This is a genomic window from Paucibacter aquatile (genome assembly GCF_002885975.1).
Taxonomy (GTDB): domain Bacteria; phylum Pseudomonadota; class Gammaproteobacteria; order Burkholderiales; family Burkholderiaceae_C; genus Paucibacter_A; species Paucibacter_A aquatilis.
In genome coordinates, this window is record NZ_POSP01000001.1 from 337,322 (window position 1) to 393,333 (window position 56,012).

Here is a 56,012-nt window from a genome sequence, read left to right on the forward strand (position 1 = left end):
GCGCTCTACCTGGCCTTCAGCGTGTCCGAGACCTCCTTCCTGGGCGTGGTGCAGCTGTTCTTCCGCTGGATCAGCAGCGGCTTCTCGACCGATCTGCCGCCCAAGGCCGACTTGATCGTGCCCTTTTTCAAGACGGTCAGCTACCCGCTGGGCGTGTTTGGCTTCATCGCGCTGTCCTTCTTCGTCATCGTCGGCTGCAGCAATGCGGTCAACTTCACCGATGGGCTGGACGGCCTGGCCATCATGCCGGTGGTGCTGGTGGGCTCGGCCCTGGGTCTCTTCGCCTACCTGACCGGCTCCTCGGTGTTCTCCAAATACCTGCTGCTGCCCTACATCCCGGGTGCGGGCGAGCTGCTGATCTTCTGCGCGGCCATGGCGGGGGCAGGTCTTGCCTTCCTCTGGTTCAACGCCTACCCGGCCCAGGTCTTCATGGGTGATGTGGGCGCGCTGTCCCTGGGCGGGGCGCTGGGCACCCTGGCCGTGATCACACGCCAGGAAATCGTGCTGGGCATCATGGGCGGCGTGTTCGTGGCCGAGGTGCTCTCGGTCATGCTGCAAGTGAGCTGGTTCAAGTACACCAAAAAGAAGTACGGCGAGGGCCGGCGCATCTTCAAGATGGCGCCACTGCACCACCACTTTGAGAAGACCGGCTGGAAGGAAACGCAGGTGGTCGTGCGTTTCTGGATCATCACCATGCTGCTGTGCCTGGTCGGCCTGGCCAGCCTGAAGCTGCGTTGAAGCGGGCGAGGCGAGCATGAAGCATCTTCAAGGCCTGCGCGTGCTGATCCTGGGTCTCGGTGACTCAGGCCTGGCCATGGCCGCCTGGGTGGCGCGCCATGGTGCGGAGCGCATTGCGGTGTGGGACTCGCGCCCGCAGCCGCCGCAGGCGGCGGCCCTGGCCGAGCAGGTGCCGGCCGCCCGTTTCTTCAGCGGTGAGCTGTCGGCCGACGAGCTGATCGGCGTGCAGCTGGTGCTCAAGAGCCCGGGCCTGTCGCCCCTGGATGCCCGCCTGCAGCCGCTGCTGAACCAGGCGCGCCAGACCGGCGTGCCGGTGCAGGGCGAGCTGGACCTGTTCGCCCGCGCCCTGGCCGATCTCAAGTCCGAGCGCGGCTATGCGCCCGCCGTGCTGGCCATCACCGGCACCAATGGCAAGACCACGACCACCTGCATGACGGCTTTGCTGGCCGAACGTGCGGGCAAGCGCGTGGCCGTGGCCGGCAATATCGGCCCCAGCATGCTGACGACCCTGGGCACGGCCCTGGATCTGGAGCCGGCGCCGGTGCTGCCGGAAGAGGTTCCGCAGGAGCTTGCTGCTGAAGCCGAAGTGCCGAATCCGGTGGCCGATGAAGCTGTGGCATCTGAAGCTTCACCTCAAGCCGCACCCGAAGCTGCGACAGAAGCAGAGGCAGCCCCGGCCGAGCTGGCTGTCGAGCCCGCTGCAGAGTCTGAAGCAGCTGAACCCGCGCCGGCCGAGGCCGTGCCCGCGACCGCGAGTGCAGAAGCCGCCGAGGCGCTCAGCACCCTGGACATGGTCGAAGCCCTGCTCGACGAGGCGCCCCTGCCCATCAAGCCGCCGCCCCCCAAGGGCCCGGTCTTCGAGCACCTGCCCGAGGTCTGGGTGCTAGAGCTGTCCAGCTTCCAGCTCGATGGCGTGCAGGGCTTCGAGCCCACGGCCGGCGCGGTGCTCAATCTCACGCAAGACCATCTCGACTGGCATGGCGATATGGCCGCCTACACCCGGGCCAAGGCCTTCGTCTTCGGCCAGAACGGGCTGATGGTCATCAACCGCGACGACCCGCTGGTCGAAGGCTTGGTGCCGGCCGCCGTGATGGTCAAGCAAGGCCGCGGCCGCGCTGCCAAATCGGTGCAGCGCGCCGTGACCCGCTTCGGCCTGGATGCGCCGGACCGCCCGGGCGACTTCGGCCTGGTGGAAGAGGGCGGCATGGCCTGGCTGGTGCGTGCCCGCGAACAAGACGAAACCCTGAAACGTAAAAAGGGCGAGGACGAGGAAGAAATCACCCTGCAGCGCCTGATGCCCGCTGACGCCCTGCGCGTGCGCGGCCGCCATAACGCTGCCAATGCACTGGCCGCCCTGGCCCTGGCCAGCGCCGCCGGCTGCGCGCTGGCGCCCATGTTGCACGGCTTGCGCGAGTACCGCGGCGAACCGCACCGCGTCGAGCATGTGGCCTCCATCGAAGGCGTTGATTTCTACGACGATTCCAAGGGCACCAATGTCGGCGCAACCGTGGCCGCCATCACCGGCCTGGGCGCCGACCGTGCGCCGGCCAAGCTGGTCTTGATCCTCGGCGGCGACGGCAAGGGCCAGGACTTCAGCCCCCTGGCCGCCGGCGTGGCTCGCCATGCACGCGCCGTGGCCTTGATCGGACGCGACGGCCCGCAGCTCGCTGCCGCCCTGGCCGATTGCGGCGTGCCCATGCAGTCGCATGAGAGCCTGGAGGCCGCCACGGCCTGGTGCCAGGCGCAAGCGCAAAGTGGCGACAGCGTGCTGCTGAGCCCGGCCTGCGCCAGCCTGGACATGTTCCGCAACTACGCTCACCGCGCCGAGGTCTTTGTGGCCGCCGTGCAGCAGTTGGCCGAAGACCGGGGCTTGAGCCTGTGAGCTTCTCCACAATGATCCAGCCCTGGACCGAGCGCCTGCGTGCGCTGTGGGCCGGCAGCAAGGGCGGGGCGGAGAACGTGCCGGTGCGCGATTGGGTCAGTGTGTCGGCCGGTCAGCCAACCAAGCTCAGCGGCTTTGACAGCACCCTGGTCTGGGTGGTTTTGGCCTTGATGGGTCTGGGCTTGGTGATGGTGTATTCCGCCTCCATCGCCATGCCGGACAACCCACGCTTTGCCAAGTACTTGCCCACCCATTTCCTGACCCGTCACATCGTGGCGATCTCCTTCGGTCTGGTGGCGGCCCTGATCACGGTGCAGGTGCCGGTGTCGACCTGGGAGCGTTATGCGCCCTGGATGTTTGTGCTGGCCCTGGTGCTGCTGGTGGCCGTGCTGATCCCCGGCGTGGGCAAGGTGGTCTACGGTGCGCGGCGCTGGATTCCGCTGGGCGTGATGAACTTCCAGCCCTCGGAGCTTGCCAAGATGGCGATCGCCATGTATGCGGCCAGCTACATGATGCGCAAGATGGATGTGAAGGAGAACTTCTTCCAGGCGGTGTGGCCCATGGCTGTGTCGCTGGCCATCGTCGGCGTGCTGCTGCTGGCCGAGCCGGACATGGGCGCCTTCATGGTGATCGCGGCCATCGCCATGGGCATCTTGTTCCTGGGCGGCGTCAACGGCCGCATGTTCTTCCTGATCGTGGCCGTGCTGGTCGGCGCCTTTGTGCTGATGATCACCTTCAGCGAGTTCCGCCGCGAGCGCATCTTTGCCTACCTCAACCCCTGGGACGAGAAGTACGCCCAGGGCAAGGCCTACCAGCTGACGCATTCCCTGATCGCACTGGGCCGTGGCGAATGGCTGGGCCAGGGCCTGGGCAGCAGTGTCGAAAAGCTGCACTACCTGCCCGAGGCGCACACCGACTTTTTGCTCGCCGTGATCGGCGAAGAGCTGGGCTTTGTCGGCGTGGCGCTGGTCATCATTGCTTTCTTCTGGCTTTCGCGCCGGCTCTTCCACATCGGCCGACAGGCGATCGCCTTGGACCGCGTGTTCGCCGGCCTCTATGCGCAAGGCATCGGCATCTGGGTGGGCGGCCAAGCCTTCATCAATATGGGCGTGAACCTGGGCGCGCTGCCGACCAAAGGTCTGACCTTGCCGCTGATGAGCTTTGGTGGTTCGGCCATCTTGATGAACTGCGTGGCCTTGGCCATCGTGCTGCGGATAGACATCGAGAATAGGCAATTGATGCGCGGAGGCCGGGCATGAGCACCAAGCATCTGGTGATCATGGCAGCCGGCACCGGCGGCCACATCATCCCGGGCCTGGCTGTGGCCGAGGAGATGAAGCGCCGCGGCTGGAGCGTCAGCTGGATGGGCACCGAGCTCGGCATGGAAAACAAGCTGGTACCGCCCACCGGCATCCCGCTCGATCGCCTGGCCTTTGCCGGTCTGCGCGGCAAGGGGCTGCTGCACACGGTCAAGGGCGTGTTCAAGCTGGCACAGGCTTTTGTGCAGAGTCGTCAGGTGTTCGTGACGCGCAGCGCTGATGCGGTGCTGGGCATGGGCGGTTATGTCTGCTTTCCCGGTGGCTTGATGGCCTGGTTGATGCGCCGGCCCCTGATGCTGGTCAATGCCGATGCGGCCATGCTGCTGAGCAACCAGAGCCTCAAGCCCATGGCCCAGACCATTGCCTTTGGCTTTGACGGCGCGGCCGCGGCCTCGACGAGCAAGGCCGTGGTCACCGGCAACCCAGTGCGTGCCGAGATCGAAGCCCTGGCGCCGCCGGCCCAGCGCTATGCCGGCCGCAGCGGCCCGTTGCGCCTGCTGGTGGTGGGGGGCTCGCTGGGCGCACGCGCCATCAACGATCTGCTGCCCAAGGCCCTGGCCCTGTGGCCGGCCGATCAGCCGCGCCCGCAGGTGATCCATCAAACCGGTCAGGCCAATCTGGCGGCGGTGCAGGCGGCTTACAAGGCGGCCGGCGTGCAAGCCGACATCCGGCCCTTCATCGATGACATGGCGGGTGAGCTCGCTGCGGCCGATGTGATGCTGTGCCGCGCCGGTGCGGTGACGGTCAGCGAAATCTGCGCCGCCGGCCTGGCCTCGGTGCTGGTGCCTCTGGTGGTGAGCACCACCTCGCACCAGCGCGACAACGCCCGCTTCATGGCCCAGCATGGCGCGGCCGTGCACCTGCCGCAAGACGAGATGACGGCTGAATCTCTGCAGCAGCTGTTGCAAAACCTGGACCGCGAGCAACTGCTGGCCATGGCCGACAAGGCCCGTGCTCTGGCACGGCCGCGCGCCGCCTCGCGGGTGGCCGATGAGATTGAAAAGATGACAGGGGCCCGCCCATGAAACACGCTTTGCAACGCATTCACTTCGTAGGCATCGGCGGCGCCGGCATGAGCGGCATTGCCGAGATCTTGCAGGCCCAGGGCTACCGCGTCTCGGGCTCGGACCAGTCCGACAGCGCCACCTTGCAGCGCCTGGCCAGCTTGGGTCTTCGCGTGCAGATCGGCCATGCGGCCGAGCACATCGGCGATGCCCAGGTGGTGGTCACCTCCACGGCCGTGCGCGCCGATAACCCCGAGGTGCTGGCCGCACGCGCGCGCCACATCCCGGTGGTGCAGCGCGCCGTCATGCTGGCCGAGCTGATGCGCCAGCAAAAAGGCATCGCCATCGCCGGCACCCATGGCAAGACCACGACCACCTCCCTGGTCACCGATGTGCTGATCGAGGCCGGCCAGGACCCGAGCTTTGTGATCGGCGGCAAGCTGGCCAGCGCGGGCGCCAACTCGCGCCTGGGCCGGGGCGAGTTCATCGTCGTCGAGGCCGATGAGTCGGACGCCTCCTTCCTCAAGCTGCTGCCCATGCTGGCCGTCGTCACCAATATCGACGCCGACCACATGGATACCTACGGCCATGACTTCGCCCGCCTGAAGCTGGCTTTCGTCGATTTCCTGCACCGCATGCCTTTTTACGGCGCGGCGGTGATGTGCGCCGACGATGCCGGCGTGCGCTCCATCCTGCCGCTGCTCTCGCGCCCGGTGGTGACCTACGGCTTCGACGAAGACCTCGATGTGCGCGCGGTCGACATGCAAGCCCTGGCTGGCGGCGGCATGCGCTTCACCGTGCAGCGCCAGGGTCGGCCCGACCTGCCGGTGGTGCTGAATCTGGCGGGGCGGCATAACGTCTTGAATGCACTGGCCGCGATCGCCGTGGCCGACGAGCTGGAGCTACCGGACGCGCCGGTGCTGGCTGCGCTGGCCAAGTTCGGCGGCGTGGGCCGGCGTTTCCAGCGCTACGGCGAACTGCCGGCAGCGGGGGGCGGCCAGTTCAGCCTGGTCGATGACTACGGCCACCATCCGGTGGAGATGGCGGCGGTGCTGTCGGCCGCGCGCGGCGCCTTTCCGGGCCGCCGACTGGTGTTGGCCTTCCAGCCGCACCGCTACACCCGCACCCGCGACTGCTTCGCAGAGTTCGTGCGTGTGATCGCCGGCTTCGACGCTGTGCTGCTGACCGAGGTCTACGCCGCTGGTGAGGGCGTGATCGCCGGCGCCGATGGCCGCGCGCTGCTGTCCGCGCTGCAGAAGACCTCGCTGGCCGAGGCCGTGAGTTTTGTCGACGACGTCGCCGCCCTGCCGCAGGCCATTGCCGCGGCGGCGCGCGCCGACGACGTTGTGATCGTGATGGGCGCTGGCTCCATCGGTGCCGTGCCGGCACAAACCGTGACTTTTTTGAAGGGTGTCCAGCCATGAAACTGGATCTGAATATCGATCCCCGTTCGCTGGGGAAAGTGGCCGTGCTGATGGGCGGCTCGTCGGCCGAGCGCGAGGTCTCGCTGACCATGTCGGGCCCGGGCGTGCTCAAGGCCTTGCGTTCGCAAGGCGTGGATGCGCATGGATTCGATCCGTCCGAGCGTCCGCTGCAAGTGCTCAAGGACGAGGGCTTCGAGCGTTGCTTCATCGCCTTGCATGGCCGCCATGGGGAAGACGGCACGGTGCAGGGTGCACTGGAGCTGCTGGGCATCCCCTACACCGGCTCGGGCGTGATGGCCTCCAGCATCGCCATCGACAAGATCATGACCAAGCGCTTGTGGCTGGCCGATGGCTTGCCCACGCCGCGCTATGTCAAGCTCAAGAAGAGCGAGATCAGCCGCGAGAACTGCATGGCCATCCCCGACGAGCTGGGTCTGCCGGTCTTCGTCAAGCCGCCGCACGAGGGCTCGACCATCGGCAGCAGCAAGGTCGAGGGCTATTCGCAGATGCAAGAAGCGGTCGAGCTGGCCGCGCGCTACGACGACGAGATCCTCTGCGAGGAGTTCATCGACGGCCCCGAGCTCACCTGCCCGGTGCTCGGTGAGGGCGACACCGCCGTGGCCCTGCCGGTGGTGCAGATCGAAGCGGTCGGCGGCAACTACGACTACCAGAACAAGTACTTCACCGACACCACCCGCTACCTGACCGACACCCTGAGCGTCGAGCTCGAGCGCGAGGTGCGCGAGCTGACCCTGGCCGCCTACCGCTCGCTGGGCTGCCGTGGCTGGGCGCGCGCCGACGTGATGCTGCGCAAGCGCGACAACAAGCCCTTTCTGCTCGAGATCAACACCTCGCCCGGCATGACCTCGCATTCCCTGGTGCCCGTTTCGGCCAAGGCCGCTGGCATCAGCTACGAGCAGCTGTGCATGTGGGTGCTGTCTCAAGCTCGCCTGGACGGCCAGGTGCCGAGCAAGCAGGGCTGAGCCCGAACCCGCCCTCCTTTCAACCCGGAAGCTGAACCTCCTTCAACCACGCCATGCGCGCCGCCTCCGCCACCGTCAGCAGCCCGCTGCCGCCCGACATCCGCCTGATGAATGCGGTGACGGCGGTCTTGCTGCTGGGCGCGCTGCTATTGGCCGCGGGTCTGAGCCTGCGCTGGGTGTCCCGCCTGCCGGTGTTCGCCATCCGCGCCATCCAGGTGGAGGGTGATGTCTCACGCAACAGCGCTGCGTCCTTGCGCGCCAATGCCTTGCCCCAGCTTTCGGGCTCCTTCCTGAGCATGAGCTTGCAGCAGGGGCGCGAGGCCTTTGAGGCCGTGCCCTGGGTGCGCCGTGCCGTGGTGCAGCGGGTGTGGCCGAACCAGCTCAAGGTGCAGCTGGAAGAGCACAAGCCTGCCGCTTACTGGGAAACTAAGGCCGAAGGGGCGGATGCCAACAGCGACGCCACCGTTGAGCGCCGCCTGGTCAACAGCTTCGGTGAGGTGTTCCAGGCCAACCTCGGTGATGTCGAGGATGAAGATCTGCCGGTGCTGGCAGGCCCGGCCGGTACGGCCGCCAGCATGCTGCACATGTGGCAACGCCTGCAGCAAGCCAGCCGCGCCATGGATGACAGCATCGATCGGCTCGATCTGTCCGGCCGGGGCTCCTGGCGCATCACCCTGGACAAGGGCGCGGTGATCGAGCTGGGCCGTGGTGAGGAAGACGAGGTGCTGGCCCGCTACGCGCAGCTGGTGCGCACGGTGACCCAGCTGACCTCACGCTTCCAGGCGCCGCTTTTGTCTGCCGATCTGCGTCACGCCGATGGTTATGCCGTGCGATTGCAGGGCTACTCCACCGTCGCCAAACCCGTCAAATCCAACAAACCGGCAGTCGCCGCGGCCAAACCCGCCGCAGCCGGCGCCGGAACCATAAGAAACTGAAGGAAGAACAAGCATGGCCAAGGAATACAAGGATTTGGTCGTTGGGCTCGATATCGGCACGGCCAAGATCATGGCCGTGGTGGCCGAGGTGCTGGGCAATGGTGAATTGCGCATCGCCGGCCTTGGCGTGGCCAGCTCGAATGGTTTGAAACGCGGTGTGGTGGTCAATATCGACGCCACCGTGCAATCGATCCAGCAGGCCTTGAAAGAGGCCGAAATGATGGCCGACTGCAAGATTTCCCGGGTTTACACCGGCATCACCGGCAGCCATATCCGCGGCCAGAATTCCACCGGCATGGTGATCGTGCGTGACAAGGAGGTGACGCCGGTCGATGTCGCCCGGGTCGTGGAAACCGCCAAAGCCATCAATATTCCCAACGACCAGCGCCTGTTGCTGGTCGAGCCGCAGGAATTCGTGATTGACGGCCATGAGGTCAAAGAACCCATTGGCATGAGCGGTGGCCGCCTGGAAGTGAAGGTCCATATCGTCACCGGCGCCCAAAGCGCGGCCGAAAACATCGTCAAGTGCGTGCGCCGTTGCGGCCTGGAAGTGGACCAGCTGGTTTTGAATTCCAGCGCCTCCAGCCTGGCCGCCCTGACCGCCGACGAACGCGATCTCGGAGTCGCCCTGGTCGATATTGGCGCCGGCACCACCGATGTGGCGATCTTCACCGGCGGCTCGATCCGCCATACCGCCGTCATCCCCATCGCCGGTGACCTGATCACCAGCGATATCGCCATGGCCCTGCGCACGCCGACCAAGGATGCCGAGGAAATCAAGGTCGAGTATGGCGTCGCGAAACAGATGCTGGCCGACCCGGCCGACCAGGTCGAGGTACCCGGTTTGGGCGATCGCGCGCCCCGAATGCTTTCAAAACAAGCACTTGCCGGCGTTATTGAACCCAGAGTCGAGGAAATATTCTCGCTGGTGAATCAGGTCATCCGCGAAAGCGGGTATGAGGAACTGCTGTCCTCGGGGATTGTTCTGACCGGCGGATCGGCGGTCATGCCCGGTATGGTGGAACTCGCCGAGGACATATTCCTGAAACCCGTGCGACGTGGCAACCCGACCTATGGCGGTGCTTTGTTCGACATGGTTTCCAACCCGCGTTCGGCCACCGTCATGGGTTTGCTGGAAGAGGCCCGCCTGTCACGCACCCGGGGTTTGAAGGCGGCGCAGCAGGCTGGTTCGATGAAAACCCTGTTCGGCCGGGCCAAGGATTGGTTCCTGGGTAACTTCTGAAATTCACATCTGCTTACCGCTGGGGTAAGGCAGTGATCGATTAACTGTCGGAAAACAACGGCAGCGCATGAAAAAAAGGGTCATCCCTATAGTTTTTCGGGCTTAGCAGCGGCACAATTGCTCAAGGAGAATTGATTATGGCGATCGAGATGATCGAAGAGTTTGACCAAGGCACCCAAATCAAGGTGATTGGTGTTGGCGGCGGCGGCGGCAACGCGGTGGACCACATGATCGCGCAGGGCGTGATGGGTGTGGAATTCATCTGCGCCAATACCGATGCCCAAGCCCTGAACCGATCCAAGGCGGACCAGCTCCTGCAGCTGGGCAGCACCGGCCTCGGCGCCGGCGCCAAGCCTGAAATGGGTAAAGCTGCAGCGGAAGAAGCCGAAGCACGCATCCGCGAGTCCATCCAGGGCGCGCACATGCTCTTCATCACCGCCGGCATGGGCGGTGGCACCGGCACCGGCGCCGCCCCCGTGATCGCTCGCGTGGCCAAGGACATGGGCATCCTGACCGTCGGCGTGGTGACCAAGCCCTTCGAGTTCGAAGGTGGCCGTCGCTCCAAGGCGGCTGACGCCGGCCTGGCCGAGCTGGAAGCCAATGTCGACTCGCTGATCGTTGTGCTGAACGACAAGCTGCTCGATGTGCTGGGTGACGATGTCACGCAAGATCAAGCCTTCGCGCATGCCAATGACGTGCTGAAGAATGCGGTGGGCGGTATCTCCGACATCATCCACATCCCCGGCCTGGTCAACGTCGACTTCGAAGACGTCAAGACGGTGATGAGCGAACCCGGCAAGGCCATGATGGGCACGGCGCAAGCCAGCGGCCCGGATCGCGCCGCCAAGGCCGCCGAAGCGGCCGTGGCTTGCCCGCTGCTGGAAGGCATCGATCTGTCCGGCGCGCGTGGCGTGCTGGTGCTGATCGCGGCCAGCCGCGCCAACTTCAAGCTGAGCGAGTCCCGCAACGCGATGAACGCCATCAAGCGTTACGCCTCGGACGACGCCCATGTCATCTACGGCACGGCCTACGACGAATCGCTGGGCGACGCCCTGCGCGTGACCGTGATCGCCACCGGCCTGTCTTCGCAGCGTGCCCGCCAGCAGCCGCCGCTGCAGGTGGTGCAGCAGACGGCACAAACGCAGCTGCGCACCGGGACTTATGACGTGCCGGTCCTGACCGACCACGTCAAGATGCAGCAAGGCGCTGCCACCGTGGCGCAAGCCGGCGGTGCCGCGCTCGGCGGTATGGGTGGCATCAGCACCGGCGTGGCCTCGGGCCTGGGTGCCGATCTGGGCGGCTCGCACAGCGTCTGGCGCCATGGCCGCATGGCTGCGGCCACCAAGGTTGAAGCCCTGTCCTCCAATGGCATGGACGAGATCGAGATCCCGGCCTTCCTGCGCAAGCAAGCCGACTGATCTTGATCGACCACCGCTGCCGGTTTGGGTCAACAGGCTCCCCTTCTTGGGAGCTTGCTGCCTGAAGCCACAAGACCGGCCACAAGACCGAATTGAACGGACCCTGCGGGGTCCGTTTTTTTATGCCCTGAGGCGGCGCGTCGGTGAACGCCTGGCTCGCAGCAGGCGGCGACTTCCTCCCCGCATCGATCCGTGGGCTGTGTCCCCACGGCCTGTGGCATGCTCCAGCCTTTCGCCACGCTGAGGTGCTTTCGAGACCTCAGGTTCGACCGAGCCCCCTTGATAGAGAAGAAAAGAGGCTGCCGGGCATGCCCCCACTGCTTGTGTTTTCGTCCTTCTGGCGCCGCATCGAGCGGCTGGGCTCCGTGTCGGCCCTGGGTCTGCGCATGCGGTTGCTGCGCGCCCTCTGGCTGGGTCTGACCGGGGTCTGTCTGATCTTGCCTGCACAGGCGCAGGTGCAAGCCCTGGCGCTCGAAGACCTGCCGCCGAGCGCCGGTGGCGAACAGGCGCACAGCGCCGAGTTGGCGGTCAGTGTGTGGAGCCGCGCCGATGTAGAGGCCTGGTGGGCGGCGTTGCGTTCGATGGAGGGCACGCACGCCACGCTGCCTGCGCGCCTGCAGCCGCCTGCCGATCCCGCCGCTTGGGCCACGGTGTCCCTGCCCGATGTGCGCGCCCGCACGGCCAGCGCTGCCTCGGCCACGCCCGGCATGCCGCGCGAGTACGAGATGCGCTGGTACCGGCTGCGCTATGCCCCCCCGCAGGGGCGCTGGCCCACCAGCGTTGCGCTCTACACCCCGCGCCTGGTGTCCATGGCCGCGGCGGTGCTGGTCAAGACCGATGAGGGTTGGCGTCAGGTCTTCGACAACCAGTACGGCGCGCGCGAGCAATGGGTGCGCCCCTTGTGGGCCCTGTTCCCGCCGGCCCTGACCGAGCTGCACCACGACCGCAGCATCGAGCTGGTGGTGGCCGTGCCGGTGGTGCGCCACAGTTTCTACTCGGTCTCCACCGTCTGGCTGGGTTCGCGCGAGCAGCTGGAAAGCCTGCCGCGCAAGCGCTGGATGCTGCAGATCGGCGTGCCGCAGGCCATCAGCCTGACCCTGGTGGCCTTGGGCATGTTCTCGCTGGCGCTGTGGGTGCGCCGGCGTTCGGAGCCCGCCTATCTGCTGTTTGCCTTGGCCTCGGTGGCCTGGCTGGTGCGCAATCTGCATTACCACCTGAACCTGCCGCGCACGCCTCTGGGACTGGAGTGGTTCTGGTGGATGACGCATGCCTCCATGTCCTGGGTGATGCTGCTGACCTTCTTGTTTGCCCTGCGCTTCGCGCGACGGCAGTTTCCCCGCCTCGAGCGCGGTGTCGCCTTGCTGGTGGCCGCGGGCACGGTGCTGACCATGCCGCTCTGGGGCTTGTCACTGGACCCGGTTTTGCAGCAATCCATCAATGCCTTGGTCAGCGTGGCTGGCACGGTCTTCGTGGCCGTGGTGGCTTTGCGCGAAGGCAGCCGAGAACTTCGCCTGATTGCCCTCAGCCTGGCGCTCAGTCTCGCCCTGGGCGTGCACGATGTGATCCTGCTGGCCGGCTGGGCCTGGCCCCAGCACATCTATCTGATGCCCTACGCCACCTTGATCATCGTGGCCAGCTTTCTCTACGCGGTGCAGCGCCGCTACATCGGTGCGCTGGAAGAGGTGGAGCAGCTCAATGCGCATCAGGCCCAGCGCCTGCAGCAGCAGAGCGATGAGCTGCTGGCCCAGCACGAGCGCCTGCGCGAGGCCGAGCGCCAGCAGGCCTTGCTGCTGGAGCGCCAACGTCTGATGCAGGACATGCACGATGGACTGGGTTCGTCCCTGCTCTCGGCCATGGTGGCGGTAGAGCAGGGCCGCATGGAGCAGGACAAGGTGGTCGAGGTGCTGCGCGAATGCGTGGACGATTTGCGCCTGGTCATCGATTCGCTGGAGCCGGTCGGCCATGACTTGGTGTCGCTGCTGGCCACCATGCGTTACCGCCTGGGCAAGCGCCTGCAGATCGGTGGCCTGAGCCTGGAGTGGGATGTGCAAGACCTGCCCCCACTGACCTGGCTGGAGCCGCCCGACGCCCTGCATGTGCTGCGTTTGCTGCAGGAGGCATTGACCAATGCACTCAAGCATGCGCGGGCCACGCGTGTGCGCATGGTCACCCGCAACCAGGGCAGCCATGTCGAGATCCGGGTCGAGGACGACGGTGACGGTTTCGATCTCGCCACGGCACAGCGCGGCCGCGGCCTGAAAAGCCAGCAGCGCCGTGCTCAGCGCCTGGGCGGTTCGCTGAAGATCGAGTCCAGCCCAGGGCAGGGCACACGCTTGAGCTTGCGCCTCCCGGTGCAGCGCACTGCCACGGCTGAGGCCCCAGCAGCCCCAGGCCAGCAAGCCGCGCCCTGATCGCCGACAATCGGCACATGCTGAAACAAAGAACCCTGAAGGCGCTGACCAAGGCGGTCGGCGTCGGCATCCACAGCGGCCAGCGCGTGGAGCTGGTGTTGCGCCCGGCGGCCCCCGACACCGGCATCGTGTTTCGTCGGGTCGATCTGAGCAACCCGGTGGACATCCCGGTGCGCCCGGACACGGTCTGTGACACCCGCATGGCCACCACCATCAGCCCCGGCGGCGACCCCGGCGCGCCCAAGGTGCAGACGATTGAGCACCTGCTCTCGGCCTGCGCGGGCCTGGGCCTGGACAATCTGTACGTGGACATCAACGCCGACGAGGTGCCCATCCTCGACGGCTCGGCCGCCAGCTTTGTCTACCTGCTGCAAAGCGCCGGCATCGAGCAGCAGAACGCGGCCAAGAAGTTTCTGCGGGTGAAAAAGACGGTGGAAGTCCGCCAGGGCGAAGGCAAGCGCCTGATGTGGGCCAAGCTGGAGCCGCACCACGGCTACACCCTGAGCTTCCAGATCGAGTTCGACAACCCGGCGGTGTCGGCCACCGGCCAGCACTATGTCTTCGACATGGGCTCGGGCCAGTACAAGAAGGAAATCGCCCGCGCCCGCACCTTCGGCATGACCAGCGACATCGAGCTGATGCGCAGCCGCGGCCTGACCCTGGGCGGCTCCATGGACAACGCCATCGTCGTGGACGACTACCGCGTGCTCAATGCCGACGGCTTGCGCTACGACGACGAGTTCGTCAAACACAAGATCCTCGATGCCATCGGCGATATGCAGGTCGCCGGCTATCCTCTGCTGGCCGCCTACACCTCCTTCAAAGGCGGCCATGCGCTCAACAACAAGCTGGTGCGCGCCTTGCTGGCCGATGCCGAGGCCTACGAGATCGTCACCTTTGAAGACGCGGCACGCGCGCCGCAAGGATTTGCCCAGCTGGCTCCGGCCTGGTGAGGCAGAGGCCATGTTGGCTCGGCCGTGCTGCCTGAGGGTCAGGCCTGGAGTTTGCTCATGATGATGTTTCGCCTGGTCGCCGGCTTGTTGATGTTTGCCGGCATCGTCAGCTTCGCCCTCTACATTGCGACTGGCAAGGTGGTCTGGCGGCGTCGCGGCCTGGTCATCGTCAAATGGACCCTGTTGGCCGTGCTGGGCTTTTTTGCCGTGCTCCTTCTCGAGCGTCTGGTCCTCATGCTTTGAGGACGCCCGCCCGGCACGCAGCGCGTGTCGGGCGGTGGATGCGCGGCCTAGCGCTTACTGCGGCGTGTAGCTCACCGTCAGCTGGTAGTTGCCCGCGGTGTAGCCTTTCAGCAGCACATAGACATCGCTGTTGGCTGTGGCGGGAACGCTGCAAGTCTCGGTGGCGGTGCTGCCATCGCTCTTGCAGTCGAAGCTGCTGGTGGTGGGCACCGCGCCCTTCTTGACGTACAGATCGATGTCGCCGGTGCCGGTGGTGCTGGCCTTGAGCGTGCCACCCGCCTTGACCTTGAAGGGGCCGAAACTCTTGGTCTGGTTCTTGGTCAGGCTGCCATTGAAGTTCTCCACCTTGTCGGTAGGTGGCGGCGTGCCGGGGCCGTCTGCGCCCAGCTCGACGGCATAGGCCAGGGCCATGCGTGCGAACTTGAGCGAGTGCTCGGCATTGCTGCCTGTGTTGGCATAGGTGTCGTTCGCCGTATGGATGCGGGGGTTGCTGGATGAGAAGGAGGCCTCAAACGGCATGGTCGCGTAGTAGCCCTGAGCGTTCCAGCTGGCATGGTCCGAACAGGCATAGCCGCAGCGATCGGTGCCGATCTTGAGTGTGGGCAGGTAGGTCTTGATCAGGTTGGTGACAAAGGTGTTCTGGCTGGCGTCGGTGTAGTCGGTGAAGATGTAGATGTCGTTCGCGGCGCCCTTGTAGTTGGTCATGTCCAGCTGCATCACGCCCACCACATTGGTGTTGGCCGCGGCGAAGCTGCGCGCAATCTCGGCCGAACCACGCAAGCCCACTTCTTCGGCGGCATAGGCCATGAATTTGATGGTGCGCCGAGGTTTGAAGTTATTGGCCGTCAGCGTGCGGATGATCTCGGTCAGGCTGGCGACGCCGGAGGCGTCATCATCGGCGCCGGGTGCGCGCGTGGTTTCGCCCGTGCCGGAGCCGGCGATCGAGTCCAAGTGAGCGCCCAGCACCACCACCTGTGCGGCGTTGTCCGTGCCTTTGAAGGTCAGGATCACCGATTTCTGTGGCCAGCTGGCGTGGGTGAACTGTTCCACCGTGATGTCGCTGCGGCCGCCGGCCAGCGAGGACCAGCGGTTCTTCAACCAGTTCGATGCATTGGTGCCGCCGCTGGTGGTGTAGTAACGGTTGGTGTTGGCCGAGAGATCCAGAATGGTTTGCCCGATATTGCTGGCCTGCATCTGCGAGAGCATGGGCGTGATCAGGGCTTGCTGGTCGATCACATAGCTGGGCCGGGTGACCGTCGCCAGTGCCTGCATGGGGCGGCTCAAGGCGTTCAAGGTGCGCATGCCTTCGGCCTGGTTGGCATGGAACATATAGCCGCCGCAGCGCTTGAGCGTTTCATGCACGGCTGCCGACAACTCGTTCAGCAAGGACTCATCCACTTCGAGCAGATGCACCTGCTCGGCCGGCCGGGCACCGGTGTCATCGCTGATGGCGCGGCCATCGCTGGCCTGCTCCAGGGCACCGCTCAGCGAGGCGAGGGCCTTGACGCTGGCCGCTGGCCTGGCGCTGGGTTGAACTTTTTGAAGCTCACGGAAAGCGGCGTCGCCGAGGCTGATCCAGACCTTGTTGCCGCTGGCGGCAAGAGGGGTGGCCGCTTTGCCGGCCTTGGCCGCATCGTGGGCGTTGCTGCTCAAAGGCAGGCCGGTCAGAAGAATCAGACCGGCCAGGGCCGGGGCCAGGCGGGCCGGGAAGCGAGGGAGGGTGGACATGGTGAAGGTCTCCTTGTGGGTATGTGGCGCAGGCGGTTGCCGGCGAGCGCGCCGAGGGTGGGGCGGGGCTTCGCGAGGAATCGGTGGCACCGCGTTTCGGCCGGTTTCGGGTGTGAGACCGGTCGAGCGCGCAACCATCTCGCCAGCTGTCTCAATCTGAAATTGGGGCGAATGCGGATGTCAGTTCTTACAGCTTGTGCGGAAGCCGCCCGTAACTAGGATTCGCTCCCACTGACCGGCCGCCCTTGCGGGCAGCCGGCCCGGGTACTGGAGTCGAAACGGCTTGGCAGGCGGGTTGAAGCGGTCAGACGGTAAGGGGCACGGCCTTGCGATCCAGGGTTTGACCTTGCCGGCCTGCGGCGCTGCTTTTGGCGCTGGCGGGTCCACAAGCAAAAGGGGGCCGACAAGCCTCCGACAAACCTAGGAGTCCAACACATGCAAGCACGTTTCCAACTGTTGACCCGCGGTGCCCTGCTGGCCGCCGCGGCTTCTCTGGCCTGCCAGGCCATGGCGGCTGACCGCGTCGAACTCGAAGGCGCCGATCTGGCGCGTGTCGGCCTGGTGGCCGCGCGCGGCGTCACCGGCCCGGCCGCTCTGGGCCTGGCTGCCGACGAACTCAAGCCCCTGCGCAGCCAAACCTATGCCAGCGGTCTGGTCGTCACCCGCTACGAGCAGCACTACCAAGGTGTGCCCATCTGGGGCGAGGCCGTGGTCGAGCACCTGCCCAAGGGCAGCCGCACCCCGACCTTCTCGGGTGCCCTGGTTCGCAACATCAACCAGGACCTGGGTCATGTGCAGCCCAGCCTGAGCGAGCAAGCCGTCTTGGCCGTCGCCAAGAGCCGCGCCAAGGACGCATCCAAGGTGGGCAAGACCAGCAACGAGCAGGTCAAGCTCTTCGTCAAGCTCAATGAGCGCAATGTGGCCCAGCTGGTCTACCTGGTCTCCTTCCTGACCAGCCATGGCGATGAGCCCAGCCGTCCGCACCTGCTGATCGACGCCAACAGCGGCGCCGTGCTTGAGCAGTGGGAAGGCCTGAACCATGCCAACGCCACCGGCCCCGGCGGCAACACCAAGACCGGCAAGTACGAGTACGGCACCACCTACGGTCCCCTGGTCGTGACCAACGATTGCCAGATGAACAGCGGCAACGTCATCACGGTCGACCTCAAGGGCGGCACCAGCGGCAGCACGCCTTTCAAGTTCACCTGCCCGCGCAACGAGTACAAGCTGACCAACGGCGCCTACTCGCCCCTGAACGACGCACATTACTTCGGCAATGTGGTCTTCAATATGTACCAAGGCTGGTTCAACATCCGCCCGATCAGCCAGACCCTGTACATGAAGGTGCACTACGGCAGCAGCTACGAGAACGCCTTCTGGGACGGCTCGGCCATGCACTTCGGTGACGGCAAGACCACCTTCTATCCCCTGGTCTCGCTGGATGTGTCCGCGCACGAAGTCAGCCACGGCTTCACCGAGCAGAACTCGGGCTTGGTCTACTCCAACCAGTCGGGCGGCATGAACGAAGCCTTCTCCGACATGGCCGGTGAAGCCGCCGAGTACTTCATGAAGGGCACCAACGACTGGCTGGTCGGCTCGGAAATCTTCAAGGGCACCGGCGCTCTGCGCTACTTCGCCAACCCGACCCAGGACGGCCGCTCCATCGATCACGCCAGCAAGTACTACAACGGCCTGGACGTGCATCTGTCCAGCGGTGTGTACAACAAGGCCTTCTACCTGCTGGCCACCAAGCCGGGCTGGAACACCCGCAAGGCCTTTGAAGTGATGGTCGATGCCAATCGCCTGCACTGGACGGCCAGCAGCACCTTCAACCAAGGCGCATGCGGTGTCGAAAAGGCAGCAACGGCGCGCGGCTATGCCGTCGCCGATGTGACGGCAGCCTTCTCGGCCGTGGGCGTCAGCTGCGGCACCACGCCGCCCCCGGCCACCATCCCCCTGACCAAGGGCGTGGCCAAGACCGGCATCAGCCTGGCCAAGGGTGCCAAACTGACCTACACCCTGGTGGTGCCGGCCGGTGCCACGAACCTGAGCTTCAAGCTCTCGGGTGGCTCGGGTGATGGCGACATCTACCTGAAGTTCGGCTCGGCCCCGACCACCACCAGCTACGAGAAGAAATCCGATGGTTCGACCAACACCGAAACCATCACCGTGGCAGCCCCCAAGGCCGGCACCTACTACCTGCTCCTGAATGCATACTCTGCAGTCACGAACACCAGCCTGGTGGCCAACCACAACTGAGTCTGAAGGCCTGTGGGCGGCCGGCTGCTGACGCCGCCCGCCTCATGTCCGCAGCCAAGCCGGCCCTGCCTCCCGCAGGGCCGGCTTTCTTTTTTGCGGCGCAACTGCGCCCTTGATTGCGCTTTGGCCTGCGGCGGAACTGGTGCGAAGATGGCTGCCGCCCCGTTCCTCGACCGTCAGCCACCACGCATCGCCCCATGACTGAAGCTGGACCGCAAGACCCCGACGCCCCCGTGCCTGCCGCAGCTGCAGCGCCAGCTGCTGCTGCCGCCACCGCCCCCGCGGACGCTGATGCACCCACGGCGGAGGCTGCAGCGCAGGAACCCGGCGCCGAGGCGGCCCCGGTCACCGACCCCGAGGAAGCCGAGCGCCTGGCCGCCCAGCGCGAGGCCGAGGAAAAAGAAGCCGCCGAACGTGAGGCGCGCCTGCAACGCCTGATGCAGAAAATTGCCGCGCATTCCGACTTCGCCACGATGAAGGACTCGGTGCGCTCGATGCAGAAGATCAGCCGCTCCGAGAAAGCCCATGCCCGGGCCCTGACGGGCGAGATCTCCAACGACATCGCCATGACCGGCAAACTGCTGCGCCTGGTCAATGCCGCCTTCTACAGCTCGGCCGGCGGCGGCAGCATCACCAGCATGGAGCGGGCCGTGGCCCTGATGGGCTTCCAGACCATCGGCATGGTGGCCAGCTCCCTCATGCTGTTCGAGCGCCTACCCAAGACCGCCGACGGCAACCGCCTGCGTCAGGAATTCGGCCGTGCGCAAATGGCGGCCCTGCTGGCCCATGAGCTGTGCAACAGCAGCAAACACATCGAGGGCGCCTACCTCAACGCCCTGTTCCAGAACCTGGGCAGCATGCTGGCCGGCATGCACTTCGCTGAAGACACCGCCGCCATCGAGGCGCGCTTGCAGGAAGAGGGTCTGGTTGAGGGCGAACCCGCCTGGCACGACAAACGCGAGAAGCTCGCCCGCCAGCAATGGGGCCTGGGCTTCGAAGAGATCGGCGTCGAGGTGGCCAAGAGCTGGGGCTGGCCCGAATCGGTGCGTGCTGCCATGCGCAGCCTGCCGCCCAGCAGCCTGGAGCGACCGGCCGGCCCCGAGGAATACCAGCGCGTGCTCTGCACCGCCGCCAACCGTCTGGCCGGCGATTTGCTGCGACTGCCGGGTGGCGGCACGGCCGAGGAAAAAGCTGAGGCACGCAAAGCCTGCGTGCAGCGTTTCGCCGCCGAAATGGGCGTGCCCCTGAGCCTGGACCCCGAGGTGCTGCCCGGTGTGGTCGAGCAGGTCAAGTTGGTCTGGGACGATCTGGCCAAAGCCCTGGGCTTCGACCCGGTGCCGGCGCCCGCGGCCAAGGGCAAGCCGGCCGACAAGGGCTCGGACAAAGCGGCTGCCGCCAAACCCGGGGCCAAAGCCCCCGAGCCTGCCGCCGCCAAGCCTGTGGCGCCCGCCAAAGCACCTGAAGCCGCACCGGCGCCCGCGCGCGCGCCGGTGCCGGCCGCAGCCGCCAATCCGGTCATGGCCGAGGCCTTGTCGGCGGCACTGGAGCGCGTCAGCGATCTGGTGCTCTCCGGCGCCCCGGCGGCCAAGCTGCTGCAGCTGTGCATGAAGGAGATGCACGAGGCCTTGCAGCTGCAACGCGTCATCGTCTGCTTGCGCGACCCCGCCAGCGGCGGCCTGCGTGGCCGCATGGGTCTGGGCGAGCGCGCTCAGGAGCTGGCGCCGGTGTTCGACATCCCGCTCAAACCGCCCAGCGAGTTGTTCGGCCTGCTCTGCAGCAAGGGCGCCGACACCTTGATCTCCGACGCCTCCGACCCCGTCATCGCCCAGCGCTTGCCGCCCTGGTACGCCAAGCAGGTGCGTGCCCAGACCTTTGTGCTGCTGCCCATGGTGGCGGGCGAGCAGGTGCTGGGCGCTTTTTACGGCGACCAGGCCGAGGCCGGCCGGTTGCAGATTGGCGAACGCGAGCTGCGCCTGCTCAAGACCCTGCGCAACCAGGTGGTCATGGCCATGCGCTTTGGCGGGGCGGCACCGGGCTGAAGGGGGGCTTGGCGGCCTGGCGGTGGGGCCAGGCCTTGTGCACAGTGCACAGTGCACAAAGCGGGGCAGCTCTTCGGCCTGGGTGTTGAGTTCGGCGTGGTGCGGCCGATGTAGCAGGGTCTGTCATCCGCTGCGCTTGATCCTGCTGCCCTCACACCTCCATGAATCTCGACTCCAGCCCTGAAGTCATCGCCACCGCGACCGCCGATTCCTCCGCTCCTTCGTCCTACCGCCACACAGAGCTCGACGCTTCCGAGGGTCAGGTCTTGCCTGACCCCGATCCCCACCTTGACCTCGACCCCGAGCAAGAGGCGGCTCGGCTGGCCGCGGAGCGTGCCGAGGCCGAACGCCTGGCCGCCGAGCAAGCCCGGGCCGAGGCTGAAGCCCAGGCCGCCGCCGAGCGCGAGGCCCGCCTGCAGCGCCTGATGCAGCGCATCGCCAAGCACGCCGATTTCGCCTCGATGAAAGACTCGACCCGGCTGCTGCAGAAGATCGCCCGCTCCGAGACCGCCCACGCGCGCGCTCTCAGCGGCGCCATCTCCGACGATGTGGCCATGACGGCCAAGTTGCTGCGCCTGGTCAATGCCGCCTTCTACAGCTCGGCAGGCGGCGGCAACATCACCAGCCTGCAGCGCGCCGTGGCGCTGATGGGCTTCCAGACCATTGGCATGGTGGCCAATTCGCTGATGCTGTTCGAGCGCCTGCCCAAGGGCGCCGATGGCAACCGCCTGCGCGGGGAGTTCGGCCGCGCCCAGCTGGCGGCCCTGCTGGCCCACCAGTTCTGCAACAGCAGCAAGCAGCTCGATGGCGCCTACCTGATTGCCCTGTTCCAGAACCTGGGCGGCATGCTGGCCGGCCTGCATTTCGCCGAGGACATGGAGGTCATCGAGGCCGCGCTGCACGCCAAAGGCCTGGAGGAGGGCGGCCTGGAGTGGCAGACCATGCGCGAGCAGCTGGCCCGCGAGCAATGGGGTCAGGGTCTGGAAGAGATCGCCGTCGAGGTGGCGCGTCAGTGGGGCTGGCCGGAATCGGTGCGCGTGGGCATGCGCACGCTGCGGCCCAGCAACCTCGAGCGTGCCTGCAGCCCCGAGGAATACCAGCGCGTGCTCTGCACCGCGGCCAACACCCTGGCTGCCCAGCTGCTCAAGCTGCCGCACAGCGGCACGCCGGAGGAGCGCGCCGAGGCGCGCAAAGCCTGTGTCGAGCGCTTCGCTGCCGAGCTGGCCGTGCCCCTGAGCCTGGACCCCGAGCCCCTGCCCGAGGCGGTGGAGAGCGTCAAACAGGTCTGGGACGATCTGGCCAAGACCTTGGGTTTTGGCCCTGTCGTGGCAGCACCGGGCCCAGCCAAGCCCAAGCCCGCGGACCCCAAAGCACTCCAGGCACACAAGCCGCGGGCGGGCGTTGCGGCGCAGGCACCCGCTATGGCCGCACGGCCGGCACCTCCAGCCACGCCTGCGACTTCCCGCCCGGCCGCCTCCAACCCCGCCATGGCCGAGGCCTTGTCCAGCGCCCTGGAGCAGCTCAGCGAAATGGTCTTGTCCGGCGCCGCGCCGGGCCAGCTCTTGCAGCTGTGCATGAAGCAGATGCATGCCGCACTGAAGCTGCAGCGCGTCATCGTCTGCCTGCGTGATGCCGACGGCGCTTACCTCAAGGGCCGCATGGGCCTGGGCGAGCGCGCCACAGCCCTGGCGCCCCTGTTCGACATCCCGCTGGCGCCGCCGACCGAGCTCTTCGGCCTGCTCTGCAGCAAGGGCGCCGACACCCTGATCTCCGACAGCTCCGATCCCGTGATCGCCCAGCGCCTGCCCGCCTGGCACCGCCAGCAGGTGCGCGCCGGCACGTTTGTTCTGCTGCCCCTGGTCGCCGGCGGCCAGGTCCTGGGCGCTTTTTATTGCGACCGCGCCGAGGCCGGCACCTTGCACATCAGCGAGCGCGAGCTGACCCTGCTCAAGACTCTGCGCAACCAGGTGGTGATGGCGATGCGCTTTGGCGGCGGTAATGGCGGCGGCGGTGGCAGCAGTAGCAAAGGCTGAGTCGCCGTCTGCCTTGTGGGGCAAGCTAGTGCCACAGCCCGGCTTTGCGGTACCAGCGAAGGCAAAGGACCTCAGCCAGGTACAGCGAGCCCAGCGCCGGCAGCAGCAGCCACCCGTTCAGCAGGCTGCCCGCAAACAGGGGCAGGACCAGCAGCCAGCACAGTGCTTTGTAGCGAAACGGCAGGGCGCGGTAGCGCGCCGCCTTGTCCGGCGAGCGTTTGAATTCGCGGCGGTGCAAGCCTGCCACGGCGAGTGCGCTGAGCAGCCAGGTGCCCAAGAAGAGCAAGAGGTCGGCGCTGAGTTGCGAATTCATCGCCGGGGTTCAGCTGGCGTGGCTTCTGGCCATGGCTTGTGGTTGGCGCAACTTGTGTGGAATCACCCGCCTGCCAATGCTTCGCAAGCAACGCGCTTCATTGGAAAGTCGATGCCGCGCAGGGCGCCGCCGCGTTGGCCTTCGATTCGCGCGAGCAGGCGATCACCGGGCAGTGCGCGGTAGCTGATGCGCTGCGGAAAGTCGTGCTGCGGGTTCTCAAATGTGACCGCGGTTTCGCTGACGCTTGTGCCCGTGAAGGTCGTCTCTTTCTGCCCTGAAGGCAGGGCGATGTACACGATCTGACCTTCGGCATTCAGCCGGATCTGCAAGAACTCATGCGCCACAGTCTTGCCCTTTTTCACCGTCCGGGCGACACCCAGCATGCTCCCGCCGGCCGGCGGCAACCAATGTTCGCCGGAGCCCGGCTCGCCCGACTCCGATGCCCAACAGCCGGACATCCAACGCAATGACGACAAGGGCGCCTCCTGGCTCTGGGCCGCCGAAGTCAGGCAAAGCGCTGTCAGTGCGGTGAGGGTGGCCAAGGTGGCGATGCTGGGGTATCGCATGGAGAAGCGGTCCTTCCGCGGTTCATCGGCGGCGTCGTGGCAACAAGCCCGCTACTAGAAATGCAGTCTGTCTTGCTCAGTGCCCCAGCAGCGCACGATTCCCAAATCCGGTCAGCGCCGATGCCCGGTCAACTCGATAACCCGTCTGCGACCTCACGGTCACGCCGAGCGAATAGAGCCCGGCGCATCGGCGCCCTTATGCAGCCCGCGCAAATTAAGCACTAGCAAAAGAACACCAGCCATTTATTGATTGACTCGAAAGGAAGTCCTACTAGACAGGTTAGGCCGCTGACTCTCGCCGAAGCCCACCGGCCTAGGCCTACGAATGCCCAACATGAAACTCACCCACGACTTTCGAGGTTGGTAGGTCCAGCTCGTTGCTCAGCGCGGCAACAACTGCTGCGACCGTTTCGGCCGCAGGCACCCCGCGCCGTTCGGCCCTTGCGTTTCCAATGTGCCTCACAAGATCGGCAAGATAAATTCCCCATGCCTCTGCTTCATTGTGATCATGAACATCAAAGTGCCCGATGTTCAGCGTGCAATGAAACCCCTTCTCAGCGATCCAAGCGCTAAGCATTTGTATTGAGTTTTCGTCCCGCTGAGCGGCGGGCGGTATCACGAGTGTTTTCATTGAGTCCGACAAAGGCTGATGGATTGCTTGCGGCCTAACGTTGAAGTTGAGCGGCGAGAGGCGGCTGGGCGCGGAAGGCCCAGAATGAAATGGAGGCCTGGAGAGACCAGTCGTTGCGAGTCGGCTCGAACGCCGGGTTAGGCAGCACTGAACGCCTCTGCAAGGTTCTTTCTCCAGCTAGTGGCGATACTTCCCGATTCGTCGCGATCGATGGTAGCCGCTAGGTCGAGGCACGCGCGGGCAGCCTCAGAGGAAGGGAGTTCGGGCGCCAATTCCGACAGAAGCGCCCCAAGGGAAACTATGGACTTGTAATAGGTTCGGTGATCTTCAATGAGACGAGTAGCCTTTTGCCGAAACTCCGGATCGACGTAGGCAGCCGTAGCGGCAAGTTGTGGCGAAGTCCAACTGCCCGCTGCGATGCAAGACCATAGTTCAGCTAGAAGGGACTCGGATGCGCCGGTACACGCAATGGCGACACATGCGATGTTATGAAACCTCCAATTTCGTGCGTGCAGCAACGACACGATGTCACGCTCAAGATGTGCCGGATCAGGCTGTGTGAGTGCATTACGAAGTTTGTTAACTTCGTCCTGAATCTCCGAACCTCGCATGGACAGAAAAGCCAAGTAGTTGGAAATGCTGAGCCTGCAAGACCGGCCTTCAAACTCACTGTCGCGAAAGAAAAGAGTCTGGAGCGCAGCGTCTTCTGCCTGACGATTGATTGGTGGGAACTCACGCATGCCTGGTGCTGCCTAACGTTTGAGCTAACCGGACCGTTGCGGCGTGTGGCTAAAAGCCCGCCATTTCATTCTGGGCTTTTAGCCACACGCCGCAACGGTCCGGTTGAGCGAACAGTTAGGCTTCACTGGGGCACCAACTCCCACCCGCTTGCCTTCCAGCGAAGTAATGCGCTCGAAAGCCGGTTCGGCGCGCGCGATTGAATATTCTTCACGAGTGCGCGCAGTGCGTCAATTGCGATTGGTGTGTCCTCGCTGATATAGAACACCGCATCGGTCGCTGGAATTGCGACGATAAGCACACCACCCTGCTCCTTCGCGAGTGGAGCCCAGGTATCAAGCAGTAGCAGGCGGCTAGGGTAGAAAGAATCACCAACGAGTTGGCCGATCTGCCCGCCTCCAGCAATTTTGGCGACTTCCATGAGCGGCTTCTGGCTCTTGCGTAGATTCTCTAGCCCGAGATCAAATACTTCTTGGGCTGTTAACCCCAGTCTTTCATTGTCCTTGTCCCCAAGCATTCGAATTGCGCGTGGCGTATCAATAACTGGGAGTGCTACCAAGCCCTCAACGAAGGGGCGAGGTTGGATCTGCGCTGGTCCCGAACCGCCAACGCTTCCTTGAGCTGATTGAACGTACTGGCTTGTCCGCAATACAACCCGTACTGAGTCTTTGCTCGGCGGAGTGTTCCGCTCTTTATGGACCTGCGCCGCGCCTTTGATGTAGCGTTCAAGTTCAACAGGACAGCCCGAAGTGTTGTTCCTGCAGAACCCGAAGACCCGATCCAGATTCGCCTGAAGTTCACCGAGCCCAAGTGTCAGGGGCCCCTTGATAACAACAGCTTCATCGCCGACTTCCTTGCGGAGCATCTTGGCCACGTAGTCAGTGAATCCTGGCTCGTCGCGCGGAACTTCTTGGGCATGAGTCGCGCTTGCAAGTGCGAGCAAAAAGAGCGCGAGGGCTTTGCGAAAGGTTGGCATGTCGAAGATGGTGGGGTTGTGAAGCCTAACGTGTGAGCTCGGCGGGCGGCGGAGCCGTCCGCTGCAGTGAAAGGTTATCCGTCATGCCGTCGCCCCCGGTTAGCCGCCCGACACTTTCGGAGCAAGCCAGTCGAACGAATCGGAGTTGCAGGCAATCTGGATTCCACTTGGTCCCTTCTGAGCCGAGACAATCACATGAGCTTCCTTTTCGTGGCGATGAAATGCACCGTCTCGCTCCGAAGGAAAGCCGGCCGATGAGTAGGTCTGCATTAGCAGTTCCATATGGCGGTCAATCAAACTTGAATCTGCCAACCAGATGGTGAACTGAAGCATCACAACCTTCTCGGCACGAGGCTCGACAACCGCACGGTACTGGACCCCTGATTCAGCGTCCAGCTTTGGCCTGAAAGTGATGACTCTTGCGCCATTCGAGCGCCCAACGTTCTCTGCGATGACTTCAAGTTGCGATGGATCGAAGCGCCGCCCAATTGCTAAACCCACGAAGTCGCCACGTAAGCAGATTGGCGAAGAGACGGCGTATGGAGCGGTGCGGGGCACTACTTGTGCGATCTCCGCCCCGAGGGCCAAGCTCGGACAAACTATCGCGAACGTGCAGACACGAGCTAACGCTGTACGACAGAGGCTGCTCATGATGGATAACGTTGAAGCTGAGCCGCTAGCGGCGGCCTGCCGATGCGAGTCGGCTCAAGCGACAGGTTAGCCGGCTCTTCGAAGTACTGCATTTTGAATCGAATCAGTTTCAGGGAAGGCGGCCAAGAAGCGCTGTTGAGCCACCTCAGGAAGGCCAACAAGAATGGTGGCGCTGCTGTCCCAGCAAGCGATCTCAAAGACTGCACCTTGCAATTGCGGCCCAACCTCGGAGCCAGTCCAGAAGTCCGGGTTGCCTTGGACGTACGGGGCAGCAAGTACGGTAGGACGGTGGCCAACTGGCACCGCACTGAACACAGCCCAGATGAACTGGATTTCATTGCATTCAAGCAGGCGACGGAGCTCGACGCCAGTGATCCATTGGTCTTGAGGCGAGAAGTCCTCGCCGTAGTAGTTGGTCTCGACGTCACTCAAGTACCAATCGAAGTCTGATGCCGAGATTCCCAACGCATGCAGCGTAGCTCGCATGTCGGTGAAGAACGGAACTCTGTCGGTCCTCTCCAGGATGAGGTTCATCGGGTATGGCGCCAAGACGGCTAACGTTGAAGCTGAGTCGCGAGCGGCGGCCTGCCGACGCGAGTCGGCTCGAGCGGAATGCGAAGGGACTTCCCACCTTCAGGCAAAGGCGTCAAAGCGCCAAGATTGGTGGTGTTGGTCATCAATCTGCAGCCATTTCGAAAGGGGAAGTCCATGGACAAGAATACCCAAGTTCCAGCGGTGCGCGTAGGCGTGGATCTCTCTAAGCGAGTCATCCAAGTGCACGCCGTTGACGGCGGTGGCCGCGTGCTGACGAACCGGGCGCTGGCCCGCGACAAGTTCCTGGCTTGGTGTGCGCTGTTGCAGGTCGGCTGCATGGTGGTGATGGAGGTCAGCTCCAGCGCACATCACTGGGCCCGGGCCCTGCGCGCGATGGGGCTGGATGCTCGCATCATCTCGGCTCACCTGGCCGCCCCCTATCGCGCCGAGGGCCACTGCGGCAAGAACGACGCCAACGACGCTGCGGCCATCTGCGAGGCGGCGAGCCGCCCTCACATGCGCTTTGTTCCGGTCAAGAGCGTCGAGCAGCAGAGCTTGCTGTGCGTGCATCGCTTGCGCGAAGGCCTCAAGGCGGACCGCACGGCCTGCATCAATCGCATTCGCGGCCTGCTGCTGGAGTTCGGTGTCGCCGTGCCCAATGGATCCAGAGCCCTGCGCCTGGTGCTGGACGAGCTGCTGGAGGACGGCGCCAACGAGATGAATGGCTTGGCCCGCATGACGCTTCGCCGGGCGCAGGCGCAGTGGCGTGAGCTGGACGAGCACCTAGCCTGGTGCGACGAGCGACTGGCCGCGCATGAGCAGGAGAACCCGGAGGTGCGTCGCGCCGGGCAGCTCATGGGCATCGGCCCCGTTGGCGCATCAGCGGCCGTCGCCACAGTCGGGGACTTCAGACAATTCAAGAGTGGAGCCCAGTTCGGCGCCTGGCTGGGTCTAGTGCCCAAGCAGCACTCCAGCGGTGGCAAGCCTCACCTGGGCACCATCACCAAGCGCGGCGATGCCTATCTGAGGACCTTGCTGATCCAGGGCGCCAAATCCGTGGTCAACACCGCCCACACGCGTAGCGATCCGATCTCGCGTTGGGTCTTGGCCCTCAAGGAGCGCTCGGGCTGGCAGAAGGCGGTCGTCGCCCTGGCCAACAAGAACGCCCGCATCCTCTGGGCCGTCATGACCCGCGGCGAGCGCTTCGATCCCCATCACATCAGCCTCAAGCCCGGCGCCACCATGCCGAGCTGAGTCTCCAACTTCCATGCACGACGACACACAGAAGATGCACTGACAGGTCAGACCGGCAGCAGGCAAGCTCGACTAACCAGTGGTGGCGCGCGGTCTTCGGACCCAGTCCACGCGAATGGAATGGAGCCCTGCTGAGCGGTTCGTATCTGGGTCCGCAGCGCCAGGGCACCTGCCAGCGACTGCAACAAGGCCGTCTGTAGAGTGGCAGTCTGTTCTCTGTTCAGCCCTTCGTCCGAGTCGGCGTGTGCAATCCAGATCAATCGGGGTCAGGTCTTGCGGGGGGATTCAATGAGACGGTGTTGACGCGGTGGGAAGTCCCTGTAAAGGGTTAGGCCGCTGCACGCGCAGTGACCTCCCGAGGCTCAACTTGCGCAAGAACCTCCTTCAATTGCGACGTGAGCACAGCCAGCGACACGGTTCGCGGAACCTCCAAACTGCGCTCCGCCTCTCGCGCTGAGTGCAATATCGCATTGCAGAGACGCTTCCATTGAGCGCTCGCGTCGAGGTACTTGACGCCCGTGTACTTTAGTGACACAGAAAGGTGAAGCTCCCGCTTACTCCGGACATAGGACGGTGAGTCACCAAAGAAGTGCATCAGTTGGGACGAGTCAGTTGAGCCGACGATGATTAGGTGGAGAACTAACGCCGCGGGCAAGGACGGCTCACTGCAAGGAGCTAGGCCCCTTCCAAGCATTGCGCTAACGAGCCCTATGTCTAGGCGCCAACGGCCTGCGCGAAGCCAGTCGCTCTTTGTGTGCAAGTCTCCGCGCTCCCACCCGACAGGAAGAACTTCTTTGTCTAGAACGGGAACCAAGGCGAAACGCATCAGCGGCCTAACGTTTGAGTTCAGCGGACCAGCCAGCAAAGCTGGCGTAGGACCGCTGCAACGAAGGGTTGGGCGTCATTCTCATGTTCGCGGCAGCAGTTTGCGCGTGAGATTATTTAGGACGCCTTGAATGCGGCTTATCCGTTGGCTGAGACCCGCCAAAGTTTCTGCTGAAGGCAGCTGATAGGCGACATGCACCTTGAGAAGGTTATCTCGATCGTGAAGGACAGCCTCGCTGTCTGGAGCCTTCATCCACACGCTATGTAGGGCCCGATTGCGCAGCGTAGTGACTTCCTCAGCGTCGTCGAGCACCTTGTTAAGAATGTCCGCGGTATCTTCGTCATCGCCGTATCGCTCAGAAATCAGTTCCCTAGTCCGACAACGCAAACCTGCCGACATTGCCTTGGTTTCGCCCCAGTAGCCTGGATCATCAATCGAGATGCCCAGCATGCGTTTGATCGCAAGTTGGAGCATATGGTCGAGGTGGCTATGGACGATTTGCAAATGACCAAGCTCTCGCAAGATCGCATCGTCAGGTACATAAAACTCGCTTTCAGCACGCATCGGATTTTCGCTACCTTGACGCCCAACGTTGGCGCTCAGCGGGCGGCGAAGCCGTCCGCTGCAGCAAAAGGTTAGTTTTCAGTCGATCGACCACATTAGCTCCAATGCGAAGTACCGGTTGTCCGACCTTCTTGCCATCATCAACGTGCCGTCCATGTTGTGGCCGCCGTCATCCATAGACCAAGACGCTTCGTCGAAATTGAGGTCAGCCTTCAACTGCGCCAAAAGTTTCTGTGCAAGTCGCTCAAACGAAGGAGTCGGAGCCACTGCGGCGTAGTCTCCCTGCGACGACTGAAGAAAACGTCCCAGCTCTCGGAGTTGTTCGTCACGTAGCGAATGGCTGCCACTGTGGGGAAAGCGGAAGTGAGCTTGGCTTGCCGCCTCAACATACGTGTACGTCAAGCCGCCCTCTGAATACGCGGCGTGTGACAGCGCCTGGAGTTCTTCAAGCAGTGCGAGCGTAGTCGGGGTCAACATTGAAAACTAACGTTGAAGCTGAGGGGCCGGAGCCAGTTGGCCGCGCGGAGCTGAAAATATACAGGCAGCGTAGTGCGGCCAACTGGCGCAGGTCCACTCGAGCGACCAGTTAGAGCGCATGCCACTATCTTTTCGTGCCAGCATTGTTTGCATCGTGCACATATCTAAGGGAAAGGCTCTCGAGGTCAGGCCCCTCCGCGAAAACCAAGCCGTTGTTTCTGCGGACAAAGCGCCAGTTGGCGAGCAGTTGGCCCGACTTCGAGAAATCAACATAAAAGTCGCCCGACCTTTGCCACGTGCCCGCGCCAGCAAGAGATCCGCACTCCTTCCCTGAGCAAACGTATTCGCCATTGGATTTGAGCGAGAGTATCGAATCGCCCTCGCGCCAGTTACCTTCAAGTTCTTCGCTTGTACGGACCAGCGGATTCCAATCCGTTTCACGCAGGTCTGCAAGCATCCAGGACGCCAACATTGCGGCAATTGCCCCGCCACAGATCAGCTTCAATCGGCTCGAGATAGCCATTACTACTAGTGCGCTCTAACGTGTGCGGTAAGCGGGCCAGCCAGCATAGCTGGCGCAGGTCCGCTTGACCAAAATGTTATAGCGCTGCATCGAGAGTCCAGTAGTAGCTGGGGGCGTCGCCCGCAGCGGCGTCGAAGTATTCGGAACCATTCGCTGGTGATCTCGCGGGCTCGACTTCTTCGGGCCTCAACGGTCGCCACCCTGGGGCGCGAAGAATGCTGCCGAAAACGGAAACGCCTACGGGAAATCTCTGAAGAGCAAGTAACTGGCTTTGGACCAGGCTCCGCTTGTTCGCCCCGCCGCCCATTGTTGGGTTTGCGAGTTGCACGTGATCATCTTCCCAGCCGCACAGTTCGCAACTCTCATAGCTGCCAGGCGGCTCGCCGAAGACGAGAAATCCGCAGCTTGGGCAAGGGAAAGACTCTTCATTCATGGCGAGCGCTATAACGTTGAAGCTGAGCCGGAGCCGCAGGCGATCGGCTCGAGCGACAAGTTATGCAGAGCCAGGTCGAAGGCACTGCGGTGGAGGTGGTCGACAGCATACCGAAGCTGTACCCATGAGGCGCTCGGCTGAGGCGGCAAGCGCGTTGTTCTTCTGCGGGCCGCCAGCGAACCAAGAAGAGAGTACGAGCAGCCTGGCCAAGACCGGCGAGATCACGGCGGCCGGAGGCTGGCACTGTGCGGGACGCCGCCGACCCCGAGGAAATCACGGCGCAATGCACAGAGCAATCGTGGCGGTCGCCAGACCGAAAACCGCCCTTCAAGCGTTTCTTAGCTTGCTGCATAACGTTTGAGCTAACCGGACCGCTACGGCAGGACGACTTGGCCCGGTTGGCGAAAATAGTGTGAGTGCAGCCGACCGGGCCAAGGCGGCCTGCCGTAGCGGGTCCGGTTGAGCGAGGGGTTAGGCGTCACCGCGGTTCCTGGGCCAGACTGGCCATAGCTTGCCGAACAATGCGCGGCGGCGAATATTGACGATGTCTGACGACTGGAAGGGTAACGGACCCTCGCCGTTCGGATCTTGGTCTCGACCAGTAAGATAAGTGCCCCCTCGCAGCACAACATTCGTCAAGCAGCGGCCGTCCTTAAGTTTCACGTCTACCCAGTGGACGTCCATCTTCATTTCCGGTCCCAGGTTGCTGAGTAGGTGTGCTGGCACGGGTAGCTTGCTCATGAGATCGTGTCGTGGTCGGCTGTTCCGACTGGCTTCATGTTTGTGTGAATCAGTTCAGTAGGTTCGGAATCACCAACGCGCCAACAATGGCGAGAAGAAGGATCACTGCGGGAATGAGAGCCATCAGAATGGCTTCTTTCTTGAAGTGCTTCACGAGTCGCAACTCGGTTCGTTTGTGACGCCTAACGTTCGCGCTCAGCGGGCGGCGAAGCCGTCCGCTGCAGCAAAGGGTTAAACCGAAGACTGGCAGATGGTCGCTTCATGCGCTTTTGCGTGGGCGCGTTCGATCTTTGGACAAAGCGGTGTCTTTCTGAATTCGACGATGCTTGGCTGCGTGAGCGAACCCGGCAATCGCGCATAGAAGGAAGACGAAGAAAGCCAATCCGAAGAGGACGTTCGCGGCGCCTCTGCCTAAGGAAGAGAGATCAAGCAAGTTCGGAGCCAAGATGGAACCTGTTGCGAGAAGCCAGGCCAGATTGGAGACTAGCCGAAGAGCGCTCCGTTTCTTTTTAGAGTCGAGAGGCTCGTTGGTGCGATCGGTACTCATCGTCGGTTTGCTAAAGGCCCGAAGTCTGCGGTTTAACGTTCGAGCTAACTGGCCCGCGACGGCAGGACGCCGAAGGGCCAGAATGAAATGAGGCCCGCAGGCGGCAGGCCGTCGCTGGTCCAGTTGAGCAATGGGTTAGGCGTCATGGCTTGATGCTCGTCAGAACGTACTCACCACGATGAACCTCGACTGTGCCACTTGGCGAGACTCGCAGGCTAGCAGGCTCTTCCCGATCGGCCTCCCAGACTTCAGAGATAAGGCGCACAGCAGCAACATCTTGCTCGCGTCGCAGCACCAGCCCGTAGGCACACGTGGCACCGCAGTTGGAGAGGTACAAGCGGAAGGTGACACCATTGAGAGGCGCTTCGGACAAGAGCTGGAACGAACCGTCCAAACCGTTGCGCGCTGAGCCAATGGCGAGCACCGCATAAGCAATGCTAGGAAGCGCCACAAGGAGACACGCCACGATGAACGCAACACGCAATGCACTGCGACGAAGCTGAAGCGCCAGCAATCCAAGGCTGACCGGCAGCGCCAAGGTCGCTACGGCGACGAACCAATAGTTTGCCGGCGCGTATGCGAACCGCAGCGTGATGGGAGTATTCATCGCGTGCAGCGCAAGTCCGAACACCGAAAACACAAGCAGAGCCGCTGGCCATGCACGCACCATGTGATGACGCCTAACGTTGAAGCTGAGCCGGAGCCGCAGGCGATCGGCTCGAGCGACCGGTTATGCAGAGCCACTTCGAGGGCACTGCGGTGGAAGTGGCCGACAGCATATTGAAGCTGTACCCATGAGGCGCTCGGCTGAGGCGACAAGCGCGCTGTTCTTCTGCGGACTGGCGGCGCACCACGAGACGCGAAAGAGCAGCCTGCCTAATACCGGCAAGATCACGGCGGTCGGAAGCTGGGCCGGAGCGGCCGCCGCCCGACTCCGAGGAAATCACGGCAGATTGCTCCGCGTGGCAGAGGCGAGCGCCCGACAGAAAACGGACCTTCAAGCGTTGCTTAGCTTGCTGCATAACGTAAAGGTCAGCGGACGCCGCAGGCGGTCCGCTGCAACGACCGGCTATGCAGAGCCACCTTCGGAGGCACTGCGGTGGAAGTGGCCGACAGCATACCGAAGCTGTACCCACGCGGCAGTCGGCTGAGGCGACAGGCTGCCTCGGTGCCATGCGGCAGGCGGAGAACCGAGGAAAGCGAACGCCCAGCGTGGTTTGAACCGACAAGATCACGGCGACCGAAAGCTGGGTCTGCCTGCGCCCAGCCCGAATACGAGAAAGACGCAACCCTTTGCTCCGCCTGATCGCCGCGAACGCGCAACCGAAAACGGATCTTCGAGATTTGCTTAGCCTGCTGCATAGCGTTCGAGCTGAGCCGACCGCGGCGGCAGGACGCGGAAGGCCGAGAATGAAATGACGGCCTGCAGCGGCATGCCGTTGCGGGTCGGATCGAGCGACCGGTTAGGCCGCAACTTGAAACTCCCGCTGCTCCGCGCCGGGAGCACCACGCCGAACGACGACCCTTGCACCTTTGCAAAGAGGGTACTCACGAAGGACGGGCGCTATTTCACGCGCGATGGCTTCTGCATCGGCGCCGTACAAGAAGACCGTGACCTCGCTGGGGCCAATCTCATTGCCATCGACGGTGCCAAGGTTTCCAAATTCGAGCGCAGCCTCCAGCTTCTCTTCAAGCGTCAGCAGGTCGCATTCGGCGTAGACCTCATCAGGCAAACCCTGTGCATCCAAGTAGATAAGAACGGCTTGCTCCGGCACCTGCTTCGCGGAGGCACGACCAATCAATTTTGAAAAGAAGCTCATCGACACTTTGTTTGAATTGAACAGCGCATCCCAAAGCCGGAGCCTTGGACTTTGCGGCTTAACGTTCAAGCTGAGCCGCGAGCAGCGGCTGGGCGCGGAAGGCCCAGAATGAAATGGCGGGCCTGAAGTGACCAGCCGTTGCGAGTCGGCTCGAGCGCAGGGTTAGAGCTCGATTTGTGAAAGCACATGACACAGCTCGTACTGGTTGCAGTCCTGTTCTGGAATAGCTCCATCCACGCCCAATTCAGATATCGCGAATCCATCCTCGACGTCTTCAAAGTACAGCACGCGACCTGCGAACTTTGCAACGACAAGAACATGCTCGGTGGTGGCAAGCCGATGAATGGGTACCGCGTGAAATGGCACTCGATGAGCAGCGAACGCTGCTCGCTGTTCAGACGAGCAAGCCGACAACTGCTCGTCGACTATTGCTTCGAGTTCGGTGACGGTCACGGGCTGCCACATATCGGAAGAGCTCTAACTTGTTTTATATCGCTGGCAAACGCCGCATATCACGGCTGGTGTCGCAATAACCGGATGCGCGCACGGCCAGGCAAGTGTCTGTCGGGATTGAATTTTCCTGCGAATTTTCTGCATTTCATCCAGCATTAATCTTCACGACAAAAGCCGCGCTTGTTACAAACAGCCTGGGCGGTTCGCGCAGCGTTTGCAGGAGAGTTGTCAGTCGCGATGTTGCCATCAGATCGTAGCGTTATTCCAGGGCCAATCACTCGTCCGCGCATTCACCCGTTCACCCGTTCACTTACGCGCTACCTCACTCACTCACTCACTCACTCAGATCCTGCAACTGCACCAGCCTCTGATACAGCCCGCCCTCGATCGCCATCAGCTCGCCATGGCTGCCGCGTTCGACCAGGTGGCCGTGGTTGAGCACGACGATCTGGTCGGCGTCGCGAATGGTGGAGAGGCGGTGGGCAATCGCCACGACGGTGACGCGGCCGCGCAGCGCCGTCAGGGCCTCGCCGACGATTTGTTCGGTGGCGCTGTCGATATTGGAGGTGGCTTCGTCGAGGAACAGGATCTTGGGGGCGCCGGCCAGGGCTCGGGCCATGGCGATCAGCTGCTTTTGGCCGGTGGAGACGCGCGTGCCGCCTTCACCGAGCAAGGTGTCATACCCCTGGGGCAGGGCGGACAGGAAGTCGTCGATGCGTGCGGCGCGGGCGGCCTCGCGCATCTGGGCTTCGCTGATGTCGGGGCGGCCCATGGTGATGTTCTCGCGTGCGCTGGCGGCCATCAGATAGGGCTCTTGCGGCACCAGGCCCACAGCGCTGCGGAAAGCCTCGTCGGGCACGCTGTCCAGAGCCTGGCCGTCGATCGTGATGCGGCCTTGCTGGGGTGCGTAAAAGCGCAGCAGCAGGGATAGCAGGGTGGACTTGCCGCTGCCCGTGTGGCCGACGATGCCGACAAAGCTGCCGGGCTCGAAGTGCAGGTTCAGGCGCTCAAGCACCGGGCGGCCGGGCTGGTAGCTGAACGCGAGGTGTTCGATGCGGATCTCGCCGGCTTCGATGCGCCGGCCGTCCGTCTGTGCGCTGCTGACCGGCGCGGTTTCCTGCAAGAGGCTGCGCACGCGCGCGGCGGCAATCATCGATTGCTGCAGTTGGCTGAACTGCAGGGTGATCTGGCTCAGCGGCTCGACCACGCGGGCGATGTAGCTCAGGAAAGCGTAGAGCAAGCCCACTTCCAAGCCGCTCAGATCGCGCTGGCCGAAGCCGTAGATGACGGTCACCAGCAGCAGCACATTGAGCAAATCGAGGGCCGGGCGCAGCAGCCAGGCATTGGCGCTGAGCTCGCGCACGCGCGCGCTCCGGTGCTGGGAATTGGTGGCCTCAAAGCGGGCGCTGAAGCGCGGCGCGGCGCCGGCCGACTGCAGCATGGCCATGCCGGCCATGCTCTCGGCCATCTGGGCGTTGATGTCGCTACGCAGCTCGCGCGCACGCGCCACGGCCGGCGCGCTGAGGCGGCGGTAGATGCTGATGATGATCAGCATGGCCGGCACCAGCATGGCCACGATCAGCATCAGCCGCCAATCCAACCACGCCATGGCGATCAGCGAGCCCAGCACGACGATGCTGGAGTCGAGCATCACGTACAAGACCTGGCGGTACAGGGTGTTGACCGCCTCGCTGTCGTTGGTGACGCGGCTGACCAATTGGCCGGTGATGGCGCGGTCGAAAAAGGCCATGGGCAGGGCCAGCACATGGTTGTACACCCGCTCGCGCAGGCGCTGCACCGAGCGCCGCGCCACACCGGCCATGCGGCTGAGCTGGGCGAAGCGGATCCAGCTGGCCGCCCAGCCGGTCAGCAGCAGGGCGGCCAGCAGGCTGGCCATGGCCTGTACGTCCATCCCGTCGAAGCGGCCGGGTAGCAGATAGGCGTCGATGTAATGCTTGCCGAGGATGGGCCCCAGCGCCTCCAGGCCGGCGGCCGTGATCAGCCAGGCCAGGCCGCGCCAGAGTTGGGGCCGCTCGGGTTGGGCGGCTTCCATCAGCAAGCCGACGGCGGCCCAAGGGGACTCGGGCTTGCTGGCCTCGGCGGTACTGCCGTTGTTGTTTTCGTTCTTGCTGTCGCTGCCTGCCGCGGCGGTGTCAGAGTGCGTCAAGGCTGGCCTCCAGTTGTTGATAGCGCCACTGGGTGGCATACCAGCCACCCAGGGCGAGCAGCTCGGCGTGGCTGCCTCGCTCGGTGATGCGGCCGCCGCGCAGCACCAGGATCTGATCGGCCTCCATGACCGCGCTCAGGCGGTGGCTGACGATGATGGCGCTGTGCTCGGGGCGCTGGCGGCGCTGGGTGCGCAGGTGGTCGAGGATCTGTGTTTCGGTGCCGGTGTCCACGGCCGAGAGCGCGTCATCGAGGAGCAGCATCCCCATGCCGCCTGAATGTGCTGGCCCGGCGCTTGGAACACCGAGATGGAGCAGCGCCCGGGCGATCGCCACCCGCTGGCGTTGGCCGCCCGAGAGCGTCACGCCGCGCTCGCCGATTTCCGTGGCATAGCCCTGCGGCAGGCGCTGGATGTCCTCGTGCACGGCGGCCAGGCGGGCGGCTTCTTCGATCTCGGCAGGGCTGGCCTCGGGCCGGGCCAGGGCGATGTTCTCGGCAATGCGGGCCGAGAACAGAAACGGTTCTTGCGGCACCCAGGCCAGGGCGCGCCGCAGCGCGGCCAGGCGCAGCGCAGGCAAGACCTGGCCCCCGAAGGTGATCTGGCCTTGGCTGGGCTCGAACTGGCGCAGCAGCAGGCGCAGCAGGGTGGATTTGCCCGATCCGGTCGGGCCCACCAGGCCCAGGGTCTGGCCGGGCGGCAGCTCCAGCGCGATATCTTGCAGCGCGGCTTTCTCGGCCTCGGGGTAGCTGAAGCTGACGCCCTCGAAACGCAGGGTGGCGGCCCGCGGCAGCTCGGCCTGGCCTTCGTCCTGCAAGCTCAGCGGCGCTTCCAGCACCGGGCCCAGGCGGTCCCAGGCGGCGCGGCCGCGCTCCAGCAGGGACAGCACCCAGCCGGCGGCGAACATGGGCCAGATCAGCTGGCCCAGGTACATGGTGAAGGAGGTCAGCTGGCCGATGCTCAGCTCCTGGCGCGCCACCAGCCAGCCGCCCAGGCCCAGGGCGATGGCCATGGCCGCGCTCAGGGTCATGCCCACGGCGGGCTCGAATGCCGCCTCCCAGCGCTGGGCCTGGAAGCTGGCCTCGCCGGCTCCAGCGGCCAGCTCGCTGAACTGGCGGGTGTTGCGCGGCAGCAGGCCCAGGGCGCGCAGGGTGCGCACGCCGCTCAGGCCTTCTTGCACATGCTGGTTCAGGCCCGAGAACTGGGCCAGCGAGCTCTGCCAGGCCTGGTGCACATGGTTGGAGATGCGCCAGAAGGCGAAGGCCATGAAGGGGAAGGGAATGAGCGTTGCCAGACCCAGGCGCCAGTCCACCCCCACCGTCATCATCAAGAGCACCAGCAGCAAGGTCAGGCTGCCGTCAAAGGCAGCGAGCAGGGCTTCACCGGCCGCCATCTCGACGGCGTCGATGTCGTTGGTGGCCAGGGCCATCAGGTCGCCGGTGCGCTTGGCCTGGAAATAGGCCGGGCCTTGCAGGCTCAGCCGGGCATAGAGCCGGGTGCGCAGCTGCTGGCCCAGGCGGTAGGCGGCGGCGAACAAGGCCAGTCGCCAGCCCACGCGCAGCAGGTAAATGGACACACCGGCCCCGACCAGCAAACCCAGCTCGCGCAGCAGGGCCATGCCTTGCAATCGGCCGGCCACCAGGCCGTCCACCACCTGGCCCACCTGGCGCGGGATCCAGACGATCAGCAGGGCAATGCCCGCCAGCATCAGGGCCGAGCCGGCATAGGCCGGCCAATGCCGGCGCACAAAGCCGGCGAGCATCTGGGTCAGGGTCATGGGGTCGAGAGCGAGCAGCAGATAGGGGCAAGGCGGGGCTGCGGCCGGTCGATGCGGCCCACATTCCAGCGGGTCGACATGCCGGGCGCGGCTGGCAGGGCTGGGCGGGATTCTAGGAGGCGTACCTGCTTGGGCTTGTCAGCAGCGTGTCCAGGTCTCAGCCCCCCGTGTTTCGGGTGTCTCAAGTTGTCATCTATCCGCACTAGCATCTATTGCGCCGAGCTTGAAATCCTCAAAAACTGCTCTGGCAAACGTTTGTTTGCAGCTCGGCCAGGGGGCGGAGCTGCGGTTTCCCCCCCCACCACCTTCCTGTCCCTCCATTTCTGTTCATGTCGGAGTCCTCATGAAACTGAACACCCTCGTCGGCCTCCTGGCCACTGCGTTCGCCGCCCCGCTGGCCCTGGCGTCGAGCAATGGCCTGGTCATCAGCCAGGTCTACGGCGGTGGTGGTGCCACCACAGGCAGCCCGAGCTTCAAGCACGACTATGTCGAGCTCTTCAACGCCGGCAGCCAGCCGGTCAACCTGGCCGGCTACTCGCTGCAGTACGCCAGCGCCACCGGCACCGGCAACTGGAACGTCTCGGCCCTGAGCAATCTGAGCAACACGGTGCTGCAGCCGGGGCGCTACCTGCTGATCCGCCAAGGCTCGGGCGGCAGCCTCGGTGCCGACATCACCACACAGGACGGCACCGGCACGCTGAACCTCAGCGCCAGCGCCGGCAAGATTGCCCTGGTGGCCAGCACCACGGCCTTGAGCGGGGCCAACCCAGCTGCGGCCAGCTACATCGACCTGGTCGGGTATGGCGGCGCCAACGGCTTCGAGACGGCGCCCACGCCGGTGCTCTCGAACACCAGCTCGGCCCAGCGCAAGAATGCTGGCTGCAAGGACGACAACAACAACAGCCAGGATTTCGACATCGGCAGCCCGCTGCTGCGCAACTCGGCCACGCCGGCGAACGTCTGCGGCGGCACGGTGCCGGGTGACCAGCCCATCGTGCCGGTCTGCCCCGACAGCTCGGTCACGGCCGGCCAGACCAGCCGCTTCAGCGTGACGGCCAGCGACGCCGACAGCATCGTCAACGCCCGCGCCATCTCCGGCAACTGGCCCGCCGGCATCACCCTGGGCGCCTTCACCCCGGCCCAGGCCGATGGCGGCGTGGCCACGGCCGAGATTGAGGTGGACGCCTCGGTCGGCGGCGGCAGCTACAGCCTCAATCTGCAATGGGCCAACAACGAAGCGCAGACGGCGGTCTGCAGCTTCAAGGTCAATGTGGCCGGCCTCACGCCCATCTACAGCATCCAGGGCAGCGGCGCCAGCAGCCCGCTGCTGAACCAGAGCGTCAGCACCAGCGGCGTGGTCACCTACCTGAGCCCCACCGGCTTCTACCTGCAAGACCCGCTGGGCGACGGCAACCCCGCCACCTCGGATGGCATCTTCGTCTTCACCAGCACCGCACCCACCGTGGCCGTGGGCCAGAAGCTGCAGCTCAGCGGTGTGGTCACCGAGTTCACTGCCGGCCAGGGCACCATCACCCAGCTGAAGAACATCAGCGGCCTGACGGTGCTGAGCAGCGGCCACCAGATCGAACCGACGGCCGTCGACTTGAGCCGCTTGGCCTCTGGTGCATTGGAGGCCTACGAGGGCATGCTGGTCACCCTGAGCGGCCCCATCACCGTGCAGCAGAACTACTTCCTGGGCCGCTACGGCCAGCTGACCCTGGCCGCCGGCGGCCGCCTGCTGAACCCGACCAACATCCTGCGCCCCGGCCCGGATGCCAACGCCCTGGCGCAGGCCAATCTGGCACGCGCCATCATCCTGGACGACAACAGCCTGGCGCAGAACCCCAACCCCGTGCCCTTCATGGGCCAGGACAACACGGTGCGCGCCGGTGACACGATCGAGTCGCTGACCGGCGTGATCGACTTCGGCCCCGCCACCAGCAATGCCACCGGTGCCTCGATGTACCGCCTGCAGCCGGTGGGCACGTCGCAGTTCCAGCGCAGCAATCCGCGCCCGCAGACTGCGCCGGCCGTGGGCGGCAATGTGCGCATCGCCAGCGCCAATGTGCTGAACTTCTTCACCACCTTCGTCAATGGCCAGACGGCGTCGGGCCAGACCGGCCAGGGCTGCAGCCTCGGCGGTACCAGCTCGGCCGCCAACTGCCGCGGCGCCAACAACCTCGATGAGTTCAACCGCCAGAAGGCCAAGATCGTGGCCTCGCTGAGCCGCATGAACGCCGATGTGGTGGGCCTGATGGAGATCCAGAACAACGGCCAGGTGGCTGTTCAACATCTGGTGAACAGCCTGAACGAGGCGATGGGGGCCGGCACCTATGCCTCGGTGGCCTTGCCCTCGGACACCGGCGACGACGCCATCCGCGTGGCCATGATTTACAAGCCGGCCAAGCTGAGCCCAGTGGGTGCGCCCTTATCTGACACTGACCCCATCAACAATCGCCCGACCCTGGCGCAAGGCTTCCGCGCCGCCAATGGCGAACGTTTTGCGGTGCTGGTCAACCACCTGAAGTCCAAGAGCTGCAGCGGTGCCTCGGGCGCGGACGCCGACCAGGGCGATCTGCAAGGCTGCTACAACGCCACCCGCCAGCAGCAGGCGCAGCGTCTCAAGGTCTTCGTCAGCCAGGTACAGGCTGCGGCCGGCACGCAGGACGTGATCCTGCTCGGTGACTTCAACGCCTACGCGAAGGAGGATCCGATCGAGACTCTGACTGCAGGCGGCAGCATCGTCGACCTGATCGGCCGCATCGACCCCGAGCACTACTCCTATGTCTTCGATGGCTTTGCCGGTCGGCTGGACCATGGTTTTGGCACGGCCTCCATCGTGCCCAAGATCACTGGCGCCAACTCCTGGCACATCAATGCCGACGAGCCCACCGTCATCGACTACAACACCGAGTTCAACCCGGCCGGCTACTACAGCGCCGACCCCTTCCGCTCCAGCGACCATGACCCGCTGTTGCTGGGCCTGAACCTGTACAAGGCCATCAAGGGCACGGCCGGCCGCGACACCCTGGTGGGCACGTCCGGTGACGACCTCATCGAGGGCGGCCCCGGTGCCGACACCCTGACCGGCGCTGCCGGGCGCGATCAGTTCGTCTACACCAGCATGTCCGACGCGGGCGATGTGATCACCGATTTCAACCCCGCCGACGACCTGCTCGATGTGCGCGCCCTGCTGCAAAGCCTGGGCCTGAACCTCGCCGACCCCTTCGCCCAAGGCCATATCGTCTGCACCAACAGCGGCGCCAACGCCGTGGTCGGCATCGATGCCAAGGGCAGCTCGGGCTTCCAGAAGAGCCGCCCGCTGGTGCAGCTCAAAGGCCTGCGCTGCGATCAGCTGAGCCCCGTCAACTACCGTTATTGATGCCCAGGTGCGAGGGCTTGCCGCCCTCGCACATCGGTTCACTTTTACTGGGAATTCCAGACCATGAAGTTCTTGCACACCCTGACCCGCGGCGGCGCCGCCCTGGCCTTGTTCACCGGCGCTTTGGCCGCCCAAGCCGCCACCTTCAACTTCAGTGGCACGGTCAGCTTCGGCCCGCAGCTGGGCCAGCAGCTCAGCGGCCAGTTCAGCTTTGACGATGCGGCCGCCGCCCTGGCAGGCCCGGACGGCACCGTGGCCCTGAGCAGCCTGAGCCTCAGCTTCCTGGGCCAGACCTTCCAACTGGCTCAGGCCATCGATCCCTACGCTCAGTTCGAGGGCGGCCAGCTGCTGGGCCCAAATGCCGGCTTCAGCGGCTTTGCCACGCCGGGCGCCACGCTGCAGCTGCAGTCCTTTTTCGGCAGCAGCGGCTTCACCTACAGCGCCAACGGTCAGGACAGCCTGGGTGACTTGACCGTCAGCGCCGTGCCCGAGCCGGCCAGTTGGGCCCTGGGCTTGGCCGGTCTGGCCGTGGTGGCGGGCCTGAGCCGCCGCCGCCGCGTGGGTTTCAGCGGCTGAGTGCCAATCGCAGCCCGAAGCCCAGCAGCATCAGCCCCGCCAGCTTTTCCAGCCAGCGGGCGATGCCGGGGTTGGCGCGCATGCGTGCCGCCAGGTGCTGGGTCAGCAGGCTGGCCACCACGCCGTAGCTGAAGCCGAGCACGGCGATGGTGGCGGCCATGGCCGCGAAGGTATGCAGGCCCGGCTTCTGCGCCGGGTCCACGAACAGCGGGAAGAAGGCCATGTAGAAGACGATGGCCTTGGGATTGAGCAGGGTGATGAAAAACGCCTGCTGGAAATACTGGCGCGGCCGGATGTTCAGAATCGGTGCCGCGCCCGGCTTGGCGCGTAGCATCTTCAGGCCCAGCCAGGCCAGATAGCCGGCGCCCAGCCATTGCACCGCGGCAAAGGCCGTCGGGTAGGCTGCCAGCAAGGCCGCCACACCGGCCACCGCCAGCCACAGCAGCACCTGGTCCCCGGCGACGATGCCGGCGGACGCCGCAATGCCGCCGCGCAAGCCGCCCTTGCTGGTCGAGGTGATCAGGGCCAGATTGCCCGGACCGGGGACCAACAGAAACACCAGGATGGCGGCGACAAAAGCGCCGTAGTCTGCGATGCCGAACATGGTTGGTGGCTCTCGGTGGGGGCGGAGAGGTGATGTTAGGTGAACAGGTGGGCGCCCGCTACTTCACCCGTTCACCTGTTCACTCGTTCACCCCAGGCTCCAATCAGTACGTCCTGCTCCCCTTGAACTGCGCGTGCTGCCGCCGCTGCAAGGTCGTGCTGCGGCTCATGGCCGCGAAGCTGACGCTGGCGTGGGCATGCATGATGGCCAAGCCTAGGGCGTCGGCTGCGTCTTTGCCCGGCTCGCCGGGCAGGTTGAGCAGGCGCTGCACCATGTGCTGCACCTGTTCCTTTTTGGCGTGACCGTTGCCGACGATGGCTTTCTTCATCTGCAGGGCGGTGTACTCGGCCACCGGCAGATCGCCCGCCACCAGGCCGGTGATGGCCGCGCCGCGCGCCTGGCCCAGCAGCAGGGTGGACTGCGGGTTGACGTTGACGAACACGATCTCCACCGCCGCGCACTGCGGCTGGTAGCGGGCGCAGACCTCGCGCACGCCGTCAAAGATGATCTTCAGCCGTGCCGGCAGATCACCGGCCGCCACGGCGCTGGTCTTGATGGTGCCGCTGGCGATATAGCTCAGCCGCGGGCCATCTGCATCGATGATGCCGAAACCGGTGGTCTGCAAGCCGGGGTCAATGCCAAGAATTCTCATGCCGCAAGTGTCGCAGCTTGCGCCTCAGGGCCCGAGCGCGACGCACAGGCTGCTGGCCAGCATGAGCAGAACCACAGGCAGCCAGATCCTGCGTTCGCGCCGACTGGGGGTGATGGCGTTGGCCACGCAGCCCAGGGCACAGTAGCCCACCACCCACCAGATCAGCGATTGCGCCTGCACTTGGAACGCATGCCATGCCAGCCCGCTGGTGGCCAGAACGATGGCGGCCATGCCCACCATGATGAGCACGGAGAGCAGGGGGATCCAACGGGTGCGAGGAGGGAGGACGCCTCGCCACTTGCCTCCCAGGGTGAATTCTCCCCACGGGGCCCCCAGGATCAAGGCCAGCTGGAAGATGCACACCCCCAGGCACAGCAAGGCAAAGGTCAGGGCGCTGAGAGGGATGAGGGTCATGGGCGAGCTTGCGGAGAGATTCTTGGGCTGAGGCCTGCACATGGGCCCAGGCCTGGAAGGCCCCTGCAGTCTATCGGTGAGTGCCACGGGGCCCGCCTCGATCGGCCCGGCAACGGTGCGAGCCTTGGATCGATGAATGCGGGCTGTCGCCAGCCATCTTCATCGCGCCTTCAGCTGAGGCTCAGAACGCCTTCAGCCTGGGCTTGCAGCATGGCGCTGTGTTCGCTTGGAACACGCACTCATGCTGGATTGGACGCATTTCATGTCACGCCTTGCTTCGAAGTCTTCTTCTCCCTTGCTCACCCGCACCTTGCTGGTCACCGCGACGGCGCTGCTCTGTGCCTGCGGTGGCGGCAGTGACGAGCCCCCTAAATCCGCAGACAAGCCCCGGGCCTTGCTGAGCCATTCGGCCTATGCACAGGCTCAGAGTTTCAGCGGTGTGCAGCAAACGCAGTTGCTGCGCTACCGCATGCCGGCATTGCACGGTGGGCAGACCGAGACCGAGGCCTTGTTGTTTGTTCCGCGCGCCCAGCCGGCTTCGGGCGATGTACCGCTGGTGGTCTGGGCCCATGGGACGGTCGGTGTGGCCGATGCCTGCGCACCCAGCCGCAATGCCGACGCGCACAACGAGAAGCAAGAGATCCAGGCCCTGCTCGATGCAGGTTTCGCGGTCTTGGCTCCGGATTACGAAGGTCTGGGTGGGCCGGGTGCGCACCCCTATTTGCATGTCGGCAGCCTGGGCCAGTCGATCACGGCCGCAGTCGAGGCTGTGCACCAGTTGCCCGGTCTGCGCCTGAGCAAGTCGTGGGCGCTGATGGGTCACTCACAAGGCGGCTATGCAGCCCTGGCCGGCGCTGAGATGGCGGCGCGCATGGATGCTGCCTTTCCGCTGCGCGCCACCGTGGCGCTGGCGCCGGCCTCCGACCCCGCACGCATGGCGGTCGAGCTGTTTCAGCGGATTGATGATCTGGAGCGCGCCATGGCTGCCCAGCCTTCGCCGGAACTGGCCGAGGTTCTGGCCGGCACCGTGTTTCAACTGGCTGCCAATGGCACCGTGCTGTCGCTCGGTCTGCTGGCCCAAGACCCCAGTCTGACGCTGGAACAGTTGGTGGAAGCCAGTTTCTTGCCGATTGCGAAGCTGGCTGCCGATGATTCCGACTGTCAGCGCTTTGAGCCGGCCCTGGACCAGGACATGATGCGACACCTGAGCAGCGGCCAAGCCCTGTCGACCTACCCCAGCCTCAAGCGCAGTGCCTTTCTGAGCGAGGCGCTGCGCCAGACCCTCAGCAAGAACCGCCCGGCGCAAGTCAAGCTGCAGAGCCCGGTTCTGATCGTGCAAGGCGTGCTGGATGAGCAGACGCCGATCCAGGCGGCGCGTGCGCTGGTGGCCGAGATGCAGCGTTTGGGCAGCTCGGTGCGCTATGTCGAGGTGCCCGACGGCAACCACGGCAGCATCACCCAAAGCCATATGCCCGAGGCCATCGCCTTCATTCGCGAGCGCCTGAATCCCTGAGCGCGTGGCCCCTGCCTTCGCCATCGAGCTGGGCGGCCTGGCGCGGCAGGCGCAAGCTGACGCGCAAGCCGCCGCCCGGGGCGTCGTCCAGCTGCATCTGCCCGCCATGCGAATGCAGCACGCTCTGGACGATGGCCAGGCCCAGACCACTGCCGGCTTGGCTCTCGCCCGGCAGGCGGGTGAAGCGTTCCAGCACGGCGCTGCGCCAGGCTTCAGGGATGCCGGGGCCCTGGTCGCTGATGCTGGCGCACAGCATCTCGTCCTGAACCCAGAGGCGCACCTGCACGCTGCTGTGTTCGGGGCTGTACTTCACCGCGTTCTCCAGCAGATTGCTGAACAGCGAATGCAGTCCATCGGCATGGGCCACCAGATACATGGGCTCGCTGCCGGTCTCACAACTCAGGCTGATATGGCGCTGCCGGGCTTGCTGCTCGACCTCGGCCATCACTTCGGGCAAGAGTTGCGCGAGGTCGAGCGTTCGCCACTCGGCCTGGGGACCCTGGATGTCGCTGCGCAGCAAGCTCAGCAATTGATTGACCAGGTGGATGGCGCGTTCGCTGCTGCGCTGCATGCCCTGCCACAGGGGCTGCTGCCTCGGGTCTCGCGCCAAGGCCGCCAGAGAGTCGGCGTACAAGCGCAGCGCTGCCAAGGGCGTGCGCAGCTCGTGCGCGGCATCGGCCACAAAGCGGCGCTCGCGCGCACGCGCCTCGCGCAGTTCTTCCAGCAAGCGGTTGATGGCCTGCAGCAGCGGGCGCAACTCTTGTTCGCGCGCATCAAGCTGGATGGGCCTGAGGTCATTGGCGTCGCGGCGGGCCACGGCGTCGCTGAGCCGCCGCCAGGGCCGCAAAGCCCAGCGCACCGACAGCCAGCTCGGGACGATCAGCAATGGCAGGCTGAAGCCCAGCGGCAGCAGCAGCAAGGCCAGGCCCTCATCGCTGAGCAGCACCATGCTCAGGTGCCGGGGGATCAAGAACGACACTCGCAGGTCTGAGTCTGCTGCCGCACTCGCAGCCGAGGCTGGGGTCTGCACGGTCAGCACTTGCCAACCCAGCTTGCCGTCGTCCACGTGTTGCAGGCCCGGAGGGAAAGGGCCGTGGAAGCGCGCCGGCAAGCCGGGCGTGGCGTACAACAGCTGCTGGTCGCGCCAGGCCAGCAGGCTGATGCGGCGCAAGGGGTCGTCTTCGCCCTGCTCGGCGCGGTTCCATTGGTCCACCTTGTCCAAGACCTGCCGAAGGGCTTCGGGGCGGTCGGCCAGATGCTGGGCGCTGCTGAGAATGGCCTCTGCCGCCGGGACCAGCTTGAGCGCGGAGGCTTCAGACACATCGGAGCGCAAGCCAATCAGCAACAGCAGGGCCCAGAGGCCACACACCAGGAAAGCCTGGGCCAGCACCAGGCCGCGCAGCATGGATGGCTCGGAGATGTATCGCCACAGCTGGGCAGCGGCGCGGCGCAAACGGCCCCTCATGCGGGCGCTGCAGGCTTGACGGGCCGCTCGATCACATAGCCCACACCGCGCACCGTGCGGATATAGCCCTCGCCCAGTTTGCGGCGCAGGCTGGAGATGTGCACATCCAGCACATTGCTCTCCGCCTGGCTGCAGCCCAGGGCATGCTCTTCCAGAAAGCGCCGCGTCAAGACCCGGTCGGCGCGCTTGACCAGAAGCTCCAGAAGCCGGTACTCGCTGGGCGAGAGCTCCAAGGGCTGGCCGTCCAGGTTGACGCGCAGCGAGGCCTGGTGAATCTGCAGGCCTCCGAGGCTCAGCGCTCCTTCCTGCAGGCCATAGCTGCGCCGGGCCAGCGCGCGCAGGCGCGACAAGAGCTCTTTCAAGGCAAATGGCTTGAGCAAGAAATCATCGGCGCCGCCGTCCAGGCCGCGAAGGCGTTCATCCAAGGCGTCGCGGGCGCTGATGATCAAGACGGGCGGCATCGCCTCGTGTGTGCGCAGCCAAGCCAGCAGGCTGTGGCCATCGCCATCGGGCAGACCCAGGTCGAGCAGCAGCAGATCTGGCCTGTGGGCCAAGATCTGGCCCTTTGCATCGGCCAGGCGCCGCACCCAGCACACCCGATGCCCTTCGGCTTCGCAGGCCAGACGTATGCCATCGCCCAGGTCCAGGTCGTCTTCAATCAGCAGGACATTCATGAACCGATTGCAGCAGAGCGATCTGAAGAAACGATGAAGCCGCGGCCCGAGTGCCCGGCGGCCTCAGCGCCCGGGCTCGCTGCCGTCGTAACGCGGCAGCGCTGCGTCCAGATCGTCCCAGCAGGCCCGCGAGCTGACGAAGTTGTGCGAGAGGGGGCGCTCAAGGATGTCGGAATCCAGGATGCCCAGTCGCAGGCGCAGCCGCTCCGGATCGTCCCGGTTGCTGCTGAACAGCGGCGAGGCGCAGACGCCGCAAAAGTGGCGCAGCCGCCCGGGCTTGACTTCGTAGCTGCGCACCTGGGCTTCACCGTGGGTGATGCGCAGGCCGCTGCGGCCGATAAAGCCGTTGGTGGCGTAGGCGGTGCCGCTGGACTTGCGGCAGCGCGAGCAGTGGCAATGGATGATGGCGTCGATGCCGCCGTGGATCTCCAGCGCGACGGCGCCGCACAGGCAGCTGGCGAGGTAGGGCGGCATGGGCGAGGGCGGCTCGGGCTGGATCATCACAGTGCGAGCTTGAAATACCAGCGCACAGAGTGGAAGAACACGGGCGCGGCGAAACAGAGCACGGCGATGCGGTCGAGCAGGCCCACCGCGCCGGTGATGGAGCTGCGGTTGCCCCAGTAGCGCACGCCGGCGTCGCGCTTCAGCGCTTTCATGACCAGGGTGCCAAAGCTGCCAGCCCCGGCGGCGATGAAGGCCATGACCAGGGCCTGGCCCACCTTGAAAGGCGTGGCCCAGTAGAGCAGGGCGCCGACGAAGGCGGCGGTCAGGGTGCCGATCCACCAGGCGCGCATCGAGAAGCTGCGGCTGATGCGCCGCGCCACCGGGCGGCGGCGCAGGCGCCGGCTGGCCACCAGCTGGGCCAGCTGGCCGCAGCTGACCACCATCACCAGGAAGAACAGCAAAAAGGCGCCGCGGCCCCGGTAGCCGGGAAAGTCCAGCAACAGCAGGGCCGGCGCATGCGACAGGCCGTAGACGCAGACCATGATGCCCCACTGGATCTTGGCGTTACGTTCCAGGAAGCGCGCCGGGTCGTCGGCCAGGGCGCTGACCACCGGGATGGCCAGAAAGGCGTAAACCGGAATCAGCACCGAGAACAGATCGAACTGGCGCAGCCCCGTCAGCGTGTACTGCAGGGGCAGGATGATGAAAAAGGCCAGGATCAGGCCGCGGTGGTCGGCGCGCCGGGTGTGCATCAGGGTGATGAACTCGCGCAGGGCTAGAAACGAGAGCACGCCGAACAGCAGGGTGGCGCCCACCGGCCCCGAGATCCAGGCCGCCCAGAACACGCAGGCACCGCCCCAGAGGAAACCGAGCTCATGGCGCAGGCCGCGCCGGCGCGGCGCCAGGGTCAGCGGCGCGCCGCCCCAGAGAGTGGAGTCGAGGTGGCTGTCCGCCTCGCCCGGGCGGTCATCGTCCTGGCTGAGGCCGCGGTGGCGGGCGCGCAGCTGCATCACAAAGCTGGCCAGGCTGAGCAGCATCAGGGCCCCGAACAGGATCACGAAGAGCAGGGCCACCTGGCCGCTGCTGTCCAGCGATTTGAGCCATTGGATCGGGTTCATCATGCGCTCCCGCCTTCGCCGCAACCCGGCCGGCAGGCCAGCACGGCCGCGCGTGCGCGGTCCAGAAAGGCGCGCTTGTCTTCCTCGGCCTGCAGCTGGATCGGCGCGCCGAAAGTGACGGTGCAGAGAATCGGCACCGGCACCACCTCGCCCTTGGGCATGACGCGCTGGACGTTGTCGATCCAGGTCGGGATCAGGCGAACCTCCGGGAACTGTTCGGCCAAGTGGTAGAGCCCGGCCTTGAAGGCCTGGGGCTCGCCCTTGTTGGAGCGCGTGCCCTCGGGAAAGATCACCAGGGAATCGCCGTTGCGCAGCGCCTCGACCAGGGGCTCCAGCGGGTCTTCATCGGGCGAGCTGCGGGTGCGCGAGACGTAGATGGCGTTGAACACCGCGCGGGTCAGCCAGCCCTTGAGCGGGCTGCTGGTCCAGTAGTCGCGAGCGGCAATCGGGCGGGTTTGGGCGCGCAGCTCGCGCGGCAGCGCGGCCCAGATCAGCACCCAATCGAAATGGCTTTGGTGGTTGGCGAAGTAGATACGCTGCTCCGCCATGGGCGGGCAGCCTTTCCAGTGGCCCTGGGCGCCGGTGATCAGGCGCGCCAGCGAAGACAGGGCCAGACCGGCCGTGGAAGCAAGAGACATCCCGAGATGGTAGCCGCTGGCCGGCCTCGCCTGGATGACGCTTCAGTGGCCGCGCAGCATCCAGTAGATCAGCAGGCCCAGCGTCAGCCCGCCCTCTGCCCAGAGTGTCAGGCGCAGCAGGCGTTGCGCGCCCGTAGCCAAACGCGCTTTCAGCAAGGATTGCAGGCTGAGGCCCAGAAGCAGGCAGACCGCCGCCAACACCGCCCAGGCCATCCAGACGATGCCGACGCCCATGCAGCCAAAGCCCTCACAGCGCAGTCGCCAGGCAAACAGCGCAGCGCACAACATCAGCAGGCTGAGCATCGCGAACAGGGCCAGCAGCAGGCCCTGTGTGAGGCTCAGGCGCTCGGGCGGTTCCACGGTGTGTCAGCGCTTCACCGCAGCAAACGGGTCGCCCGCGCGCCAGGCCGGCATGGCCTCGGCGTCGGCCACAGCGCGGCCCAGCTTGAGGGTGTACTGTGCCTGCTCGCGCATGCCGGCGAGGTCCCAGCTCGGGTCGTACTGGTCGCTGGGCTGGTGGTAGCGCTTGCCGTAGGCGCGGCGTTTCTCGGCCACGGCCGGTGATTCATCAAGGTACTGGCCGCCACTGCTGACCGAGAAGGCCGGCACGCCGGCCTTGGCGAAGCTGAAGTGGTCGCTGCGGAAGTAATAGCCGCCGACATCGACGCGCGGCGGCGCAATGCTCAGGCCCATCTGGCTGGCCACCTGCGCCGCCATCGCGCCCAGATCGCTGCGCTCGGCGCCGTGGGCGCCGATGTCGCGCGTGCGGCCGACGAAGTTGAGGGTGTCGAGATTGAGGCTGGCGGCCGTGCGGGCCAGAGGCCAGAGCGGCGCTTGGGTGTACCAGGCGCTGCCCAGCAGTCCCTGTTCTTCGGCGGCCACCCAGAGGAACATCTGGCTGCGCCGTGCCGGCTGGCGCACGGCGGCCTGCGCCATGGCCAGCAGGGCGGCGGTGCCCGAGGCGTTGTCCACCGCGCCGTTGAAGATCTGCTCCTGGCCGTCGCTGCCGCGGATCTTGCCGAGGTGGTCCCAGTGGGCGGTGTAGATGACGAGCTCGTCCTTGAGCTTGGGGTCGCTGCCCGGCACCAGGCCCGCCACATTGAACTGCTCCAGGCGCCGCACGGCGGCATGCAGTTCGCCCTTCAGGCGCAGGCCCAGGGGCACGGGCTTGAACTCGCGGGTTTCGGCCTGGGCGCGCAGCGCATCCAGGTCCAGGCCGGCGGCCTGGAACAGCTGTTCGGCGGCCGGTGCGCTGATCCAGCCCTGCAGCGGCAGGCCCGGGCTGGCGCCGTCGAGCTGGAACTGCTCGCTGAAAGCGCCCTGGCTGACCACGCTCCAGCTGCTCAGGGTCGAGGCCTCGGTGTGCAGCACCAGCACGCCCTTGGCGCCGCGGCGCAGGGCTTCTTCGTATTTGTAGCCGCGGCGGCCGTAAATCGTCATCGCCTTGCCGGCGAAGCGGCCGGGCTCGGCCTCGGTGGGGTAGGGGTCGTTGGCCAGCACGATCAGCACTTTGCCGCGCAGGTCCTGGCCCTTGAAATCGTCCCAGCGTTCTTCAGGCGCGTGGATGCCGTAGCCGGCGAAGACCAGCTCGTCGGCCAAAGCATTGAGTGCCTGCCCATTGCCACTGCCGTAAACCCAGTCGGCGCCGAATTTCAGCACCGGCGCTGCCGTTTTGCCGCCTTCGATCTGCAGCTGGCTTTGCGCCTGCAGCGTGCGCGTGCCCAGCAGGCGCACGGCCTGGCGGTAGCTGCCGCCGGGCGCGGCCGGTTGCAGACCCAGCACTTTCGCCTGTGTCTCCAGATACGCCACGGTCAGATCGCCGCCGCGCTGGCCGGTGCCGCGGCCTTCGAACAGGTCGGAGGACAGCAGGGCCAGGTGGGCGCGCAGCGGAGCTTCGTCCACCTCGGGCCCTTGGGCGTGCGGCTTCAGCGTTGCGGCCTGGGCTTGAGCCTGGGTGGGCATCCAGCCCCAACCCATGCAGGTAGCCAGAGTGAGAGCCAGGGGTAGGGATCGAAACAGGAAAGGCATGGTCCGTGCAGGATTGTCGCTAGGGAGTACAAGTCGGCATTAGAGCCGCTGGGCCCCAAGCACCTCTCTCGGGTTATCCCCTGGCGGCGTCCAGGGTGTCCGCACTCGGCGCGTGCTTGGGCTGTGACTTTGCAGCTGGCAGCTCGCGGTGGGTCGTCCGCGAGATCGGGAAGCGCACCGTTGGCACCTCTTCCAACTCGATGAAATCACGCCCACGGCAACACCCGGCTCTTGCTTGCGCTACGGCTGAGCGCGGCAATTTCCCCTCAGGCCCGTCTGTCGGGCTATCGGGCTATCGGGCCAGGGGCTTGTCGAGCTGGTCCCAGCCATAGGCGGCAGCCACGCGATTGCGAATTTCACGAATTGCAGCGCCTCCGCCTTCGCCGTTGCTCATGATCACCACACCATAGCCCTTGAGCACATGGCCGCTGAGATCGCATTGAAAGCCCCAGTTGGAGCCCCCGTGCATGAAGTACCAGCCTTGGCCGATCATCTCCAGCTGCAGGCCCACGGCAAATGCGCCGCTGCCCACCGGGCTGCTCATCTCCAGCGCACCGAGTGGCGTCAGCAGCTTGCCTTTGCCGGGGCCGCGACGGGCTTGCTGTACTTCAATCATGAAGCGCGCCAGGTCTGAGGGCGTGGTCCACAGCCCCGCCGCTGCTTGCTCTGGGTAGACATGCCAGGGCGCGCCCATGCGTTGACCTTTCTGGTTGTGGGCATAGGCCAGGCGCGGCGCCCAATCGGTGCGAGGCGGCTGCTGAAAGCTGCTGCCCGTCATGCCCAGAGGCCCCAGCACGGTGCTTTGCATCAGCTCGGCAAAAGGCTGGCCGCTCAGGTCGGTGAGGGCCTGCTGCATGATGAGCGAGCCGCCGCCGGAGTACTTCATCGCTTGGTAAGGCGGGCGGCTGAAGCGCACGCCGCTGACATTGGCCAGCTTGTTGTCCCCTTGGATGATCTGCACCACGCTGGGCAAGGGCGCGTCGGGCGCATAGCCAGGAAATCCGAAGCCATCATCCGAGCCTGAGGTGTGGCTCAAGAGTGCGCGCGGCGTCACCGGCTGCGCGCGGGTCAGCTCGGTCTGCGGCACCTTCCAGGCGCGCAGCATCGTGTTGACATCAGCATCGAGCGACAAGCGTCCATCTTGCGCCAGCTTGACCACCGCCATGGCCATGACAGGCTTGGAAATCGACGCCGCCTGGAAGGCTGTGTTCACATCCACCGCCCGCCCAGTTTCCACATCGGCCACCCCGTAAGCCTTGGCCCAGTGAATCTTGAAGTCTTTCACCACCGCAATGCTCAGGCCCGGCACGCCAAACTTTTTCATCACCTCCTGCAGCGTGAAGCCATCGAGCCCGCCGCGCTTGGGGCTTTGCGCGGCTTCGATCTGGGCGATCAAGGGGGCGAGGGCTGCCGCGGGGTCCTGCGCCTCTGCGGCTTGCGCATGGCGGAGCGTTGCCGTTGCAGCCAGCGTCAGGGCGAGCAGCGGGGCCAGAGCTTTGAATGTGGGCATGAGGGCTGAGCTGAATGAGGGCGGATGTCGGGTCTGCAGGCTTGGGACCGATGCCTGGACAGGGCCCTCAGGTTCACGGTCTGCCCGACCCGTCCTTGTTTCCCTTGGAATGCACTTGTTCGCCGTTCCAGCCATGGCGGGTGAGGCTGCGCGCGCTCGGGACCGCAAAGTGTGCCACGGGTGATGCGCGCATCGGGCGCCTGCTGGCATGATGCCGCAGTTCTCATTCTGCCCACTTGCCCTCCATGCCCACCCCCGCACCCTTCGCCGCTCAAGCTCGCCGTCACGTCCTTCGCACGTTTGTCACCGGCTTTCTGACGGTGCTGCCCTTGGTGGCCACGCTGGTGTTGCTGGGCTGGGTGATGTCTCTGTTGATGGACTATCTGGGGCCGAAGAGCGTGCTCGGCCATGCGCTGGGGCGCTTGGGCTTGCGCTTGACCGAGTCGCCACTGGCGGCGTATCTGATCGGTCTGGGCTTAGTGTTGGTGTTTGTCTATCTGCTGGGCTTGCTGGTGGAGACGCAGTTGCAGCGTCGGGTGAAGGCGCTGTTGGAAACCTTGATTGCGCGCATTCCGGTGATCAGCACGGTCTACGACCTGCTCAAACGCATGATCGAGATGGTGTCCACGCGCGACGAAGCCGGCGTGCGGGCGATGGCGCCGGTGTGGTGCCATTTCGGTGGTATCAAGCCCGAGGGCGGTGTGTTGGTGCTGGGCTTGCTGTCCAGCCCGGAACCGGTGGACATTGGCGGGAACGCCTACCTCGCCGTGCTGGTGCCCACCGCGCCGGTGCCGGTGGGTGGCGGCTTGCTGTATCTGCCGCGCGACTGGGTGCGACCGGCCGAGATCGGCATGGACGGTCTGAGCAGTTTGTATGTGTCCATGGGCGTGACCACGCCCGAGGTGCTGGGCAGCGGCAAGAAGGCGCGCTGAGCCGGGCGGCCTGAAGAACTCAGGCTGGAAACAGCTGCAGGCGCAAGCCCTCGCAAGCGTCTTCGACGATGTCGAGCACCTGCTCAAAACCTTCGGGGCCGCCGTAGTAAGGATCGGGCACAGCCCGGGCAGATTGGCGCTGGCAAAAGTCGGTCAGCAGGCGCAGCTTGCTTTGTGGTTGGTCGGCCGGGCAGCGCTGGCGCAGCAGGGCGAGGTTGTCGGCGTCCATGGCCAGCAACAGGTCGAAGTGGGCGAAGTCGCTGCTTTGCACCTGGCGGGCGCGCAGCTTGGACATGTCGATGCCGCGTTGCCGTGCATGAGCCTGCGAGCGCGGATCGGGCGGCTCGCCCACGTGATAACCGTGCGTGCCAGCGGAATCCACCTCGCAGCGCTGCGTCAGGCCATGGGCGCGCAGCTGCTCGCGGAGCACGGCTTCGGCTGTCGGGCTGCGGCAGATATTGCCCATGCAGACGAACAAGATGCGGATCGGATCACGAGGCATGGCGGAGCGCCCGGCTTGGCCTGGAGGCTGTGGATGCAGCGGGCATTGTGCCTGGCAGTCTTACTTACCTGCTCAGCTCTGGCTCGGCGAGAACAGGCGCACCTCACGGCCGTTCAGCCGCCGGGCGAGCCCCGCCGTCATGCGCGCCGCCTGGCTGTACACCGTCATCTGCGGATTGGCGCCGATGCTGGTCGGGAAGGTCGAGCCGTCGTGCACCGAGACATTGCGCAGCTGCCAGTGCTGGCCGTCGGGCCGCACCACGCCGCGCGCCGCATCGGCCGCCATGCCACAGCCGCCCATCACATGGGCGCTGGCAAAGCCGGTGATGAAGGGCTTGTAGGGCAGGGCCTGGATGGCCGCCTTGGCCTCGGCCCAGCTGCGATAGTCCTGCGCCAGCTCGTGCACCGGGTGCACGCTTCTCGCACCGGCGGCGAACTGCACCTCGGCCATGGTCAGGTGGGCGCGGCGCGCGCCTTCCAGCAGATAGGCGTTGACGGGGTAGTCCAGGGCCGGGCTGCCGTCGCGGCGCAGCTTGACGCTGCCGCCGATCGAATCGGGGTGGAAGCCATCGCGCAGCAGGCCGATCAGTACGGCAGTCTGTGGCAGGGCACGGGCGCGCTCGGCCAGTTTGCTGCCGATGCCACCCAGATTGGTCAGCACCAGGCCCGGGTGCACCGGCGCGGTTTCGAGCTTGTAGCCGATCACCCCGTCCATCGCCTGGGTGCTGAGGAAATGGTCGGAGTAGACCGCCAGCGGTGCACCGGCCCAGCCATTCACCACCTCGGGCATGACACTGCAGCTGGCCACGGTGGGGTGCAAAAAGGTGCGGCGGCCGAGCAGATTGAAAGGGTCGGGCGCATCCGAGCGCAGCAGCAGGGCGGGCGAATTGATGGCGCCACCGGCCACCACGAAATGCTTGGCGCGCACGCGCAGCGGCGCGCCGGCCGGGCTGCCATCGGT

The 56,012-nt window shown here is 65.1% G+C and carries 50 protein-coding genes (2 of these 50 running past the window's edge); 20 read left to right on the plus strand and 30 right to left on the minus strand.

Annotation, left to right across the window (positions count from 1 at the left end):
* From mraY to C1O66_RS01600, 12 genes are all read left to right on the plus strand, one after another.
* Window positions 1–738, plus strand: partial view of a phospho-N-acetylmuramoyl-pentapeptide-transferase gene (mraY, locus tag C1O66_RS01545; protein ID WP_102766233.1) — the 3' portion only. The gene continues 441 nt to the left of window position 1, outside the view; only the last 738 of its 1,179 coding nucleotides appear in the window; the start codon falls outside the window, past its left edge; its stop codon occupies window positions 736–738.
* Between the two features lie 16 nt (window positions 739–754).
* Window positions 755–2,620 (plus strand): UDP-N-acetylmuramoyl-L-alanine--D-glutamate ligase, encoded by a 1,866-nt coding sequence (gene murD, locus C1O66_RS01550; RefSeq protein WP_102766234.1) that lies wholly within the window; start codon window positions 755–757, stop codon window positions 2,618–2,620.
* A gap of 11 nt (window positions 2,621–2,631) precedes the next feature.
* A complete protein-coding gene (gene ftsW, locus C1O66_RS01555; RefSeq protein WP_102766235.1) occupies window positions 2,632–3,879 on the plus strand; it encodes a putative lipid II flippase FtsW in 1,248 nt (415 codons plus the stop codon).
* Window positions 3,876–4,964, plus strand: a complete 1,089-nt coding sequence (gene murG / locus C1O66_RS01560; RefSeq protein WP_102766236.1) for an undecaprenyldiphospho-muramoylpentapeptide beta-N-acetylglucosaminyltransferase — start codon at window positions 3,876–3,878, stop codon at window positions 4,962–4,964. The genes ftsW and murG overlap by 4 nt, the downstream gene beginning before the upstream one ends.
* Window positions 4,961–6,367 carry a UDP-N-acetylmuramate--L-alanine ligase gene (murC, locus tag C1O66_RS01565; RefSeq protein WP_102766237.1) on the plus strand — a complete coding sequence of 469 codons (1,407 nt, stop codon included), beginning with the start codon at window positions 4,961–4,963 and terminating at the stop codon, window positions 6,365–6,367. Before murG ends, murC begins: the two co-directional genes overlap by 4 nt.
* Complete coding sequence (locus C1O66_RS01570; RefSeq protein ID WP_102766238.1) at window positions 6,364–7,350, plus strand: D-alanine--D-alanine ligase; 987 nt, start codon at window positions 6,364–6,366, stop codon at window positions 7,348–7,350. The genes murC and C1O66_RS01570 overlap by 4 nt, the downstream gene beginning before the upstream one ends.
* A 53-nt stretch (window positions 7,351–7,403) precedes the next feature.
* On the plus strand, window positions 7,404–8,285 hold the full coding sequence (locus C1O66_RS01575; protein ID WP_102766239.1) for a cell division protein FtsQ/DivIB: 882 nt from the start codon (window positions 7,404–7,406) through the stop codon (window positions 8,283–8,285).
* Window positions 8,286–8,298: 13 nt separating this feature from the next.
* Entirely contained in the window at window positions 8,299–9,528 is a 1,230-nt protein-coding gene (gene ftsA / locus C1O66_RS01580; protein ID WP_102766240.1) for a cell division protein FtsA, read from the plus strand.
* A gap of 137 nt (window positions 9,529–9,665) precedes the next feature.
* Window positions 9,666–10,946, plus strand: coding sequence for a cell division protein FtsZ (gene ftsZ / locus C1O66_RS01585; protein WP_102766241.1), 1,281 nt, complete (start codon window positions 9,666–9,668; stop codon window positions 10,944–10,946).
* Window positions 10,947–11,254: 308 nt separating this feature from the next.
* Window positions 11,255–13,357, plus strand: coding sequence for a sensor histidine kinase (locus tag C1O66_RS01590; RefSeq protein ID WP_102766242.1), 2,103 nt, complete (start codon window positions 11,255–11,257; stop codon window positions 13,355–13,357).
* Between the two features lie 17 nt (window positions 13,358–13,374).
* Entirely contained in the window at window positions 13,375–14,310 is a 936-nt protein-coding gene (lpxC, locus tag C1O66_RS01595) for a UDP-3-O-acyl-N-acetylglucosamine deacetylase (RefSeq protein WP_102766243.1), read from the plus strand.
* A gap of 57 nt (window positions 14,311–14,367) precedes the next feature.
* Window positions 14,368–14,553: a hypothetical protein gene (locus C1O66_RS01600; RefSeq protein WP_102766244.1), complete on the plus strand. Its 186-nt coding sequence runs from the start codon at window positions 14,368–14,370 to the stop codon at window positions 14,551–14,553.
* A 54-nt stretch (window positions 14,554–14,607) separates the two neighbouring features.
* Here the strand turns inward: C1O66_RS01600 and C1O66_RS01605 are convergent, their stop codons facing one another.
* Window positions 14,608–16,281: a M20/M25/M40 family metallo-hydrolase gene (locus tag C1O66_RS01605; RefSeq protein ID WP_102766245.1), complete on the minus strand. Its 1,674-nt coding sequence runs from the start codon at window positions 16,279–16,281 to the stop codon at window positions 14,608–14,610.
* 435 nt (window positions 16,282–16,716) lie between these two features.
* Between C1O66_RS01605 and C1O66_RS01610 the strand changes: the two genes are divergently transcribed.
* From C1O66_RS01610 to C1O66_RS01620, 3 genes are all read left to right on the plus strand, one after another.
* Window positions 16,717–18,540 carry a M4 family metallopeptidase gene (locus C1O66_RS01610; RefSeq protein WP_102766246.1) on the plus strand — a complete coding sequence of 608 codons (1,824 nt, stop codon included), beginning with the start codon at window positions 16,717–16,719 and terminating at the stop codon, window positions 18,538–18,540.
* A gap of 197 nt (window positions 18,541–18,737) precedes the next feature.
* The gene (locus C1O66_RS01615; protein ID WP_133155059.1) at window positions 18,738–20,579 is read left to right on the plus strand and encodes an HDOD domain-containing protein; all 1,842 of its coding nucleotides are present in this window, start codon (window positions 18,738–18,740) and stop codon (window positions 20,577–20,579) included.
* A gap of 161 nt (window positions 20,580–20,740) precedes the next feature.
* Complete coding sequence (locus C1O66_RS01620) at window positions 20,741–22,612, plus strand: HDOD domain-containing protein (protein WP_102766248.1); 1,872 nt, start codon at window positions 20,741–20,743, stop codon at window positions 22,610–22,612.
* A 25-nt stretch (window positions 22,613–22,637) separates the two neighbouring features.
* Here C1O66_RS01620 and C1O66_RS01625 read toward each other — a convergent pair whose 3' ends face one another.
* The 7 genes from C1O66_RS01625 to C1O66_RS01650 form a co-directional block, all read right to left on the minus strand.
* Window positions 22,638–22,925, minus strand: a complete 288-nt coding sequence (locus C1O66_RS01625) for a hypothetical protein (protein ID WP_102766249.1) — start codon at window positions 22,923–22,925, stop codon at window positions 22,638–22,640.
* A gap of 62 nt (window positions 22,926–22,987) precedes the next feature.
* Complete coding sequence (locus tag C1O66_RS23485) at window positions 22,988–23,491, minus strand: DUF6265 family protein (protein WP_133155060.1); 504 nt, start codon at window positions 23,489–23,491, stop codon at window positions 22,988–22,990.
* A gap of 319 nt (window positions 23,492–23,810) precedes the next feature.
* On the minus strand, window positions 23,811–24,122 hold the full coding sequence (locus C1O66_RS01640; protein ID WP_102766252.1) for a DUF5076 domain-containing protein: 312 nt from the start codon (window positions 24,120–24,122) through the stop codon (window positions 23,811–23,813).
* A 137-nt stretch (window positions 24,123–24,259) separates the two neighbouring features.
* Window positions 24,260–24,862: a hypothetical protein gene (locus C1O66_RS23490; protein WP_133155061.1), complete on the minus strand. Its 603-nt coding sequence runs from the start codon at window positions 24,860–24,862 to the stop codon at window positions 24,260–24,262.
* A 122-nt stretch (window positions 24,863–24,984) separates the two neighbouring features.
* Entirely contained in the window at window positions 24,985–25,836 is an 852-nt protein-coding gene (locus tag C1O66_RS01645; RefSeq protein ID WP_207795877.1) for a DUF1444 domain-containing protein, read from the minus strand.
* 99 nt (window positions 25,837–25,935) lie between these two features.
* Window positions 25,936–26,487 (minus strand): hypothetical protein, encoded by a 552-nt coding sequence (locus C1O66_RS23495; protein ID WP_165794418.1) that lies wholly within the window; start codon window positions 26,485–26,487, stop codon window positions 25,936–25,938.
* A gap of 66 nt (window positions 26,488–26,553) precedes the next feature.
* Window positions 26,554–27,021, minus strand: a complete 468-nt coding sequence (locus C1O66_RS01650) for a hypothetical protein (RefSeq protein ID WP_102766253.1) — start codon at window positions 27,019–27,021, stop codon at window positions 26,554–26,556.
* A 174-nt stretch (window positions 27,022–27,195) separates the two neighbouring features.
* Here C1O66_RS01650 and C1O66_RS01655 point away from each other — a divergent pair, with 174 nt between their 5' ends.
* Window positions 27,196–28,275 carry an IS110 family RNA-guided transposase gene (locus tag C1O66_RS01655; protein WP_102766601.1) on the plus strand — a complete coding sequence of 360 codons (1,080 nt, stop codon included), beginning with the start codon at window positions 27,196–27,198 and terminating at the stop codon, window positions 28,273–28,275.
* A 907-nt stretch (window positions 28,276–29,182) separates the two neighbouring features.
* Here the strand turns inward: C1O66_RS01655 and C1O66_RS01665 are convergent.
* The 9 genes from C1O66_RS01665 to C1O66_RS01700 form a co-directional block, all read right to left on the minus strand.
* Window positions 29,183–29,665: a hypothetical protein gene (locus tag C1O66_RS01665; RefSeq protein WP_133155063.1), complete on the minus strand. Its 483-nt coding sequence runs from the start codon at window positions 29,663–29,665 to the stop codon at window positions 29,183–29,185.
* A gap of 78 nt (window positions 29,666–29,743) precedes the next feature.
* A complete protein-coding gene (locus C1O66_RS01670; protein WP_102766256.1) occupies window positions 29,744–30,142 on the minus strand; it encodes a hypothetical protein in 399 nt (132 codons plus the stop codon).
* Window positions 30,143–30,266: 124 nt separating this feature from the next.
* Window positions 30,267–30,647, minus strand: coding sequence for a hypothetical protein (locus C1O66_RS23500; protein WP_133155064.1), 381 nt, complete (start codon window positions 30,645–30,647; stop codon window positions 30,267–30,269).
* Between the two features lie 94 nt (window positions 30,648–30,741).
* The gene (locus C1O66_RS24695) at window positions 30,742–31,098 is read right to left on the minus strand and encodes a CPCC family cysteine-rich protein (protein WP_102766257.1); all 357 of its coding nucleotides are present in this window, start codon (window positions 31,096–31,098) and stop codon (window positions 30,742–30,744) included.
* Between the two features lie 1,430 nt (window positions 31,099–32,528).
* Window positions 32,529–33,056 (minus strand): hypothetical protein, encoded by a 528-nt coding sequence (locus C1O66_RS01680; protein WP_102766258.1) that lies wholly within the window; start codon window positions 33,054–33,056, stop codon window positions 32,529–32,531.
* A gap of 793 nt (window positions 33,057–33,849) precedes the next feature.
* Complete coding sequence (locus C1O66_RS23505) at window positions 33,850–34,206, minus strand: hypothetical protein (RefSeq protein ID WP_133155065.1); 357 nt, start codon at window positions 34,204–34,206, stop codon at window positions 33,850–33,852.
* A 162-nt stretch (window positions 34,207–34,368) separates the two neighbouring features.
* Window positions 34,369–34,659 (minus strand): hypothetical protein, encoded by a 291-nt coding sequence (locus C1O66_RS01690; protein WP_207795878.1) that lies wholly within the window; start codon window positions 34,657–34,659, stop codon window positions 34,369–34,371.
* Window positions 34,660–34,993: 334 nt separating this feature from the next.
* The gene (locus C1O66_RS01695; protein ID WP_243392689.1) at window positions 34,994–36,712 is read right to left on the minus strand and encodes an ABC transporter ATP-binding protein; all 1,719 of its coding nucleotides are present in this window, start codon (window positions 36,710–36,712) and stop codon (window positions 34,994–34,996) included.
* A gap of 100 nt (window positions 36,713–36,812) precedes the next feature.
* Window positions 36,813–38,600: an ABC transporter ATP-binding protein gene (locus C1O66_RS01700; protein WP_102766262.1), complete on the minus strand. Its 1,788-nt coding sequence runs from the start codon at window positions 38,598–38,600 to the stop codon at window positions 36,813–36,815.
* 343 nt (window positions 38,601–38,943) lie between these two features.
* Between C1O66_RS01700 and C1O66_RS01705 the strand changes: the two genes are divergently transcribed.
* On the plus strand, window positions 38,944–41,982 hold the full coding sequence (locus tag C1O66_RS01705) for an ExeM/NucH family extracellular endonuclease (protein ID WP_102766263.1): 3,039 nt from the start codon (window positions 38,944–38,946) through the stop codon (window positions 41,980–41,982).
* 63 nt (window positions 41,983–42,045) lie between these two features.
* Window positions 42,046–42,558: a PEP-CTERM sorting domain-containing protein gene (locus C1O66_RS01710; protein WP_102766264.1), complete on the plus strand. Its 513-nt coding sequence runs from the start codon at window positions 42,046–42,048 to the stop codon at window positions 42,556–42,558.
* Here C1O66_RS01710 and C1O66_RS01715 read toward each other — a convergent pair.
* The 3 genes from C1O66_RS01715 to C1O66_RS01725 form a co-directional block, all read right to left on the minus strand.
* Window positions 42,548–43,162: a LysE family translocator gene (locus C1O66_RS01715; RefSeq protein WP_102766265.1), complete on the minus strand. Its 615-nt coding sequence runs from the start codon at window positions 43,160–43,162 to the stop codon at window positions 42,548–42,550. The two genes, C1O66_RS01710 and C1O66_RS01715, sit on opposite strands and share 11 nt — an antisense overlap.
* Window positions 43,163–43,265: 103 nt before the next feature.
* Window positions 43,266–43,814: a crossover junction endodeoxyribonuclease RuvC gene (gene ruvC, locus C1O66_RS01720; RefSeq protein ID WP_102766266.1), complete on the minus strand. Its 549-nt coding sequence runs from the start codon at window positions 43,812–43,814 to the stop codon at window positions 43,266–43,268.
* Window positions 43,815–43,838: 24 nt separating this feature from the next.
* Entirely contained in the window at window positions 43,839–44,228 is a 390-nt protein-coding gene (locus C1O66_RS01725) for a hypothetical protein (RefSeq protein WP_102766267.1), read from the minus strand.
* A gap of 262 nt (window positions 44,229–44,490) precedes the next feature.
* Here C1O66_RS01725 and C1O66_RS01730 point away from each other — a divergent pair, with 262 nt between their 5' ends.
* Window positions 44,491–45,741, plus strand: a complete 1,251-nt coding sequence (locus C1O66_RS01730; protein ID WP_165794419.1) for an alpha/beta hydrolase family protein — start codon at window positions 44,491–44,493, stop codon at window positions 45,739–45,741.
* Here the strand turns inward: C1O66_RS01730 and C1O66_RS01735 are convergent.
* The 8 genes from C1O66_RS01735 to C1O66_RS01770 all read right to left on the minus strand — a co-directional run bounded on the left by C1O66_RS01735 (window position 45,716) and on the right by C1O66_RS01770 (window position 53,618).
* A complete protein-coding gene (locus C1O66_RS01735; protein ID WP_102766269.1) occupies window positions 45,716–47,206 on the minus strand; it encodes a sensor histidine kinase in 1,491 nt (496 codons plus the stop codon). The genes C1O66_RS01730 and C1O66_RS01735 overlap by 26 nt on opposite strands.
* The gene (locus C1O66_RS01740; protein WP_102766270.1) at window positions 47,203–47,880 is read right to left on the minus strand and encodes a response regulator; all 678 of its coding nucleotides are present in this window, start codon (window positions 47,878–47,880) and stop codon (window positions 47,203–47,205) included. Before C1O66_RS01740 ends, C1O66_RS01735 begins: the two co-directional genes overlap by 4 nt.
* 63 nt (window positions 47,881–47,943) lie before the next feature.
* Window positions 47,944–48,381, minus strand: coding sequence for a GFA family protein (locus tag C1O66_RS01745; protein WP_207795879.1), 438 nt, complete (start codon window positions 48,379–48,381; stop codon window positions 47,944–47,946).
* Window positions 48,381–49,442, minus strand: coding sequence for a phosphatidate cytidylyltransferase (locus C1O66_RS01750; protein ID WP_102766271.1), 1,062 nt, complete (start codon window positions 49,440–49,442; stop codon window positions 48,381–48,383). The genes C1O66_RS01745 and C1O66_RS01750 overlap by 1 nt, the downstream gene beginning before the upstream one ends.
* Window positions 49,442–50,080, minus strand: a complete 639-nt coding sequence (locus C1O66_RS01755) for a lysophospholipid acyltransferase family protein (RefSeq protein WP_102766272.1) — start codon at window positions 50,078–50,080, stop codon at window positions 49,442–49,444. Before C1O66_RS01755 ends, C1O66_RS01750 begins: the two co-directional genes overlap by 1 nt.
* 42 nt (window positions 50,081–50,122) lie before the next feature.
* Window positions 50,123–50,440 carry a hypothetical protein gene (locus C1O66_RS01760; RefSeq protein ID WP_102766273.1) on the minus strand — a complete coding sequence of 106 codons (318 nt, stop codon included), beginning with the start codon at window positions 50,438–50,440 and terminating at the stop codon, window positions 50,123–50,125.
* 6 nt (window positions 50,441–50,446) lie between these two features.
* The gene (locus tag C1O66_RS01765) at window positions 50,447–52,057 is read right to left on the minus strand and encodes a M28 family peptidase (protein ID WP_102766274.1); all 1,611 of its coding nucleotides are present in this window, start codon (window positions 52,055–52,057) and stop codon (window positions 50,447–50,449) included.
* A gap of 343 nt (window positions 52,058–52,400) precedes the next feature.
* Window positions 52,401–53,618 (minus strand): serine hydrolase domain-containing protein, encoded by a 1,218-nt coding sequence (locus C1O66_RS01770; RefSeq protein ID WP_165794420.1) that lies wholly within the window; start codon window positions 53,616–53,618, stop codon window positions 52,401–52,403.
* A gap of 245 nt (window positions 53,619–53,863) precedes the next feature.
* Here C1O66_RS01770 and C1O66_RS01775 point away from each other — a divergent pair, with 245 nt between their 5' ends.
* Window positions 53,864–54,550 (plus strand): DUF502 domain-containing protein, encoded by a 687-nt coding sequence (locus C1O66_RS01775; protein ID WP_102766276.1) that lies wholly within the window; start codon window positions 53,864–53,866, stop codon window positions 54,548–54,550.
* A 19-nt stretch (window positions 54,551–54,569) separates the two neighbouring features.
* On the opposite strand, the gene C1O66_RS01780 is transcribed toward C1O66_RS01775, so the two are convergent.
* Window positions 54,570–55,052, minus strand: coding sequence for a low molecular weight protein-tyrosine-phosphatase (locus C1O66_RS01780; RefSeq protein ID WP_243392667.1), 483 nt, complete (start codon window positions 55,050–55,052; stop codon window positions 54,570–54,572).
* A 72-nt stretch (window positions 55,053–55,124) separates the two neighbouring features.
* Window positions 55,125–56,012 carry the 3' portion of a GMC family oxidoreductase gene (locus C1O66_RS01785; RefSeq protein ID WP_102766278.1) on the minus strand. It continues 804 nt past the right edge of the window, so 888 of the gene's 1,692 nt are visible here — the last part of the coding sequence; its start codon lies beyond the right edge, outside the window; the stop codon is at window positions 55,125–55,127.

Excerpts from the sequence above, each read along its gene's own strand:
- murD (WP_102766234.1), top strand. The coding sequence starts at position 755 with ATGAAGCATCTTCAAGGCCTGCGCGTGCTGATCCTGGGTCTCGGTGAC.
- ftsW (WP_102766235.1), top strand. The coding sequence starts at position 2,632 with ATGATCCAGCCCTGGACCGAGCGCCTGCGTGCGCTGTGGGCCGGCAGC.
- murG (WP_102766236.1), top strand. The coding sequence starts at position 3,876 with ATGAGCACCAAGCATCTGGTGATCATGGCAGCCGGCACCGGCGGCCAC.
- murC (WP_102766237.1), top strand. The coding sequence starts at position 4,961 with ATGAAACACGCTTTGCAACGCATTCACTTCGTAGGCATCGGCGGCGCC.
- C1O66_RS01570 (WP_102766238.1), top strand. The coding sequence starts at position 6,364 with ATGAAACTGGATCTGAATATCGATCCCCGTTCGCTGGGGAAAGTGGCC.
- C1O66_RS01575 (WP_102766239.1), top strand. The coding sequence starts at position 7,404 with ATGCGCGCCGCCTCCGCCACCGTCAGCAGCCCGCTGCCGCCCGACATC.
- ftsA (WP_102766240.1), top strand. The coding sequence starts at position 8,299 with ATGGCCAAGGAATACAAGGATTTGGTCGTTGGGCTCGATATCGGCACG.
- ftsZ (WP_102766241.1), top strand. The coding sequence starts at position 9,666 with ATGGCGATCGAGATGATCGAAGAGTTTGACCAAGGCACCCAAATCAAG.
- C1O66_RS01590 (WP_102766242.1), top strand. The coding sequence starts at position 11,255 with ATGCCCCCACTGCTTGTGTTTTCGTCCTTCTGGCGCCGCATCGAGCGG.
- lpxC (WP_102766243.1), top strand. The coding sequence starts at position 13,375 with ATGCTGAAACAAAGAACCCTGAAGGCGCTGACCAAGGCGGTCGGCGTC.
- C1O66_RS01600 (WP_102766244.1), top strand. The coding sequence starts at position 14,368 with ATGATGATGTTTCGCCTGGTCGCCGGCTTGTTGATGTTTGCCGGCATC.
- C1O66_RS01605 (WP_102766245.1), bottom strand. The coding sequence starts at position 16,281 with ATGTCCACCCTCCCTCGCTTCCCGGCCCGCCTGGCCCCGGCCCTGGCC.
- C1O66_RS01610 (WP_102766246.1), top strand. The coding sequence starts at position 16,717 with ATGCAAGCACGTTTCCAACTGTTGACCCGCGGTGCCCTGCTGGCCGCC.
- C1O66_RS01615 (WP_133155059.1), top strand. The coding sequence starts at position 18,738 with ATGACTGAAGCTGGACCGCAAGACCCCGACGCCCCCGTGCCTGCCGCA.
- C1O66_RS01620 (WP_102766248.1), top strand. The coding sequence starts at position 20,741 with ATGAATCTCGACTCCAGCCCTGAAGTCATCGCCACCGCGACCGCCGAT.
- C1O66_RS01625 (WP_102766249.1), bottom strand. The coding sequence starts at position 22,925 with ATGAATTCGCAACTCAGCGCCGACCTCTTGCTCTTCTTGGGCACCTGG.
- C1O66_RS23485 (WP_133155060.1), bottom strand. The coding sequence starts at position 23,491 with ATGCGATACCCCAGCATCGCCACCTTGGCCACCCTCACCGCACTGACA.
- C1O66_RS01640 (WP_102766252.1), bottom strand. The coding sequence starts at position 24,122 with ATGAAAACACTCGTGATACCGCCCGCCGCTCAGCGGGACGAAAACTCA.
- C1O66_RS23490 (WP_133155061.1), bottom strand. The coding sequence starts at position 24,862 with ATGCGTGAGTTCCCACCAATCAATCGTCAGGCAGAAGACGCTGCGCTC.
- C1O66_RS01645 (WP_207795877.1), bottom strand. The coding sequence starts at position 25,836 with ATGCCAACCTTTCGCAAAGCCCTCGCGCTCTTTTTGCTCGCACTTGCA.
- C1O66_RS23495 (WP_165794418.1), bottom strand. The coding sequence starts at position 26,487 with ATGAGCAGCCTCTGTCGTACAGCGTTAGCTCGTGTCTGCACGTTCGCG.
- C1O66_RS01650 (WP_102766253.1), bottom strand. The coding sequence starts at position 27,021 with ATGAACCTCATCCTGGAGAGGACCGACAGAGTTCCGTTCTTCACCGAC.
- C1O66_RS01655 (WP_102766601.1), top strand. The coding sequence starts at position 27,196 with ATGGACAAGAATACCCAAGTTCCAGCGGTGCGCGTAGGCGTGGATCTC.
- C1O66_RS01665 (WP_133155063.1), bottom strand. The coding sequence starts at position 29,665 with ATGCGTGCTGAAAGCGAGTTTTATGTACCTGACGATGCGATCTTGCGA.
- C1O66_RS01670 (WP_102766256.1), bottom strand. The coding sequence starts at position 30,142 with ATGTTGACCCCGACTACGCTCGCACTGCTTGAAGAACTCCAGGCGCTG.
- C1O66_RS24695 (WP_102766257.1), bottom strand. The coding sequence starts at position 31,098 with ATGAATGAAGAGTCTTTCCCTTGCCCAAGCTGCGGATTTCTCGTCTTC.
- C1O66_RS01680 (WP_102766258.1), bottom strand. The coding sequence starts at position 33,056 with ATGGTGCGTGCATGGCCAGCGGCTCTGCTTGTGTTTTCGGTGTTCGGA.
- C1O66_RS23505 (WP_133155065.1), bottom strand. The coding sequence starts at position 34,206 with ATGAGCTTCTTTTCAAAATTGATTGGTCGTGCCTCCGCGAAGCAGGTG.
- C1O66_RS01695 (WP_243392689.1), bottom strand. The coding sequence starts at position 36,712 with ATGGAAGCCGCCCAACCCGAGCGGCCCCAACTCTGGCGCGGCCTGGCC.
- C1O66_RS01700 (WP_102766262.1), bottom strand. The coding sequence starts at position 38,600 with ATGACCCTGACCCAGATGCTCGCCGGCTTTGTGCGCCGGCATTGGCCG.
- C1O66_RS01705 (WP_102766263.1), top strand. The coding sequence starts at position 38,944 with ATGAAACTGAACACCCTCGTCGGCCTCCTGGCCACTGCGTTCGCCGCC.
- C1O66_RS01710 (WP_102766264.1), top strand. The coding sequence starts at position 42,046 with ATGAAGTTCTTGCACACCCTGACCCGCGGCGGCGCCGCCCTGGCCTTG.
- C1O66_RS01715 (WP_102766265.1), bottom strand. The coding sequence starts at position 43,162 with ATGTTCGGCATCGCAGACTACGGCGCTTTTGTCGCCGCCATCCTGGTG.
- ruvC (WP_102766266.1), bottom strand. The coding sequence starts at position 43,814 with ATGAGAATTCTTGGCATTGACCCCGGCTTGCAGACCACCGGTTTCGGC.
- C1O66_RS01725 (WP_102766267.1), bottom strand. The coding sequence starts at position 44,228 with ATGACCCTCATCCCTCTCAGCGCCCTGACCTTTGCCTTGCTGTGCCTG.
- C1O66_RS01730 (WP_165794419.1), top strand. The coding sequence starts at position 44,491 with ATGTCACGCCTTGCTTCGAAGTCTTCTTCTCCCTTGCTCACCCGCACC.
- C1O66_RS01735 (WP_102766269.1), bottom strand. The coding sequence starts at position 47,206 with ATGAGGGGCCGTTTGCGCCGCGCCGCTGCCCAGCTGTGGCGATACATC.
- C1O66_RS01740 (WP_102766270.1), bottom strand. The coding sequence starts at position 47,880 with ATGAATGTCCTGCTGATTGAAGACGACCTGGACCTGGGCGATGGCATA.
- C1O66_RS01745 (WP_207795879.1), bottom strand. The coding sequence starts at position 48,381 with ATGATCCAGCCCGAGCCGCCCTCGCCCATGCCGCCCTACCTCGCCAGC.
- C1O66_RS01750 (WP_102766271.1), bottom strand. The coding sequence starts at position 49,442 with ATGAACCCGATCCAATGGCTCAAATCGCTGGACAGCAGCGGCCAGGTG.
- C1O66_RS01755 (WP_102766272.1), bottom strand. The coding sequence starts at position 50,080 with ATGTCTCTTGCTTCCACGGCCGGTCTGGCCCTGTCTTCGCTGGCGCGC.
- C1O66_RS01765 (WP_102766274.1), bottom strand. The coding sequence starts at position 52,057 with ATGGGTTGGGGCTGGATGCCCACCCAGGCTCAAGCCCAGGCCGCAACG.
- C1O66_RS01770 (WP_165794420.1), bottom strand. The coding sequence starts at position 53,618 with ATGCCCACATTCAAAGCTCTGGCCCCGCTGCTCGCCCTGACGCTGGCT.
- C1O66_RS01775 (WP_102766276.1), top strand. The coding sequence starts at position 53,864 with ATGCCCACCCCCGCACCCTTCGCCGCTCAAGCTCGCCGTCACGTCCTT.
- C1O66_RS01780 (WP_243392667.1), bottom strand. The coding sequence starts at position 55,052 with ATGCCTCGTGATCCGATCCGCATCTTGTTCGTCTGCATGGGCAATATC.